Below are 57671 nucleotides of genomic sequence, written 5' to 3'. Positions count from 1 at the left end.
ACGCCAATAAAGGCTTCGCCGGGCTTCTTGTATTTGAAGCGCAGGTACTCGGCGGCTTTCTTGGAGAGGGGCTCGTCGCCGGTGGCGTCGCCCTGCACGAGCAGGCCGGCGGGCTTGTTGATGACGAGGAGATGGTTGTCTTCAAACAGAATTTCTCTGCCTTCGGACCAGATGTTGGGACGATTCACGCGGCGGGTGCGGGCGGGATATGGGGTTCAGCAGGAGGGGGCCAGGGCCCACTGGGGGCTACCGCACGACATCAGACCACACTCACCGGGCGCTCCGCTCTTGCTTTTGGTGAGGCGAAGATACGAAGCTGAACCGAAGCGTAACCGAACCAGGATAGGTCGTATCTGGTCTCTCCACGGAGTTGGCCACGGGGGTGTCCCAATCCAATTTGCTGGAGAGAAGCATCACCACGCTCAAGGCCAGCACCAGTCCCAGATTACTCACCAGCACCGCATAATCCTGAAGCTGCAATACCACAAACAGGAAGCTGTAAACCAAAGTCAATACCCCGGCCGTGCCCAGTGCGGGGCGGAACTGGAGGATGCACTGTAGCATTGTGCTCTGCTTGAAAAAAAGCCCTGGTCGGCAGCAATGCCTATTTGCTGCCGACCAGGGCTTTTTTAGTCCAACTGCGGACCTGGCTTAGTATCCTTCTTCTTTGCTGGGAAACTCGCGGCTTTTCACGTCGGCCACGTAGTGCTGCACGGCTTCGGTCATGATGTCGTGCAGTTCGGCGTAGCGGCGTAGGAAGCGCGGCTTGAATTCTTTGGTAATGCCCAGCAAATCGTGCACTACCAGCACCTGGCCGTCCACATCGGGCCCGGCGCCAATTCCGATGACGGGGATGCTAAGCTCATCGGCTACCTGCTTGGCGAGGGCCGCTGGGATTTTTTCAAGTACTAGGCCAAAGCAGCCAATCTCCTGGAGCAGGCGGGCGTCTTCGAGGAGTTTTTGGGCTTCGGCATCTTCCTTGGCGCGCACCGAGTAGGTACCGAACTTGTAAATACTCTGAGGAGTCAGGCCCAAGTGGCCCATCACGGGAATGCCAGCGGTGAGAATACGGATAATGGAATCCTTCACCTCGGCGCCGCCTTCGAGCTTGACGCCGTGGCCGCCGCTTTCTTTCATGATGCGGATGGCCGACTGTAGCGCCACCGACGAGTTGCCCTGGTACGAGCCAAAAGGCATGTCAACCACCACAAAAGCCCGCTTTACAGCCCGAACCACGCCCTGGGCATGGTAAATAATCTGGTCGAGGGTAATGGGCAGGGTGGTTTCGTGGCCGGCCATGACGTTGGAAGCCGAGTCGCCGACGAGCAGCACATCGATGCCGGCCCCGTCGAGAATTTGCGCCATCGAGAAGTCGTAGGCCGTGAGCATGGAGATTTTTTCTCCGCGCTGCTTCATAGCCAGCATCTGATGGGTGGTAACGAGCTTGACTTCCTTATGCTGAGACATGGTGGTTGAGAGAGGACGAATTGCTATGGTAAGCGCCTTGCGGCAGGGCAAAGCTGAGAACAAATAATTTATTTACTATCGAACGAACGCATTAGAATAATACTGGCGGTAAAAAAGGGCTCTCTCCGTGGCCGCAGGCTTTCTAAGAATCTTGCTGCTCCGGGCATGTCTTTTTCATTTTAGCACTACCTCAACTGCATAGGAAGAATACTGCGGCGGGCCATACAAAGGAGCCCAGCCAGCGGGTGCTGGCTGGGCTCAAAAATCTTACACAAACAGTGGGGTATTGATGAGAAGAGCAGATTTAAGCGAGTGCTACGCTGGCGTATGCTGCGTTTTTGTCACCGCGAACATGACACCAGGGGTGCTTACTGGAACTGCGCGTAGCGGTTGCGGTTAAGCTTCAAATCCTGCAACAGGCTGCTCTTGGCGGCAATGGTGAATCCATAGCCGCGGAGCTGACCGAAGGGAATCCAGCTTCCGGTGATTTGCCAGCAGTGCAGGTCGCGCACGAACGCGACGTTGGGATACACGAACGTCTGGCTTGCGATGTCGTAGCTGAAGTTGCCGCTCAGGCGCAGGTTGGGGGTGAGCTTGATGGAGCCGGTGCCACCTATGGTATGCAGGGAGAGCAAGGGCGCGCGCGGGTCGCCGGGCCGGCGGGGCACCCGAATGGTAGAATAGCCCGCCGCGTACTGTAACGACAGTTCCCAGGGAATTTCGAAGTCCACGTAATCGGCGTAGAGGTTGGGCGGGCCCACGGTGCCGAGGGTGGGGTCGTTGCTGGGAGCCACGGCCCGCGGCACCACGCTCTTTTTCTTGCCGGCGGTGGGGTTGAAAGCGTAACCTGTGCTGATGCTGGCCGAAGTCAAACGCAGGAGCCGGGGGCTGCTGGCCTGAAACAAGTACCTGTCGATTGGCTGGCCGCGACTGTCGCGTTGGTAAGGGTCGAACTGCGCGTTGCCATTTAGGGCGAGCTTTTTGGCAATCTCGGTGCTGAAAACAAGGGACAGCGGCGAGAGCTTAAAACTGGGTCTGGTAAAATCGTAAGAAAGATTCAGGTCGAGGTTCCGGAACAAGTCTACCTTTTTGAAAGGCGTGAGGCCGGTGGTGTCGTTGGGGTCGCGCACCTTCATCTCGATGGCATTCTGCAACGAGAAGGAAATCTGGCTTTGCCGAGGGCCGCCGGGGGCGCCGTACAGGAAGTTGTTGAAGTTGTTGAATGTGTATCGGTTAAGTTCATCATCGCCTTCGACGTACTGACCAAACTGATTGAGTAGCAGTGGCTGGCGCGGCTCTAAGGAAGCATTTCTGTTGCGGGGGGCGAGAATGTCAGCGCCGAATGGGTTGACGCCGGCGCGCTGCGTAAAGTCTGGCGAGTAGCTGAAGTTGAGGCTAGGCGTAACCTTATGCCGCAGGGCCTGGATTTTGTGCGTGCCCTTGCGGATAACGGTGCCGTAGAACGTGGTGTTCAGGCTGGCCGAGGTAGAGTAGCTGTAGATGCGGTTCAGGCCGTAGGTGGTGTCGATGCGCACTGCTTGGGCCACGGGGCTGAAGCTGTAGTTGAGGCGCTGGCCATACCACACCTCGCCGTAGTTGACGGCGGGCGTGAACTGAAAATGCTTGAGCACATTGTAGGAACCCAGGCCGATGTTGAACGCGTGCTGAATGCCGTTGCGTGAGTTGAGCAGCAGCCGGCCAACGTTGGAGAAGCGCAACGGAATGGTGCTGGCCGTAGTGGAGCCACCCAGCAGCGGCAAGCCGTTGGCGAGGGTGCGGGGAGCCACGCTGTTGGTTAACTCATTGCTGGCCGTCAGGTTGTAGCTGAGGGTGATTTGCTCGTACAGAGAGCCATACTTGCCGCCGGGCTCGATGCCAAGCCACTGGTACGGGTACTGCCGGGCCACGCCCAGGCTCAGGTCGGGCAATACGAAGCGCATCGACCCATCGGTGCCTTGGCTCTGGCTGAGCTTGATGTCGTAATTGACAGGCGAGTTGCGAATCTGCTTGGAGTAGCTGATGCCAGAGGTAAACTGGGTGGCCAACAGCCGGCGGGCGTCGAAGCTATTGATGCGGTTGAAGCTGCTGGTACCGGCGTTGACGTTGGCCGAGAAGCGCCCGCCGCCGGGCTTGGGCACGGGCGTGTGGTTCCAGCTTATCCAGAACGAGTTGGCATCGGGCGGCCTAATGTAGACCGGGCTGGTGGTAACGGCGTCGGTGGCCAGGATTTGATTGCTGGGGCGGTTCGCGAAGCGAAAGTTAAAATTGCCCTGGTAGGTGTAGCGCTTGAGGTAGGTGACGTCGGCGGTGGCACCGAAGCCGCCCCAGGTCTGGGCGTTGCCAGCGTAGATGTCGCCGGTCAGGCGCACGCCGATGTAGTCGTTGGGCGCGAAGTAGTAGCCGCCGTTGGTGAGGAAGTACCCGCGGTCGGCGGCCTGCCCAAAGGTGGGGATGAGCACGCCCGAGCCCCGGCTTTTGTTGGGCGTGGGGAAGAAGCCGAACAGGAAGCCCAGCGGCGTGGGCACGTCGCCGATAACCAGGTTGAAGGGCCCGGTCACGACTTTGTCGCCCGGAATTACCTTCATGTTTTTGGCTTGGATGTAGAAGTGCGGGTGCTCCAGGTTGCAAGTGGTGTAGCGCCCTATCAGGCCGTTGATGTCGCCGTTGGGCAGCCGCTTGATAACGGATGCACTCACGTAACCCTCGCCCTGGGTCGTGACGGCATCGCTCACGCGGGCTTTTTTGGTTTTGAAGTTGTAGGCAATGTTGCTGGCCGTGTACAAGCCGCCCTTGTCCTTGAGCACGGGCCGGTCGAGTAGGCGATTGGTGATGGAGTCGCGCCGGCCATCGGCGGTCATGGTGTTGTTGCCGTAGTCGACGGTGATGACTGCTGCTTTCAGGTCGGTGTCGCCGTAGTTGACGGTGGCTTTGTTGTAGAGCCGGGCAACCTTCTTGGTAACGTCGAACTGAATGGAGTCCTTGGCCGTGTAGGCAATGGTGGTTTCAATTTGGCCACGGCGCCGAGCCGCTACCTGCAGGGAGTCGCCGCGGCGGCTCACGCCATTTACCAGGCCAGCGGTATCGGTGGGGGTGGTGCCGGGACGGAGGACGCGGCCCGCCGGCGCCAGCGTGTCGGGCACGGGCTTGTGCGAGGTGCCGGGTATGCGGGGCTGGCCAGTATTCTGCACGCCGGGCGGGGGCGGCCCAACGGGGTCGCGCGGGTCGGGCGAGATGTAGCGCACCGGCGGGGTTGGGGCACTGCCCGGCCGCTGGGTCGGTTTGGCGGGCGCCGGTTTGGGCCGGGCCGGCGTCACGGTCTGGCTCCAGGCCGCGTTAGCAAAGCTCAAACAGAATAAAAAAATGAGCCCCAGCAGTTTGGGGCCCTCCTTCGTTGGGGCTATGCGGCGCGGCCACGGCCGCATACCAGCGTCAAAACGAAGACCAAACCGAGCAGGCAAAGGGTAGTAGCGGTTAATTTCGTTTACTTTTGGGGCTTCTACAAAGGTAGCAGGTCGCTACCGCCCCTTCAACGAACAACGTGCGGATTATTGTCATCTTAGCTAGTGCCGTCTTGCTGCTACTCGGCGCGGGCAGCGGGGAGTGGAAAGCGGAGGCCCAGACCACGGCCGATTCGGCGCGTATTGTGGCCGATACCGCACTCCCGGCATTCAATTCTCCCTACCGCTACCGCCTGCGCACCGTGGTGCTCGACGCGGGCCACGGCGGCAAGGACCGGGGCTGCGCGGGCGTGGTGGCGCGCGAAGCCGACGTATCGCTGAGCCTGGTGCTGGCGCTGGGCAAGCAGATTGAAGAAAATATGCCCGACGTTAAAGTCATTTACACGCGCAAAACCAACGTATTTATCGAGCTGGCCGAGCGGGCCGCCATTGCCAACCGCAACCACGCCGACCTGTTCATTTCCATCCACTGCAACGCCGGCCCCAGCCAGAGCCACGGCGCCGAAGTGTGGACCATGGGCCTGCACAAGAGCAACGCCAACCTGGGCGTGGCCCAGCGCGAAAACGCGGTTATTCTGCAGGAAAAGGACTATCAGAAGCGCTACGACGGGTTTGACCCCCGCTCGCCGCAGAGCCATATTCTGTTTTCGCTCTTTCAATCGGCCTACATTACCAACAGCCTTCGGTTTGCGCAACGCGTCGACCGGCAGCTGCGCACCACGGTAAAACGGCCCAGCCGCGGCGTAAAACAGGCCGGTTTTCTGGTGCTCTGGAAGTCGACCATGCCCTCCGTCCTCATCGAATCGGGCTTCCTAACCAACCCGGCTGAGGAGCGGTACCTCAACGACAAAGCTAATCAGTCGTATATGGCGGCGGGAATCTATCGTGCTTTCCGCGAATACAAGCGCGAACTAGAAGGCGGCTCGTGAAAACAGGCTGATACGCGTCGTTTTGCAGCAGCAATCTACCTGCTGTGTTCTCCCGTATCATCCTCAAATTCGTTGCCGTTGCTTCCCCATTCACCCACCCATTTATCTGCTTCCCGTGTCTAAAGAAATAAAAGTGGCGCTGCTTGCCATTGTGGCCATTGCCGCGCTCGTTATCGGCTACAATTTTCTGCGCGGCACCAATGTGCTGTCCGATGACCGCACTTACTACGCCACCTATCCCAACGTGGAGGGCCTGAACGTGGGCGCGCAGGTCATCCTGAACGGCATCAAAGTAGGCCAGGTTAAAAACTTGGAACTTCAGCCCGAGCGGGGCAATGCCGTACGCGCCTCGCTGGAACTGCAAAAGGGCATTGTGGTAGGCGACTCTACGGTGGCCGGCCTCAGCGGCACCCTGCTGGGTTCGAAGACGATTACCTTGTTTTTGGGCAAAAACAATAAGGAGTTCAACGGCGGCGAAGAGCTGGTCACGAAATCGGCCATCAGCACCATCGATGCGTTTCAGGCCAAAGCCTTGCCCGTGCTCGATACCGTGGGCGCCACGCTGGCCCACATCAACGCCTTCCTGAACCAAGACGCCCAAACCAACATCCAAGGCACGCTGCGCAGCGCCCGCCAGAGCACCGAAGCCCTGCAGGCATTGATTGCCGCCAACCAGCGCAACATCAACCAGATTACCACCAACCTGGCCCAAATGAGCAGTGCGCTGAACAAGTCGACGACCAAACTCGACCGCATCGCCAACAACTTCAGCCAACTCTCTGACTCCCTAAAATCTGCTCCGGTGGGCCCCGCTCTGCGCCGCCTCGATGCTACCATGGCCGAAGCCCAAACCACCGTAGCCAGCCTCAACCGCGCCCTCAATGACCAAAAGGGCTCGATGGGCAAGCTGATTAACGACACGCTGCTCTACAACAACCTCAACGCCACTGCTGCCAGCTCCAACGCGCTGATTTCCGACTTCAAAGCCAACCCCAAGCGGTATGTGCACTTCTCGGTATTTGGCGGCGGCAAGGACAAGAAAAAGACCGAAGTGGAAACCACCGTCACCCGGCCCAACGGCACTACGGTAGACACTGAAACCAAAACCACGGTTAAGTAGCGCTTTACTGGCGTAAAAAGAACGTCATGCAGAGCGCAGCGAAGCATCTCGCCCGCTTCGTTGCAGCGGCAGTAATTGCTACCTCAGGCGAGATGCTTCGCTGCGCTCTGCATGACGGACAACCGGAAACGCTCTGCTGCGACGTTCTAACTACCTACCGTACCTTTGAAATCCGCCCCCGGGCGGATTTTTTTGTGCTCATTTTCCAAAATCCCACCACATCCCTCTTATGAACGTCGAGTTCAACCGCAACGAAGACCAACTCAAGCAACTCAGCTTCAACCTCAGCCAGAAGTTTCAGAAAGTAGCCCTTGGCGGGGGCGAAAAGCGCATCGCGGCTCACAAAGCCAAAGGCAAGCTCACCGCCCGCGAGCGGATTGATTATTTGCTGGACAAAGGCGCGGCCACGGTTGAAATTGGCGCATTTGCGGGCGAGGGCATGTACAAAGAGGAGGGTGGCTGCCCCGGCGGCGGCGTGGTCGTGGTCATCGGCTACGTAGCCGGGCGGCAGTGTGTGGTGGTGGCCAACGACGCCACGGTGAAGGCCGGCGCGTGGTTTCCCATCACGGCCAAAAAGAACCTGCGGGCCCAGGAAATCAGCATCGAAAACAAGCTGCCAATTATCTACCTCGTCGATTCGGCAGGCGTGTACCTGCCCATGCAGGATGAGATTTTTCCGGATAAGGAGCACTTCGGCCGCATCTTCCGCAACAACGCGGTGATGAGCAGCATGGGCATCGTGCAGATTTCGGCCATCATGGGTCCCTGCGTGGCTGGCGGCGCCTATTTGCCCATCATGTCCGACGAGGCCATGATAGTGAACGGCACGGGCTCGGTGTTCCTGGCTGGCTCTTATTTGGTGAAGTCGGCCATCGGCGAAACCATCGATAACGAGGCCCTGGGCGGCGCGAGCATGCACTCCGAAATATCGGGCGTGACGGACTACAAGTTTGAAACCGACGAGGAGTGCCTCGAGCACATCCGTAACATCTTCGACAAGATGGGCGGCCAAGCCACGGCCGGCTTCAGCCGCGTAGCACCCGCTAAGCCCGCGCAGGACGAGCAGGAAATCTACGGCCTGCTGCCCTCCGACCGCGTGAAGCCCTACGACATGATGGACATCATTTCGCGCCTGGTCGACAACTCGGAATTTGAGCCCTACAAGGACCTCTACGGCCAGACGCTCATCTGCGGCCTGGCCCGCATCGATGGCTGGGCCGTGGGCATCGTAGCCAACCAGCGCAAGATTGTGAAGAGCAAGAAAACCGGCATGCAGATGGGCGGCGTCATCTACTCCGACTCGGCTGACAAAGCCGCCCGCTTCATCATGAACTGCAACCAGAAGCGCATTCCGCTGGTGTTTCTGCACGACGTGTCGGGCTTCATGGTGGGCTCAACTTCCGAGCAGGGCGGCATCATCAAGGACGGCGCCAAGATGGTGAATGCCATGAGCAACTCGGTGGTGCCCAAGTTCACGGTCATTGTGGGCAACAGCTACGGCGCTGGCAACTACGCCATGTGCGGCAAAGCCTACGACCCACGCCTCATTGTGGCCTGGCCTACGGCGCAACTCGCCGTAATGAGCGGCGCCGCGGCGGCCAATACGCTGCTGCAGATTCAGGTAGCTTCTCTAAAAGCTAAGGGGGAGGTGATTACTCCGGAGGCGGAAAAGGAATTGCTCGACCGCATCAAGGCCCGGTATGAGGAGCAGTTATCGCCCTACTACGCCGCGGCGCGCCTCTGGGTCGATGCGGTGATTGACCCACTGGAAACGCGCCGGGTGATTTCGGAGGGGATTGCTGCCGCGAATCATGCGCCGATTGAGAAGGCGTACAATGTGGGGGTTATTCAGGTGTGAGGTATGAACTACAATTTCTTAGCGAATAGGGCGGATATAATCTGGGTTTTAAACTTTATTTTCGAAAACACAGATTTACAAGTTTTTGACTGCTATTCTGAACTTGGTCAAGAAGTTTGCCAGTACATAAGTGCAGATGAAATAGCAGCAAAGTTTGATTTAGAAAGTGGTGGCCAGTCCGCCGTTACTTTCCAAATGTGGAGTCCTCGTTTTGGTGGAGCGGTAGCATTTAGAAAAATAAAATTGAACCCGGAGAGTTGTAATGGACATACCCACCGCTACTCAACAGATGCTTGGGGAATGATTCAACTGTATTTGGGCGGATGTCAAAACAACATCCTTTCTAATTCTTCTATTGGGCATTTCAGTGAGAAAGGAGCATTGGCATGGGAAGACATCAGAATAGAAAAAGGCAAGGTGAATTGCTGGAATTGGGAAGAAATTGCAGCGGCTTCAAGAAGCTTAAAATATCATATTCACAAAATAGCTGTCGGCAAAATTGGTAGCTCATCCATTTTGCCGGGAGCAAATGAGTTAAGCAAAACTGGAATAGGATTCGGTCTATGAAGACCCTATACCTCTTAGCCGGCTGCAACGGCGCAGGCAAAACCACTGCTGCCTTCGCCCTGCTTCCCGGCCTGCTGGGTTGCCGCGAGTTTGTGAATGCTGACGAAATAGCCCGGGGCCTCTCGCCCTTCCAGCCCGAAACGGTGAGCATCCAGGCGGGCCGTCTGATGCTGGCGCGGCTGCACGAATTGCTGGCAGCGGGGGAGACTTTCGCACTGGAAACCACGCTGGCCACGCGGCATTACCTGCGGTTTATCGCGGAGGCGCGAGAGCAGGGGTATTTTGTCAGTCTGTTCTTTTTCTGGCTCAATTCTCCTGAATTAGCCGTGAACCGGGTGAAAGAGCGAGTACGCGAAGGTGGTCACCATATTCCGGAACTAGTTATCAGGCGGCGCTATGATGGGGGTTTACAGCAATTTTTTGCCGCTTATTGCACCGTAGTAGATAACTGGTCGTTTATTGATAATTCTGACGGTGCTGGGCAGTTGATAGCGACGAATGCAGATGGCGAAATTTTTGTAACTAATCAGCTTCTTTGGCAACAACTAACTGCTAAATATCATGTCTAAAAAAGAGCAAGCCGCGCACATCAATCAGCAGCTACAAATTGGCCTTATAGCTACATACAAGGCCATGCTCGCTTTCAAAAAGTACAAGCAGAGTCCGGTTATAATCTCCCGCGACGGTAAAATAATTGCCGTGCCACCGGAGGAAATGCCTCCTGCTCGCAATGCTGTGTAGTTGGGCAGTGTAACTCTTGAGTTCGTATGAGTTTCTGGATAGTGGCTGTGTTACGATTGCGCCCCGAACGCAACGCCATCCCGGTTCCGCTCGTTTCCACAGGCAGCACAGTTTAATGTTTGCCTGATGTCTACCGATTCTAACCACACCAATTCTCGCCGGCAATTTCTGCGGCAGGCGGGCCTGACGGCCGCCACTGCGGCCATTGCCGGCCCGGCCATTGCACTTCCTATGTCAGCTTCCCCAACTCAAAACGATGACCAGCGCAAGGTTGGTTTTGCCATTGTAGGCCTTGGTAAATACGCCCAGGAGCAAATGATGCCCGCTTTCAAGGAAAGCAAGCACGCCAAAATCACTGCGCTGGTGAGCGGCTCGCCCGAAAAGATGCAGAAGCTGGCCAAGGAGTACAGCGTAGATGCCAAGAACTGCTACAGCTACCAGAATTTCGACAGCATCAAGGACAACCCGGCCGTGGACGTGGTGTACGTGGTGCTGCCACCCGGCATGCACGCCGAGTACGTGGTGCGGGCCGCGCAGGCCGGCAAGCACGTGCTCACCGAAAAGCCCATGGCCAACACCGTGGCCGAGTGCCAACGCATGATTGATGCCTGCCGCAAGGCTGGCAAAAAACTTATGGTGGCCTATCGTGCCCAATTCGAGCCGTTCAATCTCGAGGCCATTGACCGCATCAAAAAGGGCGAGTTGGGCAAGCTGCGCTACGTTACCTCCGACCACGGCCGGCAGGTGAAACCCACCGAAGACAAGGCCGACGAATGGCGCGTGGTGAAGAAGCTGGCCGGCGGCGGCTCGCTCATGGACATCGGCATCTACTCGCTCAATGCCGCCCGCTACCTCACCGGCGAAGAGCCCGTGGAAGTGATGGCCATGGAGTCGACCGACCACTCCGACCCACGCTTCAAGGAAGTAGAAGACCAGATTCATTTCACGTTGCGCTTCCCCAGCGGCGTGCTGGCCACCTGCACCAGTGCCTACAGCATTGAAACGGTGAAGCGCTTCCGGGCCTTTGGCGAGAAAGCCTTCCTCGACCTCGACCCCGCTACTGACTACTATGAGCACAACATGACCATTGGCAAAGCCGATGGCGAAATGAAACCCAGCATCAAGGAAGGCAACCAGTTTGCCGCCGAGCTCGACCACATGGCCGAGTGCGTGCTCGAAAACAAAACACCCAAAACCCCCGGCGAGGAAGGCCTGCGCGACATCAAGCTGATTATGGCCATCTACGAGTCGGCGCGCAAGGGCAAGCCCGTGAAGGTGTAGCTTCCAGCATAGCGGGATAAATTCTGAGGCCAACTTAAGCTAGTTGGGCGCGGCTGCTTCGACTACGGGGCAGCCGCGCTTTTAGGAGCCAGCCGCTATTTGCTGCGCCACCCGGTTGAAGAAAGGCATGCGGTGCAGGGCTGAGAACTCCAGCACTTTATTTTGAAGCCGGGCGATTTCGGTGATATCGGTTTTGTCGGCGAGGTGGAGCTCTACAAGCCAGATATGCACTTGGTAATAGTCGAGCAACCAGCTGTGGCTTTCCAGCTGAAAGAGCAGGTGCATCCCCATGTTGCCGGAGCGGGCATGGCCGGTGCGAAGCTCTGCCACGGCCCTAAAGGCGCGGAGCAGCTCGTTGTACACGTTCTGCTCCAGCGTGGCCAACTCGGGAAACTGAAGCTGGGTGAACTCCAGCCACTCGAGTAGCGGGCCAAACTGCTCGGTCAGAAACAAAGCCTCAGCCACGAAGAAGTGGTAACCCGCCGGAAAATGATTGTAGAAAGCGGGCAACGCCGGGGCTGGAGCCAACGAAGGAGGTGCCGCCGCAGCTTCGCGCCGTAGCCGGGCCAGCGTAGCGGGGGGCAAGGGCTGTTGGGGAGCGTCGTGCCAGGCCGCAACCAGCTCGGCGAAGGCGCGCCGGCCCCGCGGAAAAGCATGAACCTCGGCGGGCACGGGCAGGGCCAGCAGCACCGGCAACCGGGCGCGCCAAGCGGCTTCGTCTTCCGCCAGAAACTCGCCCAAAAAGAGCGTGCTATATCCGAACAGCTTGGCCTCGGCGGTAAGCTTGTGCTTTAGGTATTCGCGCAGCACTTCGCCGTAGGCTCCGTTGAGGTGGGCTAAATCCACGAACGATTCAACGAAGAACACTTGGCCGGCCGGATGGGCAGCCAGCCGCAGCGCCAGTGGGCTGGCCGTGCCCCGAGGCTCGGAGGGACGCGACACGCGCCCCAGAAAGTTGCCCAGCAACAGGCGCTCAGGGCAGGAAAGGCGCTCCATGGCCAGCAGTTCCGGAATATCGGTGAGGGCGCCCGCTGTCGTTGGCTCGGACTCCGCAAGGCTGGAAACAGCGCGCCCGAAGTCGGCGAAATTGCTGTGTCCGGCGTAGCGTGCCAGGGTGTCGAGGGTGTGCAAATGGTAGCCGCCTTCTTTGTCTACGAGCCCAAAAAACCGCCGCAAGGTGCTGGGGCTTAGGCGCCGTGTGCCTGTGCCTCCGGCTTTCTGCAGCTCTGCTTCCAGCGCGTCGCAGTGGCTGGGATAGAGCAGGGGCTGGCCAAAGCGGGCCGCAACAGCATTGCGAAGGGCAGTATGTAAGCGAGGGGAAATGTGGGGCACTTGGTAGAAGGACGGTGAAAAGTCAAATAAAAAAGAAAATTTTGGCCTTTGCGTTGTTTATCGCAGCCAATTCACCTTTGCACCACTAAATGAGAACTATACAATAATCATTTCTGCTCGACTGTACTGCGGTTATCCCTATTGGCATCTGGTTGCAAACGAAATGCATGGGTGCTGGAAAGGGGGGAGGCCCGTCACTGGAAGAAAATCGTCAAATAAGTAAGCAGGAGCACGAGCCGAAGGCCGCATTACCTCAGCTTAGTGATAACTATATCAGCTGGAGCACTACTATTTATCCTAAAACCTCGTACTTGTTATAATGGTCTCGTGTACTCATTATTTGACTGAAGGTCAAGACCCTAAAACAGTTGAAAAGCTGATGGGCAATGTTACTGTTCTGCTCGCCGCTGGGGAGGAGATTGAATACGTGGCCGTGCAGCAAAAACCATTGTTCAACGCCTTCCCGGACTGCGTGGCCGTGACGCCCATGCGCATCATCTTTTGCCGCCTGCGAAACTTCGGCTTGAGCATGGAATTCAAAACCTACTTGTGGGAAGATGTGCAGGCCATGCAATTCGTCGGAAATGTCAGCAGCGCCAACATCACAGTCAAAACAGCCAGGGTTACTGAAATAATGGGCTATTTGCCCCAGTCGCAGGCCCGCAAGCTGCACGATTTTGCCAAGGAACGAGAGGCTGAGTATGCCGGCCAGCACCTGCTCCGAAACCGGGAACAAGCTACAGGACTAACCAGCCGCGAAATTAAAATCAGCTACGAACCTTCGCCGGTTGAGCCCAACGGTCCGCTTCCAGACAAACCGTTAAAAACTGACCAGCAACGAAAATCATCAGGTAAAACTTCACTCCATCAAACTGGGTACGACCGGCGGGGCAACGCAGCACTCCCGGTTTATTAGCAGCTTTCTTGTCTTCAGCAACTGCCTCATTCCGTTTGGGTGAGGTTTTTTTATGCCCCGAATATCTGGTGGCTGTGCCTGTAGGGTCGTTCGCATGGCTGATTAGCAGAATTTTTTTAAAGAGAATGAATCGCATTCAATTCTTAACCTTATGTTTGTGGTGTACTAGATAATTAGTACACTAAAACAATGAGCTCATGGTTCGCATCCAAGACCTTCATTTTGGGTACTCCAAACGGGTGCCGCTGTTCGAAAGCCTCAACTTGTCACTGGAGCGGGGGCACATCTACGGCTTGCTCGGCAAGAACGGGGCCGGCAAGTCCACGCTGCTGAAGTGCATTGTGGGGCTGGCCTTTCCCTGGTCGGGTGCCTGCACCTTGCACGGGCAGGCCACGGCCCTGCGGCGGCCCAGCGTGTTAGCCGACCTCTTTTTTCTGCCCGAAGAGGTGCACATGCCCGCCATCACGGGGGAGCAGTTTGTGGCCAGCACGGCGCCCTTCTACCCGCGCTTCGACCGCGCCCAACTGAGCGGCTACCTGAGCGAGCTGGAAGTGCCGGCGCACGCCAAGCTCTCGGCCATGTCGTTTGGCCAGCAGAAGAAGTTCATGATTGCCTTCGCGCTCGCGGCCAACACCAGCTTGCTCGTGATGGACGAGCCCACCAACGGTCTCGACATCCCCTCCAAGGCGCAGTTTCGCAAAATCGTGGCCTCGGCCCTGGGCGAGGAGCGCTGCGTGATAATCTCGACCCACCAGGTCCGCGACCTCGACGCGCTGATTGATACCGTGGTGGTGGTGCACGACCGCCGCATTGTGCTCAACCACAGCATGGACGACCTCACCGAACGCCTTCGTTTCGGCGCCGCCCGCCCCGACGAAGCCCAACCCGCCCTCTACACCGAAGCTTCGGCGCGCGGGCAGCACGGCATCTGGCCCAACCCGGCCGGGCTGCCGAGCCGCGTCGACTTGGAATTGCTATTCAATGCCCTGGTCAGCGGCAATACTGCTTTGGCAACCTATTTAACTCAAACTTCTCATGAACCAGCATTTTAACATTTCCCGCTTTGGGCTCTTGCTGCGCAAGCACGTTGGCGAGCACATGCGCAGCTACCTCATGGGCACGGGCGTGCTGGCCGGGGTGCTGGCCCTGGCCCTGGGCGGGCTCACCTACCTGGCACGCCAGCCCTTAGAGGCTAACACACAGGTCGCATTATTCTCATTTTTTCTGATGTTGTCGGGGGCAGTCTTTACCTCAACGGTATTTGAGGCTTTGGGCGACCAACGGCGGGCAGTTCCAGCACTGCTTTTGCCTGCCTCGCACCTGGAGAAATACCTGGTGGTGTGGTTGCTCTCGCTGCCGGTATTCTTGGTCGTGTTCACAGCCGTATTTTTTGCCGTCGATGCCCTTACCATCCAACTGGCCGGAGGGATTGTTTCGGGCCTACTGCTTGATTTTTCGAATCGGCCCGGAGACCTCAACAGCATACTGCTGTATTTTGCCCTGGTACATGGGGTGAGTTTGTGGGGCGCCATCTACTTCCAGCGGTTGCACGTCATCCGAACCGCTTTTACGGCATTTGGCTTACTTGCAGTGTGTTCGGTGCTCAATTTCCAGGTGTTGAAGGGGCTGCTTTCTCCGGATATTCGATTCGCGCCTCCGTTTGCCGACATGACGCTGCGCGAAGGTGACCAAGTGTTTTCATTGGCGCTGGGCAACAGCCAGACGGCCTTATTCGGAATACTGGCGCTGGCACTGGCCGTGCTGTTTTGGTTGAGCGCCTATGCCCGACTGAACGAGAAACAACTTTAAGCGCGGGTATCGATATGGAATTCAACGACAACGAAGCCATCTACCTACAAATTGCCGGGTACGTGGGCGAGCACATCCTGCGGGGGCAGTGGCCCCCCGACGACAAGATTCCGTCGGTGCGCGAGCTGGCCGGCGACCTGCAAGTCAACCCCAATACGGTGATGCGCACCTACGAGCACCTGCAAGGTCAGGAGGTGATTTACAACAAGCGAGGCATCGGCTTTTTTGTGGCGCTCGACGGACCCCAGCGCGTGCAGGAGCAGCGCAAAGCCCGTTTTCTGCAGCAGGAGCTGCCCGCCTTTTTCCGCAACATGCGCCTGCTGGGCGTGGGCTTGCCCGAGATTCAGCAGCGCTACGCCGATTTCCTGGCCGAACACCCCGAGACTCAACCCACGCTCGCTCCCCAATCATGAAAAACAGCCTGAAGTTTTTAACCGCCGCGGGCCTGCTGCTGCTGGGCTCCCTCACCGCCTACAACGCCGCCCTGCGCAACGAGTACCGCCTGGGAGCCTACAAGAACCCGGTCCTGAACTACGACCTGCAGTCGCAGCGCAACTTCCGCACCGTGCACCTGCCGGGGGCGGGTCTGCTGAGTGCCCGCATCGAAGAAGGCCCGTTTGGGGTGTATGTGAGCAAAGAGGCGGCAGACTTCGTACGCATCACCCAGGAAGGCACTGAGCTGACGGTTGCGCTGAATTTTGCCGAAGAAGTAAAGTTTAAGGGCGGAGGCAATGCCGTGATTATTCGCTGCCCGCGCCTGGATGTGCTCACGGCTAGCACCACGTATGTGGTGAATGGCCGGGTCGAAAAAAAGCTGCCGCAGCACTATCCCAACTTCGCCATGCTGGTGGTGCAGGGCTTCACCCAGGACAGCATGCGCCTGGTGCAAGACGGTACTGCGCGGGTGGTGCTAGTCAATAACCACCTTGGCCACCTGCGGGCCAGCGTGGGCCAAAGCCCCGGCAGCACCGCTCAGCTCGACTTGAATTCCTCCAATACGCTGGCTTCGACCGATATTCGGGTGGACAAGCGCGGCAAGCTGAATGCTGAGAATGTGGCCCTGCCCAAGCTCCGCTGGCAGTTTGGCGACAGTGCCCAGGTTACAATGTCGGGCGCGGCGCTCGCGAGCTTGGCGCGCTAGGGGAGGCTGCCTACCGGCTAAGCCCCACGGTAGGTATCTGATGCGTTTCAAATATGTAAAAAGGCCCGGCAAAACCTGCCGGGCCTTTTGCTTTTGCGTACAGCCATGAGGACTAATTGTATTCTTATGGCTAATAAATCCGTTGCTGAAATCATTATCGACACCTTGCAGGCCGCCGGCGTCAAGCGCGTTTTTGGGGTGGTGGGCGACTCGCTGAACGGCATCACCGAAACCATTCGGGCACGCGAAGGCATCGAGTTTATCGGGGTGCGCCACGAAGAGGGCGGCGCTTTTGCTGCCGGCGCTGAGGCCTACCTCACCGGCGACCTGGCGGTGTGCGCCGGCTCATGTGGGCCCGGCAATACCCACCTCATCAACGGCTTGTTTGACTGCCACCGCAGCCGCGTGCCCGTGCTGGCCCTGGCCGCCCAAATTCCGAGCGCAGAAATCGGGACCGGCTATTTTCAGGAAACCCACCCCGAGCGGCTGTTTCAGGAATGCAGCCATTACTGCGAGCTGATATCGGTGCCCGAGCAGGCCGTGCGCACCATTGAATGTGCCGTGACCGCGGCGCTGGGCAAGCGCGGGGTGGCCGTGGTGGTATTTCCCGGCGATGTGGCCGAACTCAAGACTGAAGCGCCCGAGGTACGGCTGCCCACGCTGGGCCGCCACAGCGCCCTGCATCCTTCCGAGGCCGATATTCGCCAGGCCGCCGAGCTGCTCAACGCCGGCGAAAAGGTGACCATCCTGGCGGGAATTGGCTGCGCCGAGGCCCACGCCGAGCTACTGCAAACGGCTGCGGCCTTGCATGCGCCCGTGGTGCACGCCCTGCGCGGGAAGGAGTTTGTGGAGCCCAATAACCCCTACGATGTGGGCCTGACCGGCCTGCTGGGCATGCCCGCCGGCTACCACGCTCTCCTGGATGCCGACACTGTGCTGATGCTCGGCACTGACTTTCCGTACCGGCAATTCTTGCCGGACGATGCCCGCGTGGTGCAGGTAGACACCCGCGCCGAGCACATAGGCCGCCGCACCCGCGTGGAAATCGGGCTGGTGGGCGACGTGGCCGCCACCCTGCGCGCCTTGCTGCCGCGCCTCACGCCCCGCAACAACTCCGACCACCTGACCGAAGCCCAGGAACGCCACCGCGCCGACGAAATCAGTCTGGCCGAGCTGGCCACGGGCGAGCCCGGCGACACCAGCCTGCATCCCCAGCACGTAGCCCGGCTCCTGGACGAGCTGGCCAGCGAGGACGCCGTTTTTACCTGCGACGTGGGCACGCCCACCATTTGGGCGGCGCGCTACCTGCACATGAACGGCCGGCGCAGCCTCATCGGCTCGTTTGTGCACGGCAGCATGGCTAATGCCCTGTCGCAGGCCTACGGCGCTGCGTTGGCCCAGCCGCACCGGCAGGTGATAGCGATGTGTGGCGACGGTGGCCTGGCCATGCTGCTCAGCGAGCTGCTCACCATTCGGCAGCACAAAATCCCGGTCAAAATCGTTGTTTTCAACAACTCGTCCTTGGGTTTTGTGGAGCTGGAGATGAAAGCAGCCGGCATTCTGGAATACGGCACCGAGCTGGACAACCCCGATTTTAGCACGGTAGCTGCGGCGGCCGGCTTGCGCGGATTCCGCGTGAGCGACCCGGGCCAGCTGGAAAGCGTGTTGCGCGAGGCCCTGGCTCACGACGGCCCCGCGCTGGTCGATGCCGTGGTGAAACGCCAGGAGCTAAGCATGCCGCCCAGCATTGAAGCCAAACAGGCCAGCGGCTTCAGTATCTACGCCATGAAGGCGCTGATGGACGGCCGCGGGGGCGAGCTTTTGGAGATGGCCAAAACGAACTTGTTTCGGTAGCAGAAACGTTGAAAAAAGGCCCGAAGGGGCTAAAAATGGCGGACGGGCGTAAATTTGCCCTGCCCTTCTTTCTGTGCAATGACAAACAAAGAAATCAAAGCCCTTATTTCGCTGCTCGACGACCCGGAGGTGGCGCCCCAAATCCAGGACAAAATTCAGAACCTGGGGGAAAGCATCATTCCCTTTCTGGAGGAGTCGTGGGAAGAAACCCTGGATGCTCAGCAGCAGCAGCGCCTCGAAGACCTTATTCACCACCTGCAGTTTGAGGGCTTGCAGCAGCGCCTGCGCGTGTGGCGCGAAGCCGGCGCCACCGACCTGCTGGAGGGCATGTGGCTGCTGAACACTTACCAATATCCCGATGCCGACCTGCAGGCCCTGAACCGCGCCATCGAGCAGCTCCGCTTTGAAGCCTGGACGGCCATGCGCCCCGAAATGCACCCCGCCGACCAGGTGCAGGTGATGAACTACGTGATGTTCCGGGTGCACAAGTTTGCGGCCAACACCCAGCATTTCCACTCGCCGGCCAACTCCATGCTGCAGCGTGTGATTGAGACCAAGCGCGGCAATCCACTCACGCTGTGTGTGATTTACCTATTGGTGGCTCAGCGCCTGCACCTGCCGGTGTTTGGGGTGAACCTCCCCAATCTTTTCGTGCTCACCTTCCGCCCCGAGCTGCCGGGCGCCGAGCCGTTCTACATCAACTGCTACAACCGCGGCCTGGTGCTCTCGCGCACCGATATCGAGCACTATGTCAGCCAGCTCAATATTTCGTCGAATCCGATGTTTTTTGAGCCCTGCACTAATCTGGACATCGTGCGCCGGGCCCTGCGCAATTTGCAAATGAGCTTCGAGAAGCTGCAGGAGCCGGGGAAAGCAGCGGAAGTGGCCGTGCTGCTGGGAATTTTGGAGTAGCGGAACCTCACCCCCTGACCCCCTCTCCAAAAAAGAGGGGGCACCAGAAATGCTTTTGATTGCTCTATAACGAAAAAGCCTGCTCTACAGCAGGCTTTTTCGTTATAGACATTTTGCTTGTGCAAAGCCGGTGCCCCCTCTTTTTTGGAGAGGGGGTCAGGGGGTGAGGTGCTGCTTAACGCTTAATCAAGCAGCCTGCCGCGCGCTTATCAGCTACGCCGGCTGGGCGGCCGGCCAGCACGTTATCCAGTACCTGCTTTAAGTAGGGCTGCTGCACGCTGCCGGCCATTTGCGGGTTGTCATCGATGGCGCCGCGGTAGCGAATGGCGAAGCCGCCGGCGCTAGGCTGCAGCACCACGGCCTCAGCGGTTTTGCTCACGCCGAGCAGGTTGCTCACTTGCTGGCTGGCATCGGTGAGGGTGGGCAGCTCTACCTCGCCGGGGGCAGCGGTGCCGGGGGCGTCGAGGTTGATGGGAACGTTAATGAACAGAAATTCCACGCCTCGGCTGCGGTAGTTGTTGCTGAGGGAAGCCAGCCGCTCTTGGTACAGGCGGGAAAAGGCGCAGGCGGGGTTCAGGAACACCACCACCACGGCCTTGTTGCCGGCGTAGCTTTTGAGGGAGACGTCGGCGTTGGCGGCGGTCTTGAGGGTGAAATCGGTAACGGTACCGGTTTGGGCACGGGCCACACCCATTGCCAGGGTGCCGGAGAGCAGAGCTACGGCAGCGATGGTAGAAATTCGGCGGAAGGACATGGCGTTAAGGTAAGGCATGTTTGTAGGAAAGCGCCGCAGGTTACGAAAATGATTCATGACAATACGTGAGAACGTAGCCGGGCGCCGGCTGGCAGTAGCAAATGCAGTGCCGGGTCTCGGCACAGTCTAATACCAACGTAGCAGGGATTTCGCCGGATTCCTCCGGAACGAAAGAACTCAGCAGGAGTTGTTTCTTGAAAATAATGCCGCGCTGCGCAGCCAGCTTATAGAGCGTTTCCTTGGCGCTCCACAGGCGGGTATAATGGGTGTTGGCGGCCTCGGGCGCGGTCAGGGCCGCCGCGGCTGCATCGTCCCACTCCAGGGTGCTCAGGAACTTGCTGGCCAACCGCTGGGCCTTATCGCGAATTATTTCCACGTCGACGCCCGCGCGTCCGCCGGCGGCCAGCACCGCCGCCACCCACTCCCCCGAGTGCGACAAGGATAGAGTTAAATTATGGGTCGGGCCTGCTAGCCACGGCCGGCCGGTGGCATCATTGTGCACCACCATATCGGCGGCCGTGGCGGCAGTCAATTCTTGTAGCAGGGTATGGGCCAACGCCCGGCCAGCCAGCCATTGGGCTTGCCGGCTGGCATCGGCCGTGGCTGGCATTAGGGCTTGGTAGGCGGCGGCCTGGGGCAGCTGCGCCCACAGCTCGGCAGGGGTTTCGGTGAGCTGCCACAGGCCAAGCACGGCGGTAGGGGAGAGGTGCTGCAGGGAGTGAAGTGGCATGGGTGGGGCGCGGGTAGTGCAGGCAGCAAGAGGGCGGCCATCATCTGGCAGCTGGCGGCGAACAGTAAGCCGCTGCTAACGAATAACTGGCAGCGAAGCTACCTTTGCGGAGCCCGTATGTCCGAGATTTTCCGCCCACCTGTTACCAAAATTGCCACCTTAGCTGGCCACCGCGACGCAGTGTATGCTCTGACGGGTGGCTCGGGCAGCACCATTTATTCGGGCAGTGCCGATGGTATGGTCGTCGGCTGGGACGCTGCCGAGCCTGCCCAGGACGGTGTGCTGCTGGCCCGCGTTCAGAACTCAGTATATGCGCTGCGGCACCTGCCGGCGCTGAATTTGCTGGTGCTGGGGCACAATTTTCAGGGCATTCAGGCCATCGACCTGGCCCAGCGGCAGCTGGCGCACGCCACGGCTCTACCCCCGGTGGCCATCTTCGAGATGGTGTTTTCGGAAAGCCGGCAACGGCTGTACGTGGGCCTCGGCGATGGCACGCTGGCCGTGCTGACGGTGCCGGATTTTAAGCTGGAAAAACTCCTGCGCATTACCGACAAAAGCCTGCGCTGCCTGGCCCTGCACGAAGGCCGCGGCGAGTTGGCCGTGGGCAGCTCCGACACCCTCACTCGCATTCTGGACCTCGATTCGCTGGAAACCAAGTTCACGCTGGGCGAGAGCACCAATTCGGTTTTTTCGGTGGCGTACTCGCCCGACGGCGCGCAGCTTTTCACGGCCGGGCGCGATGCCCAAATCCGCAGCTGGGACGTGGCCTCGGGCTATGCCCTGACTGGCACCGTGCCCGCCCACATGTACACCATCAACCACCTGGCCTTTAGCCCTGACGGCCGCTATTTGGCCTCGTGCAGCCTCGATAAGAGCATTAAGCTCTGGGATGCGGGCACCATGAACTTGCTGCGCGTGCTAGACAAGGCGCGGGCGGCCGGACACGGCACTTCGGTGAACCGCCTCGTTTGGCCAGGCGCCGAAAACCGGCTAGTTTCGTGTAGCGACGACCGCAGCTTAGCCGTATGGGAAGTGATGAGCTGTTAGCTAACGGCTACTGGCTGTTGGCTTTCCGTCGAAAGCAGGGCCATATGAAATAACCTAAAAGAGCTAAAGGCCAACGGCTATTAGCCAACAACTATAAGTCATGAAAATTACCGCCCTCGATATCCGCCAGAAAACGTTTGAAAAATCCTTCCGCCGCGGGGTTGATAAGGACGAGGTGGAAGCATTCCTGAACACCATCTCGCAGCAGTGGGAGCGGTTGGGCGATGAAAACCGCGAGCTGCGCCTGAAGCTGGAGCACGCCCAGCAGGACGTACAAAAGATGCGCGAGGTAGAGAGCAGTCTTTACCGCACCCTGAAAACGGCCGAAGACACCAGCAACAACATCACCGAGCAAGCCTCGCGCGATGCCGATTTGCGCATCCGCGAAGCTCAGTTTCAAGCCGAGCAGCTGCTGAGCGAGGCCCGCCAGCGCGCCCGCATGGTGGTGGAGGAAGCCTACCAGCAGGCCGAAAAAACGGTGTCGGAAATGCAGCGCGAGGTAACTGGCCTCGGCCAGGAGTGCCAGCGCCTGGAGCAACAGCTCGACAGCCTCGCCCGCGACCTGCACCACCTCGCCTCCGATGCCCTGGACAAGGTGGAGAAGGCCCGCAACCGGCCCAAGGGCAGCACCGCGGCCATCCTTTCCCGCGCCGCGCGCGTACAGGTAGAACGTCCGAAAGAACCGGTCGTTGAACCCCTACCCGAGCCCACCCCCGCTATGCAGGTTACTTCTTCTTCCGCTATTTCTTCGGCCGCCGCAGTGGCCGCTGCCGCGCCCGCTACTTTTGAGCGCCCGGTATCGCAGCCCGCAGCCCGCAGCGCCCAACCCGAGCCCAAGGGCGAAATCAGCCAGACCTTGGCTTACAACCCCAAGCCCGGCCAGCAGCCCGACCCTTATCAGGAGCCCACGCCGGACATCGAGCGGCCCAATGCCCCGACCGAAGACCCTGGCATTTCGCCGGCGCCCCACGTCGACCCAGCCGAGCCTTCCCGCGTGCCAAACCCCGGCGCTCCCCGCGTCGACCCCACCGACCCTTCGGAGGTGCCGCATCCCGGCGCTCCGCGCGTGGACCCCACTGGCCCAGAAATCTACCCCAATGGCCCTGGCCGACCCGAAATCAATCCGCCCGCGCCCATGCACCCCGGCATGGAGAATGCAGCAAGCACTGAGAAGGTGGCCGTGAAAGAAGCCCCAGTCGCTGCAGAAGCCGCCGTAGCAGTGGCAGAAAAGTCGTTCTTCGACGAAATCTAGACCACGGATTCATCCGGATTTTTCGGGTTTCACGGATTTTGTAAACGAAGCTGTTTAGGAAAGCTTAAAGCACTAGAGCGTCATGCTGAGCTTGCTGAACCGGAGGTCGCGGCGTAGCCAAGTATCTCTACCGCTTCGCCAGCGGCGTTCCAATCAAGTGGTATAAGAGCATTTGGTAGTTTCGGTACGACTGCTTCTAGAGATTCTAAATACTTAATGACAGAAGAAAGCCTGCCACAACGGTAGGCTTTCTTTTTTATGCACCGACCTTTGCCAACGGAGCAGCTTTAGCTGTTGCCACTTGTGTCAAGGAAGCGTTGCGCTTCCCGTTCTGTTTTCCGCTTACCATTTCACTCCTCGCCGCATGGGCCAAATCGCACTCGAAGGACTAGAGTTTTTTGCTTTCCACGGCTACTACGACGAGGAACAGAAAATCGGGAATAAGTACGGCGTGGACCTCTACATCACCACCAACCTGCTGGCGGCCGGAGAATCGGATAAGCTACATCAGACGGTAAACTACGAAGTGCTCTACCGCATGGTGGCCGAAGAAATGCGGGCCCCCGCCCGGCTCCTGGAGCACGTGGCCCACCGCGTGCTCGACCGCATCATGGCGGAATTGCCCGGTGTGCGGAAGGTGCGTGTGAGCGTGAGCAAGTTCAATCCGCCACTGGGCGGCATCTGCCAACGGGCCCGCGTGACGCTGGTGCAGAAGCGGAAGCAAGGGGCGAAGGCTCAGAGCTAGGGTAGCGCTGCCAGAAAGCCTATTATTGTCAATGAAATTATTTGCCTGATAGACAGATAATTGATTTCTGTTAAGCTGCTTGTACGAATTATTTCGTAGTTAGCTCTTGCAACTACGAAGGCTTTCGTAACATCTTTGCCTCATCCTACGAAATAATTCGTAGTACTCTCACGTTTCCCCAGCATGAGCAAAGCACCGCCCCCCAAACCTACGGATGCCGAATTGGAAATCCTAAACGTGCTCTGGCAGCACGGGCCCGCCACCGTGCGGGCCATCAACGACCACCTCAGCCAGCGCCGGCAGGCCGAAGTGGGCTACACTACCACCCTCAAAATTCTGCAGCTGATGCTGGAAAAGGGCCTGGTGCGGCGCGACGATGCCGACCGCAGCCACGTGTACCGGGCGGCAGTGCGTGAGCAGGAAACCCAGGGCCTGCTCCTCGACAAGTTCGTGGATGCCACCTTCGGCGGTTCGGCCCTGAAGCTGGTGATGCAAGCGCTGGGCAGCCGTCAGACTTCGGCCGACGAGCTGGCGCAAATTCGCCGCTTGCTCAACGATATTGAAATCCAAAACTCCACCTCTAACCCCGACGACGATGAACGCGCTTGAGAATTTCGTTTCACCCGCGCTCATGCGGGCTTTGGGCTGGACCTTGGTGCACTCGCTGTGGCAGGGGGCGCTGGTAGCGGCCGTGCTGGCCGGGGCGCTGCTGTTGCTGCGTCGGCAACGGGCCGAGGTGCGCTACGTGGCGTCGGCCGGGGCGTTGGGCGTGGTGGTGGCGCTGGCCGGCATCACGTTTGGGCTTTATTTTTCTGCCGGTACTAGTACAGATGCTTTGCTGAAGCCCAGCAGCTTGAAACCCACGCTGGCTTTGCCGCTGAAAACAGATAAAGCGCAGCCGGCTACTGCTGGCCACACGGTATACCTGGCCACGCTGGGCACGTCGCCTGCTGGCAGTGCTCGCTCTGCCCAGGAAGCGTCGGGAGCACCTGGTATTGCGCCGGTGCAAACGGCTCCTGACCAGTCAGGCGCCCGCGAAACTTCAGAGGCTGCGGCCATGAGCTGGCTGACCGCTGGTCTGCGCTATTTCGACCAGCACCTGCCGCTGCTGGTAGTAGCGTGGCTGCTGGGCCTGCTGGCCATGAGCCTGCGCATGCTGGGCGGCCTGCTGTATGTGCAGCGCCTGCGGCGCTACCGGGTTCGGCCCCTGAGTGCCGAGTGGCAAGCCCGCTTTGCTGCCCTGGCAGCTCGCAGCGGCGTGCGCCGGCCGGTGGCCCTGCTGGAGTCGGCGCTGGTGCAGGTGCCGCTGGTGGTGGGCCATTTGCGGCCGGTGGTGTTGCTGCCGCTGGGCGTGGTGGCAGGCCTTTCGCCCGCTAGCCTAGAAGCCATTCTGGCCCATGAGCTGGCCCACGTGCTGCGCCGCGACTACCTCGTGAACCTGCTGCAAACCGTGGCCGAAGTGCTGTTCTTCTATCACCCGGCCGTGTGGTTTGTAGCCAACTGCGTGCGCGCCGAGCGCGAAAACTGCTGTGACGACACCGCTACTGCCCTCTGTGGTGGCAACTCGCTGCGGCTGGCCCGTGCCCTCACAGCCCTGGCCGAATGGAGCCAAAGCGCGGTAGTGCCCACCGCTCCCCGCCTGGCCCTGGCTGCCATGGGCAAGCACGGCGCCCTGCTAGCCCGGGTGCGCCGCTTGGTGCAGCGCCGCCCAGCTGCCCCTACCTTGGCTGAAGGCATTATGGCCGGTGCTTTGGTGTTGGGAGGCTTAGGGCTATTGGGCAGCAGCGTGGCTCTGGCTGGTCCTTTAACGCAGCCTGCCACCCCGCCCAGCAAGCCGGCAGTCTCACCCTCTAATGATTTGGATTCCCTGCCCGCTATGCTTCCGGCCTGGGACGTGGCCGCTCCGGCCTCCGGCTGGGGCTTGGCCCAGAGCCAAGAGGAATTGCATCCGTTTGTAGTGAGCGGTGATACTACGCTTCGGGGCCGGGCGAGCCGGCGCAAAGCCAGCCGGAGCAGCAGCCGTTCGGTCATCATCACGGGGCGCGCAGTGGCCGCGCCAACTACCTTCCGGAACGACCCCGGCACGGTGGTTATCACGAAAGATAAAAAAGGCCGCCTGACCGACCTGGTGGTAAACGGCCAGCGCGTGGAAACGGAGCCGGCTTCGAAGTCGGGCAAACGCAAGCTCAAAATCAAGGAGAAAGGCGGCACGCAGGCCGATGGCCAGCAGCTCGAAGTTGTTCGGGTGGTGCCGCAGAGCTCGCCTGAAGCGCGGGGCTTCGTGTACCGGAGCGAAGGCGGCGTAACCTCCTTTGGACGTGCTGGGGCAGGCGGCGCAGAGTACCGCACCCTGACGCCGAACCGCGGTTATACCGTGTATCGGGATGTTGTGCCCAGCCTTCGCCACGCGCCCGACGGTCGCACGCGCACCTACCGTTTGGCTCCCAGCGCGCCCCTCATCAACGGTGAGCCTTTGCGTGTTCAACTCGAATCGTTGCGCAGCCAGCGCGAGTCGCTGCAGACGGCCGAAAGCGCCTTGCGCAATGCCAGCGCTGCCAAAAATCTGACTGCCAAGGAGCGCAAAGACATTCAGAAAGGACTTGCCAAAGTGCAGGCGCAGCTGAAAGCCCTGGAAAGCAATACCAGCGCCCCGAGGGTACTGCGCTTCGGCAGCGACCTGCAGGTGCTGGCGCCGGGCACCATCATCAGCGACGAGGCGGGGCTGCTGCAGGACGGCCCCAAGCAAGATGTAACTCGCGAAAAGCGCCGCGAAGAATTGCGCGAGCGCATCCGGGAGTCGCAGCAGGAATTGCGGGAACTGGAGCAAAATCGCACCCAGCAGGACCGGGAGCAGCGGCAGGCCGACCTCGACCGTGCGCAAGCCAACCGTGACCGCGACCGCGCTACGCGTGACCAGGAGCGTGCCGAACGCGACCGGGAGCGCGCCGAGCGGGACCGGGAACGTGCTGAGCGTAACCGCCAGCAGACGGAAGCCATCATGGCGGAGCTGGTGAAGGACGGATTGGTAAGTGACCGGAGCAACTACCAAATCAAGCTGAGTGCCACTAGCCTGGTAGTAAATGGAAAAACCCAGCCCGAAGCCGTTTTTCAGAAGTACATGAAGCTGTATGAAAGCACTACGGGGCGCAAAATGAGCGCCACCGGTTCGTGGATGATGACCCGCAACAGCACTTCTAATACCAACCTGTTCTCTGACGGCAGCGGCAGCAGCTTCGCGCCGCCTGCCCCGCCCACTCCGCCGAGCCCACCTCGCGCGCCAAGGTCTCCGCAGGTACCTACCCCGCCGCGCGCCATGGACGCTCCGGCGCCGCCCCGGCCCCCCAAGGCCCCTCGCGTGGATACCAGAACGCTGCGCGACGAGCTGCGGAAAGATGGCCTGATTGGCGCTACTGATAAAAGCTTTCAGTTTCAGCTCAACGACGCAGGATTTACGGTGAACGGAAAGCGGCAGCCGGACGAGATGGCGGCTAAGTACCGCAAGCTTGTCGGCCACGACCGGCCCGGCCAGGTGCATAACATGTCCATTTCCCTGGACGATTAGTAAGGTCGGCAGGGATAATGGCCCGACCGAAAAGTCTGCTCTGGTGTAGCAAGGTGTCGTGCTTCGGCAGGCTCACCACAACCACTCTGGGCTTTGTGGTTGGGTTCTAAGCAAAAGCAAAGGCCGGTGCTCGCTTCGAGTACCGGCCTTTCTGGTTGTTAGTCAGATTTTATTACTGCAGGAAGTTAGGGTACGGGAAGCAACTTTCGGACCTTTGCGGCATCTATGGGCCTACCTCAGGCGAGCTGTATTGGTGTAGTTATATGCGTTGTTTTTTACTGATTGGGTGGTTGTGTTTTTTGACGTGTGTAGCTGCCCAGGGCCAGCCGCATTTGGCGGCCAGCCCTGCGGCCCCCAACGCTGCCCAACCGGCTCCCAAGCGCCAGCTGCAGGCCGTGCGCATCAGCACCCCGCCCAAGCTCGATGGTTTGCTCGATGATGAGGTGTGGCAATCGGCGCCCGTCGCGTCGCAGTTTTACGAGCTGGAGCCCACCCCCGGCCGGCAGGAAAAGCACCCCACCGAAGTACGCATTCTGTACGACGACGCGGCCATTTACGTGGGCGCCATCATGCACGACGTGTCGCAGGATTCCATTCTGCGCGAGCTCAGCGCCCGTGACCAAATCGGTAATTCCGACTGGTTCGGGGTTTTCATCGACACCTACAACGACCACCTGAACGGCTACGAATTCCTGCTCACGCCCGGCGGCGTGCAGATTGACATGCGCAACTCGCCCGCCACCGGCGAAGACGGCAACTGGAACGCCGTGTGGGACTCCCGCACCACGCTGCAGGGCAATGACTGGGTGGCCGAAATGCGCATTCCGTTCTCGGCTATTCGCTTCAGCAACGCCCCCGAACAAGTGTGGGGCCTGAACTTTGGCCGCCAGCGGCGCAGTACCCGCCAGAAGTTTTTCTGGAACGAAGTGAAGCCCCAGGTGTCGGGCTTCGTGAACCAGTGGGGCGAGCTCACGGGCCTGCGCGACCTCAAGCCGCCGCTGCGCCTCTCGCTCACGCCCTACGTGTCGACCTACGTCGACCATTACCCCTTCAACGAGCAGGGCAAGCGAAACACTGCCACCAGCTTCAACGGCGGGGCCGACGTGAAATGGGGCATCAACGAAAGCTTCACGCTCGACGCTACCCTCGTGCCCGACTTTGGCCAGGTGCAGAGCGACAATCAGGTGCTCAACCTCTCGCCTTTCGAAGTGCAGTTCAACGAAAACCGCCAGTTCTTCACCGAAGGCACCGAGCTATTCAACAAGGGCAACCTCTTCTACTCGCGAAGGGTGGGCGCCACGCCCATCGGCTTTGGGCAGGTGGGCGGGCAGGTGCGCCCGGGCTCCCACGAGGTGGACGGCAGCCGCCGTGGCGGCGAATTTGTGCTGCAGAACCCCGGCACCACGCCTTTGCTGAACGCTACCAAAGTATCGGGCCGCACCAGCAAAGGCCTGGGAGTAGGTATTTTCAATGCGTTGAGCAATAACGTGTACGCCACATTGCAGGACAGCACCACCGGGGCTCGCCGCGAGGTGCTCACGCAGCCGTTCAGCAACTACAGCATTGTGGTGTTCGACCAAAGCCTGAAAAACAACTCCTTCGTCAGCCTCATCAACACCAACGTGACACGGGCCGGCAACACCTACGACGCCAACGTAACCGGCGGCCTGTTCCGCTTCGCCAACCAAGCCAACCGCTACGCCCTCGACGGCCGCCTGATTTATTCCAACCGCCGCGGCAAAGCCTTCAACTCGGACCAGGATATATCCGACCAGAACGGCTACAAATACTTCCTGAATTTCGGCAAAATCAGCGGCAAGTTCACCTGGAACGTTGACCACGGCATCGAGTCGCACACCTACAATCCCAACGACCTCGGCCTGCTGTTCAGCAACAACAAGATTTCGCAGTCGCTCAACGCGAACTACAACATCTACACGCCTTTCTGGAAGGTAAATCGCCTCACAACCCACGTCAACCTGCTGTACACGATGCTGCAGCAGCCCCTGCTGCGCTACCAGGGCACCACTCTGTATGCGGGCGCCAATACCACCTTCACCAAAAACTTCCTCTCGGCGGGCATCAATGCCGATGCCTCGCCGCTGAACCGCGACTACTTCGACCCGCGCCGCACGCCCATCGGCGAATACTACGTGCGCCTCCCGGCCAACGTGGGCGTCAACGGCTACCTGTCGTCGGACTACCGCAAGAAGTTTGCCTACGACGTGAGCTACGGCCTCCGCTTCTACGCCGCCGATGGCGACCGCACCGGCCGCAACAACTTTGCCCTGAGCCTGAGCCCGCGCTACCGGGCCAGCAACCAGCTCAGCTTCATCTACAACCTGCAATACGAGCTGCGCCGCAACCAGATTGGCTACGCCGGCGGCCTCAGCCGCGCCCAGCCCGAGGATGCCGCCATGCTAACGGCCTTTGGCCGCGACGTGCTGCTGGGCCGCCGCACCGTCACCACCATAACCAACACAGCCACGGCCACCTACACGTTCACCAACCGCATGTCGTTCAACGTGCGGATGCGGCACTACGTGAGCAACGTGCACTACCTGGACTTCACGCGCCTGCGCCCCGACGGCCTGGAAACCCCCGTGGCCTACCAGCGCAACCGCGACAACACCTTCAACGCCTTCAACATCGATGCCGTGTATTCGTGGTGGTTTGCGCCGGGCTCCCAGGTGAGCATCGTGTGGAAAAACGCCGGGGCAACCCTGCTCGAAGCCAACGCCGCCACGCCGCTTTACTTCGATAATCTGAGCAACACCATCAACACCCCGCACAATAACTCGGTGTCGGTGAAGGTGCTGTACTTCCTGGACTACCTGGCCTTGCGGCCGCGCCGCGCCTAGCCGGTCGGGAGGTGGGGGCGCCTGCCCCGAACCAATTTTTTACAGCTTTTTTTAAATCTTAGCGCTAGGCAAAGGAAGTGTTTGAAAATTTGTGCGTTAGGCAAAATACGTTTGGCTATGGTTTTGGCTTTTCGTAAGCTCAGCCATAACAAGCCCGCCGGGTACTCGCGTAGGTAAGGAAGTATAATGCTGAAAATCAGTTGCTGGCTGACTGGTCGAGGCGCAGTTTATCCTTATCTACCCCCTTGTTTATGGCTTCTGAATCATATCCGCGGCGGCACCCGCTGCTGACTGGCTTTTTTGTGTTGCTCGGCTTGTTAGTGGTGGGCGGCGGCATTGCCTACTTCGCCACCGACCGTGGCCGCGACCTGGCACCCACCCTGGAAGCCCCAACCCTCAACATCAGCAACATCACCCAGGAGAAAATTCGGGGCACGATGGTGGTGCAGATGCGCAACAACGCGCCCGTGGGCCTCAAAATAGACAGCCTGAGCTACGAAACTCTGGTAGACGGCAAGCGCCTGGCCAAGGGCCGCAAAGACCGGCCGCTGGAGATTGAGAAAAACGCCACCAATCGCCTCGAACTGCCCATCAACCTGAACGTTCCCAACCTCAAGAAAACGGCCGAAACCGCCCAGCAAGACTGCGTGACCGTGCAGATGCGCACCGTGCTCTACGCCGACCTGCCCGGCGTGGGCTCCACCAAAATACCCGTGGACGTGAGCAAACGCGTCTACATCCCCAAGCTGCCCAAGATTGAAGTGGCCGATGTGGACATCACCAAGCTGGGCCTACAGGAAGGAAAAGCCATCGTGAACCTGCGCGTTACGAACTATGAGTCCATCCCCTTCACCGTGAAAAGCGTGAACTACCGCTTTCAGATTGAAGACGACCTCGACGTGAAAGGCCAGGAAACCAAGGACGTCACCTTCAAGAAAAAGGGCACCGAACTAATGCCGATTCAAGTCAAGTTCGAGCCCAAATCCATGCCCAAGGTGCTGTTCAAATCCTTGTTCAAAGCCAAGAAAACCGATTACAAACTGAGCGGAACGGCCACCGTGGCGGTAGGGGAGGAAGACGCGAAGGATGCCACCATGCATTTCAATAGTAGCGGCACCGTGAAGGAGCTGAAGGAGTTGGCGAAGGCGGTGAAGGACTAGCGGGGTAGGTTGCTTTCTGTGAAACGGTCTTGTAAAGCGCAGGCGGCAAACCTCACCCCCTGACCCCCTCTCCAAAAGAGAGGGGGCACAGGTTTTGCGGAGTGTAGCGCGGACTTTGTAGTCCGCGTCTGGAAACATTGCCCGAATGGCGCGGGGACGCGGACTACAAAGTCCGCGCTACAATCATTAGGCTCCCCTCTCTTTTGGAGAGGGGCCGGGGGTGAGGTTTCCCGGCTGCGCTCATTATTAACGTTCTGCTATTGCCACCCAGCACGGGCTTCGCTATTTAGCAGCCGTGGTTTGCTGCTCGGCCAGCTTCACGGCTTCGTAGAGGTTCACGATGCCGCCGCTGCGGGACAGCGTAGCAAAATCAACCGATTTTTTGGTGCCCGGCTTGATGACTTTGGTGTGGTATGGCACCGCCGACTGCATGATAATCTGCTTGAGCTGCTGCGGGGTGAGCTGCGGGAAATACGCCTTGAGCACGGCCGCTACGCCCGCCACCACTGGGGCCGCCATGCTGGTGCCACTGAACGTGGCATAGGTGTTGGCTGGTGTAGAGGAATAGATGTCGACGCCCGGGGCAAACACGTCCACGGTTTGTTTGCCGTAGTTGGAGAACTCGGCCACCAGCTTCTCGGTGTTGAGGCGGCTGCTGGCGCCCACGGTAATCTGGTTTGGGATGTCCTGCCCGCTGAGGTAGCGCGCCGAGGGGAAGTTCCGGCCGGCATCGGTGTCGCGGCCGCTGTTGCCGGCGGCGTGCACCAGCAGCACGCCTTTTTGGTCGGCGTACTGCATGGCCGCGTCCACGGCGGCTTTGTCGGGCGAAAAGTCTTTACCAAAGCTCATGCTGATGATTTGGGCGCCGTTGTCCACCGCGTAGCGAATGGCGTTGGCCACGTCTTTGTCGCGCTCGTCGCCGCTGGGTGTCGAGCGCACGCTCATGATGCGCACCGAGGCGGCTACGCCATCGGCGCCGAGCCCGTTGCCGCGCACCCCGGCAATGATGCCGGCGCAGTGCGTGCCGTGGGTGGCGTTGGGGCCCTGCGAGTCGGGGTTGCCGTAGCCCGTTTCGGTGAGGTTGGCGAGGTCGTCGCCCACCAGGGTGCGGGGGTTGTAGTCGGGATTGAGGCTTTTTTCGAGGCGGTCGCGGGAATGGGCCAAGGCCTCGTTGAGGCTTAGCAGAGCCGCGTCGGTGCTGGCGAATTGGTTGCTGCGCAGAAAGCCATTCAGGGAGGCCGCGCTGGGCACATCGGGGCGGGAGCGGGCGGCTTGCCGCAGGGTGGCGGTATCGAGCAGGGCCACATTCAGGGCCTTTTTAACCCGTTCGAACGCGGCCGTGTTGCTTTCGAGCGCGCCGGTTAGCATCGTGAGTTGCTTCTTTTCCTGGGCTAGGTCTTGCTGGTAAGAAGCCTTGGCTTGCTGGTAGACATCGAACTTAACCTGGTCGGCGGCTGACAGCGACCGGCGTTTCTTACCTTCGAACTGCGCCTGGTACTGGGCATAAATGCGGGTTTGCTCCAGGGTTTCTACCCCGATATTCTGGCCGTCTTTGCCGCCCAGAAAATTCCAGCCGCGCACGTCGTCTACGTAGCCGTTTTTGTCGTCGTCAATTCCGTTGCCGGCTATTTCGGCGGTTTTTTTCCACAATATGGGCTTCAAATCCACGTGGGCTGAGTCGATGCCCGAGTCGAGCACCGCTACCAGCACCGGCGTGGGCTTGCGAGTGGCCAGCAGTTCCCGGTAGGCCCGGTCGGCGCTGATGCCGGGCACGCCGTCGGCCTTCAGGTCGAGGTGCTGCCAGCGGCGCAGTTGTTCCGCGGTTTGGGCCCGGCCCGTGAACGAGGTGAAAGTTAGCAGCCCAAGCACGGCCAGGCGTGTAGAAACAGACATATAAACGGAGAGGATGAAGAACCAGCAGGAATGGATTGCCGGTGATGGAAACCAACGACGAAGCTATTCGAAAGTGGCGAGAGTAACTAACCGATGCTCGGCCTCAAGAAATTTTTAATGCGGGCAAATGCGGCCAGCTTTCAGCAGTGGTTCTGAAGTTGGGTGCCGGGTGTTCATTATCGAACACCTGCCCGATGATGAACAGAATCTGGTAAAGTCAATAAGTTGATTTTGTCAACAAATTATTGATTTACAGTAATTTAAACAATTGGCACGGCGTTGGAAATCACCCTAATACCCCTGGGCGGCAGATGCTCAAAACCGGACATGAGCATTTGTCTTGCGCCGGCCTCGCCAGGGAATTTCACTTCCACCTTCCATCTTTTTTCTGTTAGTCATGCAACTCTCATTCAACCTCCTCTCGCAGCCCGTTGCCGAAGTAAAACTCACTGCCCGCTCTGTGGTGCGCCCAGCGCTGCTTGGCCTGATTGCCGTGGTCGGAGCTGGTATCGGCAGCCCTGCCCAAGCGCAGCAAACCCAGCCAGTGCACGTGACCCAGCCTGATGCCGAAAGCCTGCGCATCCGCATCAACAACTCCACCGGTAAGCCGGCCGTGCTGCGGGTGGTGAACCTGACCAAAGGCAATACGATTCTTTACGAAATCCACCGGGAGCCAGCCTATGGCACGCTGCTGAAATTCAACACGCTCTCCAGTGGTCGTTATGCCGTGGTGCTGAGCGTGGGCCCCAACCGATACCGCTACAACGTGCAGGTAGACAGCCAAAAGCCCGGCGGCACCACCATCGCCGTAAGCGAAACGATGAGCCGCCGCGTGGAGAGCGGACTAGCTACGGCGTCTTTGTAAGGTCGGCGGAAAGCGCCAGCAATTCCGTGGCTGCTGCGAAGGGCGTCAACCTTCCGGCAGCCACGGCTTGTTGCGTATCGGGGAGCCGCTGGCGCACCGCCGCTGCCGCGTAAAATCGCGCCTCTAGTTCTTGCACAATGCTTTGGTGCAGCCACTGCAACTGCTGCTGCTGCCGCCGCTTCTGGAAATAGCCATTTTGCCGAGTAGCAGCGGCGTAGTTTTCAATGACCTCCCACACCTCAGCCACGCCGGTGCCGCTCACCGCCGAGGTCAGCAGCACGGGCTGCGCTTGCCCCGACGGCGACGGCGGAAACAGGTGCAGCGCGCTTTGGTAGTCGACGCGGGCGCGGCGGGCGGCTTGCTCGTTACCTTGGTCGGCCTTGGTGATGCACAGGGCATCGGCCATTTCCATGATGCCGCGCTTGAGGCCCTGAAGCTCGTCGCCGGCGCCGGCCAGCATGAGCAGCAAAAAGAAATCGACCATGCCGTGCACGGTGGTTTCGGACTGGCCCACGCCCACGGTTTCGACGAAGATGACGTCGTGGCCCGCGGCCTCGCACAGCAGCAGGGCCTCGCGGGTGGCGCGGGCCACGCCGCCCAGGCTGGTGCCGGCGGGGGAGGGGCGGATAAAGGCCGCCGAGTGCGCCGACAGCCAGGGCATCCGGGTTTTATCGCCCAGAATGCTGCCGCCGCCGCGCTGGCTGCTGGGGTCCACGGCCAGCACGGCCAGTTGTTTGCCCAGGGTTTCAACCAAATACCGGCCTAAGGCCTCAATAAACGTGCTTTTGCCCACGCCCGGCACGCCCGTGATGCCCACGCGCAGGCTGCGGCCGGTGTGGGGCAGCACGGCCTGCAGCACTTCCTGGGCTAGGGCCTGGTCGGCGGGCAGGGTGCTTTCGACCAGGGTAATGGCCCGGCCCAGGATGGTGCGGTTGCCGGCCAAGATGCCGGCCGCGTACTCTGGGGCAGAAAGTCGTTTGGGAGCAGGCATGGGTAACAGCACGGGCTAGGCCCGCGGTTGGGAGGTCAGGTCAGGAGCAGAATTGCTCGATGGCGGCTTATTTTACGGAATCAAACGGCAAGCTAATGGATAGGATGGCCTAGCCCGCCCCGCTGCTGCCGACTTTAGCCCCGAACTCTATGAAATCCCTTCGTCTTCTACCCCTGGTCGCCCTGCTGGCGCTGCCCGCCGCCGTGCGCGCCCAAAACGAGCTCAGCAACTTTTCGGCGACCGGCCGGGGCGGGGTCATTAACACGTTTGCCCAGGGCTACCAGGCCATCGGCGTGAACCCCGCCAACTTGGGCCGCACCGGCGAATCGGCGGTGTCGTTCACCATTGGCGAGGTGGGCCTGGGCGTGGCTTCTCGCTCCTTGAGCCAAACCTTCTTCGAGCGCATCATTTTTGAGCGCACCGATGCCATCAGCCCCGCCGACCGTAGCGCTTTGGTCGATGGTTTTTCGGGCGACAATGCCTTTAATCTGAACGTCGACGCTACCACGCTGGGGGTGGCCGTGAGCCTGCCCAACGGCCTGGGTGGCCTGGCCTTCAGCAACCGCCAGCGCATGAGCGCGCACCTGGCCCTAAACCGCAACGCGGCCGATGTCATCATCAACGGCAAGGATGCCGCCAGCATTCAGCCCTATTATCCCACCACGGGCACCGGTTCACAACCGGCCCCGCTGTTGTCAAATTTTCTGGACGGCACCGCCATTCAGTTCGCCTGGACCAGCGAATACAACGTGTCGTACGGTATGCTTGTGCTCGACAAAGTAGGCTTCAAGCTTTCCGCTGGGGCGGGCTACCGCTATATCCAGGGCTTTGGCGTTGCCGATATCCGGGCCGAAGACGGAAACTTAACGGCCTACTCGGCCTTGACTCCGCTTCTGGGAGTTGATTATAGCGCCCTGGCGAACAACCCAAACTTCCGCCGCGAAATGGGCTCGGGGCTGAAGCCAGTGGGTCGCGGCCACGGCTACGACCTGGGGCTGGCTGCCGAAATAGGCAAATTTGTGCGCGTCGGCGCGTCGTTCACCGACCTGGGCTCTATGACCTGGAACGGCAACGTGGTAACCGCCGCCGACCAACAGCTTAAGCCCACATCCGCCTCAGGCCTCGAAACTTACGACGTGCTCAAAGAAGTGGTGAAGCAGTTCGATACCGACCAGAACAACCTCTTTACCTACGATGGCCAGCAGGAGCGCACTGCCGCCTTGCCGGCCAAGCTACGCCTGGGCGCCGGCGTACGCATCAGCAGCCTGCTCGAAGCCGGGGTCGATTTTACCGCCCCGCTTAACAAAGTAGCCGGCAACCTGACATCGCCTTTCCTGGGCCTGGGTGTTGATTTTAAGCCCACGCGCTGGCTGCGTCTGAGCAGCGGCGTCAGCGGTGGTGCTGGCTTCGGCACCAACCTGCCGCTGGGCGTCACGCTGGTCACACCGATTTGGGAGGCTGGCATTAGCACGCGCGACGTGTTCGGGTTTTCCAGCGAAAAGTCGCCCTACTACTCCATGGCGCTTGGAGTACTGCGCTTCAAGTTTGGCGGGGAGAAGTAGGCTAATTGGCTTCCCTACTGCATCTGTCAAGCTGAGCGAAGCCTAACTGTAGGTCGCCGTAGGCAAGCCTCTCGCGTGTGGTCGTAAACCCAATCGTCTGCCATGCTGACGAAGGAAGCATCTTATCGCCGCGGAACGAATCGTTGAGGCGTGATAAGGTGCTTCGCAGGCTCAGCATGACAGACGCGTATAGTAACGAAGCGAGCAACAAAGCGAGCGAGATGCTTGCTTAAAGCGACCTTCGATTTGGCTCCGTTCAGCATGACGTTTTTTATGTCGCTGAGCAGATTTGAAAATCAGTTTTGGGGCACGACCACGAAAGTGGGTAGGCCCAGTTTGCTGCGGCGGCCACCAAGCTTCAGGCCTTCGTCTACGTACTGGCAGTCCTTGCCCAGGGCATTGGGGTTTTGAATTACGCCCAGGTTGGGGTTGTCTTCGCGGGCAACGTAGATGCGGCCGTCGGGTCCGCTCTGCAGGGCGCCGATTTTGCGGTTGGCCGACTTGCCGACCAGCAGCTTATCCTTAGTTCGGAGGTCAAACTGCCAGATTTCAGTTTGGCCGCCGCCCACGCCATTGCAGGTGCCGTAGAGCTTGGTGCCATCGGGTGAGAACTCGACGCCATAAGCCTCCGCAAAGGGGCCGAAACTGCTGGGGTTGCTCACCTTGCCGGTACTGCGGTCGAAATCGTACAGCTCAAACTTGTTGCTCTCGCGCCACAGCGCGGCGGCCAGGCGGCGGCCGTCGGGCGAGAACTTGAGGGCCCCAATGGCGTTGCGGCCGGGGCCGGCGTTCATGCTGCCCACGTTGCTCATAATGGGCTTGCCGGCTACGCCCTCGGCCGTGACGAGGTATGATACGAAGGCGTTGGAGTTCCAGCGGTGGGCCACCACCCAGGTATCGCGGCCGTTGGTGTGGCGCACGGCGGCCAGCTTTTCGGCCACCGGCTGAATGAGCAGCAGGTTCAGGCGCGGCAGGTCGCCGAAGCCGTTGTCGCGGGTCATGTCGACGATGGAGTAGCGCAGGCCTTCGGGGGTGCCCTGCGGCGCTACCGTGAAGATGTAGAAGATGTTGCCCGAGCCCGGGTCGGGCACGATAAGGGCCGACTGCGTGCTGCTGCCGCTGCCCATGAGCTTGCGGCCGTTGGGCATGATTTGGTGCTTGCGGTTCCACACGGTTTCGCCATTGGTGTAAAAAAGCAGTTCGCCCCGGTAACTGGTGGCCACGGCACAGCCCTCGTAGGTGGTCATCTTGCCGTCGTTGAGGGGCTTGGGGGTGTTGCCATCGGCGAAGGTGAGGCCGGCCTGCTGGCCGAAATACCAGATGTCGGTGGGGCGCTGGGCGCGGGCTGAGAAGGAAAGCAGGAGAGGAAGGACAACGAAAAGAAGGCGTTTCATAACGGAAAAAGCAGGTTGTTGGCGGGGTAAACGAAAAAATCGTGCCGGCTGGTGTTTAAAGGAGCAGGGGTCAATAATAACGTCATGCTGAACTTATCGAAGCGTTGGCTGGAGTTGCTCTTATCGACGCGAGCAGCAGAAGCAGCGCGGCAAAGATGCTTCAGCGCGGCTTCTGCGAGCTGTGCCAGCCTGCATTGGCTGGAGGTAAGCGCGCGCCTCCAGCAGCGCCTGCGGCATAAGAATAGACACAAAAGGCCAACCCACCGAGTTTCCGGGGGGGCAGAACAATACCACTAAACGGAAGAAAAGGGGAAGCAGCTTCAGCAGCAATCGGCTCAGCCGCTTCGGTAGCTGATGTCAGCGCTAGCATTACTGACGTGAGCGTAACACCCTGGCAAGTAAGCGAGCCAGCGGAGCGAAGACCGGCTGGCGCTACTGGCTGCTCACTTTCCGGCCACCGACAGGCGGGCCAGTTCCGCGGCTTCGTGGTGCTGTTCGAAGTAGGTGTAGCCCGTCATCAGCCCCCGCCAGAAGGCTTGGTGCGGACTAGCGGCACGCTTGGCTAATTCCTTTTCATTGAGCGGAAAGGGAAAGATGTGCACCGGAATGATGCCCTGGCCCGCCGCCCGCGCCGCCACGGCCAGCAGGTACACTTCCTCAATCCCAATATCGGTGATGGGCAGGCAGCCAATGGTGACTTCGCCGCCGTGGATGAAAATGTCGCCGCCGGGGTCGGGCTCGCCCAGGGCGCGGTCGGCGGCATTGGGGTAGTTGAGGCCCAGCGAAAGGTGGTAGCTGCTTTGGGGGTTAAAGCGGTCAATTTCATAAAAGCCTTCGGGCACTTGGCGGTCGCCGGCGCGACGCTTGGGGCCCAGCTTGCCCGACGTGGCCGCCAGCGGATAGGTCTGTAGCAGTGCAAACGGTCCGGCGCCCTGGTTGCGCGCCCAGACCTCCAACTCCCGGTTGGTTTTAATGACGCGCAGAAAAATTTCGAGCCGCCGCGGGTCGAGCTTGTGGGCGCGGAGGCGGTCGGCCACTACGGGGCCGGTGCCGGCCTGCGCCATTCGCACCCGCACAAACTGGAGCTGCTGCTGCCAAAACGGCCCCTCGGTAGGCCCGGCTTGCCCTAGCACGGTGGTTTCAACGGGCGGCGTACAAGACTGCGCCAGCAGTTGAGATAAAGGGAATAGCAAGAGCACGCAGCACAAAAAACGACGCAAACGCAGCATAGCAACCAACCAGAAAAAGGGGTGAATGCACTTACAACGACATTCAAGTGTTTCTATTTTACACTTAAGGAAAAACGTTGTGGTGTCGGCGCCAGCAGCGAAAAGGCGGTGTGCTGACGCTTCTCGGTCGTGCCGGCTGGCTACCTTCGTGACGGCTGGCGCGGTTGCTTCTCCGCGGAGTTGTTGGCTTATGCTTTTTTCTTCTCAATTGCGATTTTTTGCGCCCTTTCTGCCCTTGCTGATGCTGCTGGGCTGCTCAGGCAACCCCAGCAAAAAAGCAGAGCCCGAGGCGCCTGGCGTGCTGCCGGGTCCCATTGCCGGCACCAACCAAACGCTGCTGCCCAACGGCTGGAAGCTGAGCCCCGCCGGCGCGCTCACGCCCCTCGGCGACCTGCCCCTCAACCTGCAAATCAGCCCCGATGGCCGCTTGGCCGCAGTGGTGAATGCCGGCTGGGGCGAAAACTCAGTTCAACTCCTGGAGGTAGCCACCGGCAAGCTGCTCGACACCCGCGAGGTGCCCGCCGCCTGGATGGGCCTGGCCTTTGCCCCCGACGGCCGCAGCCTCTACGCCTCGGGTGGCCAGCACAACCGTATCCACAGCTTCCGGGTGGAGGGCCAGAAGCTGCGCCCCGACAGCGCCCTGGTGCTCGGCGACAGATGGCCCAAGCAAAAAATCGGCGTGGCCGGCCTCGTGGTAGACGGCCGCCGCAACCTGCTCTACGCCGTGACGCGGGAAGACAATTCGCTCTACACCTTCGACCTGAAAACGCGCCGGATACTGCGCACGCTCAAGCTGCCAGCCGAAGCCTACGCCGTGTTGCTCAGCCCCGATGGCACCCGCCTCTACATCAGCCTGTGGGGCGGCCACGCGGTGGTGCCTTACGACATCGCCAGCCAAAAGCTCCTGCCCAGCATCGAAGTAGAAAGCCACCCCAACGACATGGCCCTGACCCGCGACGGCCGCCGCTTGTTCGTGGCCAACGCCAACAGCAACTCGGTTTCCATCATCGACACCCGCCAGGGCCGGGTTACGGAAACGCTGAACACGGCCCTGTTTCCCGCCTCGCCCATCGGCAGCACGCCCAACAGCGTGGCCCTGACCGCCGACGATGCCCAGCTCTTCATCGCCAACGCCGACAACAACTGCCTGGCCGTGTTCGACGTGCGCGAGCCCCGCGCCAGCCGGCCCCTGGGCTTCGTGCCCACCGGCTGGTACCCCACCGCGGTGCGCGTGGCCGGCTCGCAGCTGATGGTGGTCAACGGCAAAGGCCAGACGTCCAAACCCAACCCCACCGGCCCCAACCCCATCCGCGATGTGGGCGAGACGGGTTCGGGCTACATCGGGGGGCTGATGAGCAGCTCCCTGGCGCGCCTCCCGCTGCCCGATGCAGCGGCGCTGGCCACGTTCTCGGCCCAGGTGTATGCCAATACGCCCTTCACGAAAGACCGCCAAGCCTTACCCGACGTACCGCCCGGCAACCCCGTACCGCAGCGCGTGGGCGATAAGTCGCCCATCAAGCATGTGTTCTACATCATCAAGGAAAACCGTACTTACGACCAGGTGCTCGGCGATGTGCCGGCCGGCAATGGCGACATCAGCCTGTGCCTGTTTCCGGAGAAGGTGACGCCCAACCACCACGCCCTGACGCGGGAGTTTGTGCTGCTCGATAATTTCTACGTCGATGCCGAAGTCAGTGCCGACGGCCACAACTGGAGCACGGCCGCTTACGCCACGGATTTTGTGGAGAAAAGCTGGCCCAGCAACTACAGCGGCCGCGGCGGCGACTACGACTTCGAAGGCCGCCGCGGCGAGGTAGCCGAGCCCAAAGACGGCTTTCTGTGGGACTATTGCCGACGCGCCGGCCGCACCTTCCGCTCCTACGGCGAGTTTGTGTATAAGGGCAAGGCCGGCGTACCGTCGCTACAGAACGTCTACTGCAAAAAGTACGCGGGCTTCGATATGAACATCCTCGACGTAGACCGGGAGAAAGTGTGGGAGCATGATTTCGATAGCCTGGTAGCCATCAATAAAGTGCCCGACCTCAGCATTGTTCGTCTACCCAACGACCACACGCTAGGCGCAATCAAAGGCGCCCTGCACCCGCTTTCCTACGCCGCCGACAATGACCTGGCCCTGGGTCGGATGCTGGAACACCTCTCGAAAAGCCCCATCTGGAAAGAGTCGGTGGTAATGATAATCGAAGACGACGCCCAGAACGGCCCCGACCACGTCGACGCCCACCGCTCCACGGCCTACTTGGTGGGGCCCTACATCCGGCGCCACACCGTGGTGCACACCGCTTACACCACCTCCGGCATGTTGCGCACGCTGGAGCTCATTCTCGGCCTGCCACCCATGAGCCAGTACGACGCCGCTGCCGTGCCGCTCTGGGCCTGCTTCACCTCCAAGCCCAACTTCGCGCCCTACGTGCTACGCCCGGCCACCACGCCCCTCGACGTGCGCAACACCGCCTACAACGCCCCCGCCCGGCGCGCCGAGAAGTTCGATTTCAGCCGCGAAGACGCCGCGCCCGACCTTGCCTTCAATGAGAACATCTGGCAGGCCATTCGGGGCGAACACAGCCAAATGTCTGCGCCAAGGCGCAGCGCCGCCGTGCGCGAAGCCAAAACAAAACACGAAGGAGAGGAGGAAGATGACGACTAGGTATTGAACAAAAAACTCCCCTCCTTGGATAAGGAGGGGATGTTCGAGCCAAGGGCTCGAACGGGGGTGGTTGGATTCGTTGAACGACACCCGAACGACTCAAGCGGGTATCGTTCAGGTATCGTTCAACGAATCCAAACACCCCAGCCGCCCCTTCGCGGCGGCGTCCCCTCCTTATCCAAGGAGGGGAGTTTGAACGTCTCACTTCACCAAATTCATGCAGCTCAAACCCCTCTTCACCTTCCTCAGCGCCCTGGCTAAACACAACGACCGGCCTTGGTTTCAGGAGCGCAAAGCCACCTATGACCAGCTGCGCGCCCAGTTTGTGGAAGATGCAGAATTCTGGGCCCGGGAGCTGGCCAAAATCGACCCCGTACTGGCCGGGCCCGAAGGCCGCACCAGCATCTTCCGCATCTATCGCGACGTGCGTTTCAGCAAAAACAAGGACCCCTACAAAACCCACTTCTCGGTGTATTTCACTGCCGGCGCCGGCAAGGAAGTCGACTCTCCCGGCTACTACCTGCAGCTCGGCCCCAATGGCAATACCATGGTAGCTGGCGGCCTTTACCAGCCCGATAAAGCCCAGCTAGCCGCCATCCGCCAGGAAATCGATTACAACGCCGATGAGCTGAAAGCCCTACTCGCCGCGCCCGATTTCCAGCGCTACTTCGGGAGCATGGGCGGCGACAAGCTCAAAAAATCGCCCGCCAGCTACCCCATCGAACACCCGGATATCGAGCTGCTGAAGCATAAAAGCTTCGTAGCCGCCCACCAGATGCCGGATGCCGACGTGCTCAACCACGAAGACTTTCGGGCGCACGTGCTGGAGGTGTTTCGGGCAATGGTGCCGTTTTGCCAGTTTTTGCGCGGGGCTATTTCGTAGCCCAGGCGTGGTTTACCAGGGCTCGTTGAGACGCAGGCCCTGCTACCAGGTCAGCAACTCCTGCTCGTGGCCGACGCGGAAAAGGACGCTCTGCTTTTTGTCGCCGGCTTCGATGTTCACGATGTTCATCTGGTCGCTGAATACATCGAGTAGCAGACCCTGGCGCAGCTGCACGCTGGGCACAGGCCCTGGCAGCGGCACTTTGCAATACAGCCAGTAGCCATCGTTCTCGGCCTGCATGCCCAGCAGCTGCAACGGCAGCGGCGCCCCGGCTGCGGTGCTGAACTTGAGGGTGCGCTGCAAGTATGCCGAGGCCAGCGCCAGCGGGCGCGGCCCCGCGGCGCTCAGGCTCACCGGCGTGGGCTGGCCTTCGGAAAGCGCCTTCTCAAAGTCGTCCGTAAACACCTTCACCGATAGCTCCAGTTGCTTTTTGGCGGCGTTGTAGCGCAGCTCCGTCAGCGAGGAGTGGTAGGCGTGGAGGGCCGGGGCGGCCCCCGCTAAAGGAAGCAGCAAAAGCAAAACCGCAAGAACGGAAAGCAAGCGCATGGCTAGGGGAGGGGATAAATGAAAAGGTGGGCTAGTGAATTGTAAGACCCTTGAGGGCCAAAATCAATTCACTAACTCACCAATTTACAATTGCAGCACTTAAGAAATGATTTTCAGCAAGGGCTTGAGGATGATGACGTAGGCCATCAGCGCCAGAATCAGCATGGTGCCCACGCGCTGGGCGCCTTCCAGGAACTTGTCCGAAGGCTTGCGGCGCAGAATCATTTCGTAGAGCAGGAACACCACGTGGCCGCCATCGAGGGCCGGAATGGGGAGCAGGTTCATGAAAGCGAGCACCATGCTCAGGCCCGCGGCCAGGCCCCAGAAGTGCTGCCACTCCCAGGTACCGCCAAACTGCTGGGCAATTTCCACGGGTCCGCCCAGGCTCTCCGAAGCAGAAATTTCGCGGCGGAAGATTTTGCCGAAGGCACGGGCCTGCAGGCCAATCACCCCAAACGCCTTGTCTACGCCCTGTGGGATGGACTCGGCCAAGCTATAGCTGCGCGTGCCCAGCTTCAGCGTCGATTTGCGCTCGAAACCAATGCGGCCCGACTCGCTTACCTCAATGGCCAGCGGTAGGGTTTCGCCGTTGCGCTCTACTAGCACCTCAGTCTTCTTGCCCTTGTTAGCGAGCAGTGCGGCTTGCAACTCGTCGAAGAACTGCACGGGCTGGCCGCCCACGGTCGTGATTTTGTCGCCGGCCAGCAGGCCCGCTTTGGCAGCGGCCCCGCCGGGCACCACGCGCTCCACGGCAAAGGTTTCGCGGGGGCGCACCAGCAGGCTGTCGGCGCTTTGCTTGGCAAACTTGTCGAGAAAGTTGGTGGGGATGTTGATATCGACCAACTGCCCGCCCCGGTCCACGGTGTAGAAGGAGTTGTTGCCGAGAATGACGTCGGGCTTGTACACGTCGTCGAACTCGGTGAAGGGGCGGCCGTTGATTTTTACGATTTTATCGCCGGTCCGGAAGCCAATTTCCCGGCCTAAGCCGTTGGGTAGAATGCCGTAGCGCGCCTCCGAAGCGGGCAGAAACACGTCGCCGTAGTGAAACGTCATGGCTGCGAAAATCACGATGCCGGTTATGACGTTCATGATGATGCCGCCAAGCATTACCAGCAGGCGCTGCCAGGCGGGCTTGCCGCGAAACTCGTCGTCTTTGGGTGGACCGGCGAGAGCGGAGGCGTCCTGCGTCTCGTCTATCATGCCGTGAATCTGCACGTAGCCGCCCAGCGGGAACCAGCCGATGCCGTATTCCGTCTCGCCCACCTTCTTTTTCACCAGCGCAAAATTCATCACGTTGGGCATGGGAAACAGGAAGTCGAAGAAGATGTAAAACTTATCGACCCGAATTTTAAAGAGCTTCGCGAAGGCAAAATGGCCGAATTCGTGCAAGCCAACAAGCAGCGACAGTGCCAGCAGCAGCTGGCCAATCATGGTTAGAATTTCCAAGGGAGGGGTATTAAATATCTGTCATCTTGAGTGCAGCGAAGGCCCTTATCACGCCAGCGGCTCAATGAGTAGTAGTTCTGACGAAAGCCGCCGTGATAAGATGCTTCCTTCGTTAGCAGGACAAAAGTTTTTACAGTAGCGTTTCAGCCACGCGACGCGTTTCGGCGTCGGTGGCCACCAAGTCGGCCAGCAACGGCTCTGCAAGGTACGAAACCCGTGCCAGGCACCCCGCCACCAGGTCCGACATCTGCCGGAAACCGACTTGCTCGCGCAGGAAGGCGGCCACCGCTACTTCGTTGGCGGCGTTGAGCACGCAGGGCGCGTTGCCGCCCCGCCGCATGGCCCCGAAGGCCAACTCCAGGTTGGGGAAAGCGGCCCGGTCGGGCGCTTCGAAGGTGAGGGTAGGGTAGTCGAGGAAGGAAAAGCGCGGGAAGGTGTTGGCCAGCCGCTGCGGGTAGCCCAGGGCGTATTGAATGGGTAATTTCATGTCGGGCAGGCCAAGCTGGGCTTTCAGCGAGCCGTCCTGGAACTGCACCAGCGAGTGCACGATACTCTGGGGGTGGACCACCACATCGATTTGCTCATCGGTCAGGCCGAACAGCCACTTGGCTTCAATCACCTCCAGGCCCTTGTTCATGAGGGAAGCCGAGTCGATGGTGATTTTGGCGCCCATGTCCCAGTTGGGGTGCTTGAGGGCCTGGGCCTTCGTCACGGTTTCCATCTGCTGGGCCGAGCGGCCGCGGAACGGGCCACCCGAAGCCGTGAGGATGATTTTATCGATGGGGTTCTGCTCCTCGCCCACCAGGCACTGGAAAATGGCCGAGTGCTCGGAGTCGACGGGCAGCAGGCGCACTTTGTGCTGGCGCACGAGGCCGGTAATCAGCTCGCCGGCCACCACCAGGGTTTCTTTATTGGCGAGGGCAATGTCTTTGCCGGCCCGAATGGCGGCCACTGTGGGCAGCAGCCCCGCGTAGCCCACCAGAGCCGTGAGCACAATGTCGATTTCGGGGCGCGTCACCACCTCAGCCAGCGCGGCGGGGCCGGCCACCACTTCCGTTTCGGGTTGCTGGGCCAGGGCGGCCTTCAGTTGCTGGTAGAAGCTTTCGTCGCCAATCACGACCACCGCAGGCCGAAACTCCTGCGCCTGCTTCGCCAGCAGCTCCCACTGCCGCTGGGCGCTGAGCACCGCCACCCGGAACCGGCCCGGCTGCTGCCGCACCACCTCCAGCGCCTGCGTGCCAATGGAGCCCGTGGAGCCCAGCAGGGCCAGCGTTTTCACCTTGTTATTGTCAACCATAATGCTACAAACACAGAAACGCCACAAAAGTAAGCCGCCTCTGCCAGCCCGAAATTAAGTGCGGCGCAAGGTAGCGGCCACAAACTGGTCGATGATGCCGACAATGTCGCCGGCTTCCTTGGCGGTGGCAGCCGATAGGGGCACCCCCGGACCGGGAGCCGCGCGCTCGGCCAGGGCGATGAGGCGAGCCAGCTGCTCGCCAATGGCTTTGTAGATAAACGACCAGAGCATGGCCGTGGAGCCGGCGTGGGCGCCCAAGATGCGGCGCAGCTCAAGCAGGCGCATCACCAGCCCGGCAAACGTTGCGAGCAGCTTACGCTCGACGGGCGAAAATTGCCGGGGTGGGCCATCATACAGGCAGAGCGTGCCAATATTATGGCCCTCGGCAGTGCGCAGGTTGTGGCCCGCATAAAACCGCAGACCGAGCTGCTGAATAAGCGAAATGTCAATGCCCGGTGCGCTGGCCTGATTCAAATCCTCAAACACCGCGGTGTCGTCCTGCAGAATGGTGGCCGAGCACAGGCTTTGCTCGCGCGGGATGCGCTCAATAGGCACTGGCAGGTTGTAGGGTGCTTTAATCAGCACCTCGTTCTCCTGCACTATGGAAAGCAAAGCGTTTGAAACCCGGAATAGCCGGGCAGCTGCGGCAACCACGTCGTCCAGTACTTTTTCGCTGCTGGCATCCAGCAGCTTGTAGCGCTCCAGCTCCTGTAGTCGAGCGGCATCGTTGGCCGGAATAAGGGGAGTAGGGGTTGAGCTCAAGATATGAGATAGGGGAACGTAGTGGTGAAAAGGAGGGTCTTGGCGAGCAAAGCGTGCCGCTTGCCGCTCGGCAACTGCCGAGGTGTACCGGCGCAGTTGCCCAAGGGTTTCGCAAGTTGCTGGTTTAATTCGATGCGGAGCCCGCATTGTTCAGTAGGGCCGTTTTTTGTGCTGAATAGTAGGACTGATTCAATATTTCCCTCGGCTGAAAGCTGCCCGTTACCTTTGAAGCTGTGCCCAATTCTATTTCATTCGACTACGACGTTGCCATCATCGGCGCGGGCCCGTCTGGCGCGGCGTGCGCCCTGGGTTTGCGCCAGAGCGGCCTGCGCGTAGCCCTGCTCGACAAAGCCCAGTTCCCCCGCGACAAAGTGTGCGGCGATGCCATTCCTGGCCACGCCCTCAAGGCCCTGCGCCAACTCGACCCTGCTTTTGCCGAGTCTCTGTGGCAGCTCCAGCCGCTCGACGCCGTGCGCCAGTCCCGCCTCGTAGCGCCCAACGGCGGCAGCCTCGACCTGCAGTGGAAGCTGCCCAGCTTCAACTGCCCCCGCGAGACTTTTGACGACGCGCTGCTGGCGCTGGTGCGTGCCCACGCCCCCGGCACCACCATCCTCGAAAATACCGGCCTGAAAAGCCTGCGCATCGAAGCCGACCACGTGCGCCTGCAGCCCGCGCAAGGACCCGAAATCACCTGCCAGCTGGTCATCGGCTGCGACGGCGCCAACTCTGCCGTGGGCCGCAAGCTGCTGCCCGAGCCCCGGCTGGCCCGGGCACACCATTGCGTAGGCGTGCGGGCCTACTTCGAGAACATCAAAGGTGCTGAGAGTGGCACCACCGAGTTTTTCCTCACCCGCGATTACCTGGCTGGCTACTGCTGGCTGTTTCCTGTGGGACAGGGCCGCTACAACGTGGGCCTGGGTATGCTGGCCGAAGTGGTGGCCGAGCACAAAGTCGACCTGAAGGAACAATTACAGCGCCTGCTCACCACGCACCCCGCCCTAGCCGGCCGCTTCGCCGAGGCCCGGCAGCTGGGGCCCACGGTAGGCTTTGGGCTGCCACTCGGGGGCGGGCGCGAGCGGCCCATCAGCGGCGAGCGGTTTATGCTTTGCGGCGATGCCGCCTCGCTGATTGACCCGCTGCAGGGCCATGGCATCGATACCGCTATTCAGAGCGGCATGCTGGCGGCGGTGCAAGCTGCGGCCTGTTTTGCCAGTCAGGATTTCAGCGCCGCCCACATGGCTAGCTACGATACCCAAGTGGCAAACAAGATTGGAAAGAAGCTGGCCAAAAGCTACCGCCTCATGCGTTTCCTCAGCACCAAGCCGTGGCTGGTGAATGCAGCCGTGGGCCTGGCCAAGCTGCCGGGACTAAAGCCCTGGGTGCAGAAGGCGATAGGGTAGGGGCTAACCCCGTGGCTTAGGGCTTACCTTTGTGGAAATATGCCCCATCTCCCTACTATTTTCAAGCTCACCCCACCCTGAGGACTGGCCTAAAAACATGGTGCCGCCGCTTCCTGCCAGAAGCGTGCGGCTTTTCTTTTGCCTTTTTCTCCGTTATTGATGTCTGCTGTTTCTGCTTATCTCACCCAATACAAATTCAATCCTAAAAACGAAATTCTGGCCGGCCTTACCACCGCTCTGGCCCTGGTGCCGGAGGTCGTAGCATTCGCGCTGCTGGCCCACATCAGTCCGCTGGTGGGCATAGGCTCGGCGTTTATCATATGTTTAATTACAAGTGTGTTCGGCGGTCGGCCGGGCATGATTTCCGGGGCGGCCGGGTCGGTGGCCGTGGTAATTGTGAGTTTGGTGGTGCAGCACGGGGTCGAGTACCTATTTGCGGCCGTGGTGCTCATGGGCCTGATTCAAATAGTCATCGGACTGCTGCGTCTGGGCAAGTTTATACGGCTGGTGCCGCAGCCGGTGGTGTATGGCTTCGTGAACGGACTGGCCGTCATCATCTTCATGGCGCAACTGGAGCAGTTCAAAGTGCGCGATGCGGGCGGGGCCGAGCACTGGCTCACGGGCACTGCGCTGCTGTTGATGATGGGTTTGGTGGCCCTCACCATGGCCATTGTGTACTTCCTGCCGCGGCTCACAAAGGCGGTGCCGGCCTCCCTGGTGGCCATCGTGGTGGTGTCGGCACTGGTGATTTTTGGTGGACTGCAAACCAAGGCGGTGGGCGACATTGCTTCCATTGCGGGCGGGCTGCCCACATTTCACCTGCCGCTGGTGCCGCTCAACTGGGACACCTTCGTGCTGGTGCTGCCCTACGCCTTCATCATGGCCTTGGTGGGTCTCACCGAAAGCCTGCTCACCCTCACCGTGGTGGATGAAATGACCGACACCCGCGGCCGGGGCAACCAGGACTGCGTGGCCCAGGGCCTGGCCAACGTCACCTCCGGCCTATTTGGCGGTATGGGCGGCTGCGCCATGATTGGCCAAACCATGGTCAACCTCGAATCGCGGGGACGCGGGCGGCTGTCGGGCGTAGTGGCCGCGGTGGCGCTGGCGCTGTTTGTGGTAGTGGGCGCGCCGGTCATTGAGCGGCTGCCACTGGCCGCGCTGGTGGGCGTGATGTTTATGGTCGTCATCGGCACGTTTGAGTGGGCCAGCCTGCGCATTCTGCGCCGCATGCCCCGCACCGATGTGCTGGTTATGCTGCTCGTGACGGTCGTCACGGCCGTTTCGCAGAACCTGGCGCTGGCGGTGCTGCTGGGCGTCATCGTGTCGGCGCTGGCCTTTGCCTGGGAAAATGCCAAGCGCATCCGCGCCCGCCACCACGTGGATGCATCCGGCGTGAAGCACTACGAAATCTACGGTCCACTCTTCTTCGGCTCGGTGCAGGCCTTCGGCGAGAAGTTCGACGTGGCCACCGACCCGGCCGAAGTCATCATCGACTTCCGCGAAAGCCGGGTGGCCGATATGTCGGCCATCGACGCCCTCCACAAGCTGACCGAGCGCTACCACCGCGCCGGTAAGACCCTGCATCTGCGCCACCTAAGCCCCGACAGCCGCAAGCTGCTGGCCAATGCTGGCGCGCTTATCGACGTGAATATGGAGGAAGACCCAGTCTACATCGTGGCCGGGGCGAATCGGGCGTATTGAGTTGCTTCCATCGTCAGGAGTAGGTAAGGCCCTTTGGAATGCTGCCGTGCCTGGTTAAAGCGCATGGCTGTAGCCTCAGGCGCAGAAGGCAATATGGTGGCTTAGGCATGACATGGGCAGCTCTATTGCCTTTTGGCAGATGGTGTACTGGTGTGTACATAATTATGGCACAGGTTGTTAATCCGAACGTGCGGGTTAACAATCAGGCTTTAAATCAGTTTTTGGCGAGGTGCCAGGCCGGGAGGCTATGCGGAAGTAGTTGCTTTTGGCCGGGAGCCGTACAGTTGTCAAACTCCTCACTAAACCCTGTTCTTCTATGACTACCGCTTCTTTGTGTCGCCCAGCCGGGTTGGCCGTATTGCCCCGTTTTATTCGCTTGACTGCTTTGGCAGCAGGCCTGCTGGGGCTGTTGCCCGGCTGCTCCACAGATTCCGAACCTGAGCCCGAAGCCCCTGCAGCACCCACTCGAATCACGGTGCCGCAAGCAGCATTGCACCCCGAAGGCATCCAGTATGACGAGGCCAACAGGCGCTTTGTGGTGACTTCCCGCACCCAGGGCCGCATCGGCACCGTGCGCGACGACAGCACCTACACCGAACTGGCCAACGACGCGCGCTTGATTTCGACCATCGGCGTCAACCTCGACGCCGCCCGCCAGCGCCTGCTGGTGGCCGTGGCCGACAACGGGGCCAATGCCAGCCGCTCTACCGCCGCCACCCTGCGCAAACTCGCGGCCGTGGCCATCTTCAACTCAACCAGCGGCGCCCTGCTTAGCTACGTCGATTTGGGCGGCCTGCGCCCCGACCTGCCGCATTTTGCCAACGACATTGCCGTTGACAGCCAAGGCAATGCCTACATCACCGACAGCCTGTCGCCCATTATCTACAAAGTAGACCCGCAGGGCGTGGCTTCGGTATTTCTGGAAAATGCGCAGCTCAGCGGCGGCACCGGTTTCGGGCTGAATGGCATCGTGTTTCACCCCGACGGCTATCTGCTGGTGGCCAAGGCCAACGACGGTACCCTGTTCAAAGTGCCGGTAAGCAACCCCGCGACTTTCACTACGGTGACCAAGACCCAAAGCCTGGTGGGTGCCGACGGCCTGTTGCTGCTCGACCCGCAAACGCTGCTCGTAGTGTCCGGCAGCCAAACCACCGTTTTCCGCATGGCCAGCACCGATGCCTGGGCCAATGCCAACCTGACGGGGTCTTTTGCAACGGGCCCGGTTAGCCCCACCACCATCGCCCGCCGCAACAACACCGATGCCTACGTGCTGTATCCGTACACGGCAACGTCGCCACGTTTCGCCATCGTAAAAGCAGTTTTTTAAATCCCTGAGTGCAGCGATAAAGGTCTGTATAATTGATTTGCAGGCTGTGTAAAGGCCGTCATGCGGCGCTTGCCGAAGCATCCTCTGCCGCGTAGCTAATTAATTCTAGCAGCGTGGTATGAGTGCTTCGGCAAGTGCCGCATGACGGCCTGTTTTGTCGAGACCATACTCTTAACAGGCTTTCTGAAAAGGTAGAAACGCGAGACCTGCGCTTTCGGCTTGAAGCCTTTCTCAGCTAAACATCCCGACCGCATTTTTGCTGGGCAGGGCAGTCTTCCCCATCAAAAATTTATCGACCTGCCGCGCCGCTTCGCGGCCTTCCGAAATGGCCCACACCACCAGTGACTGCCCGCGGCGCATGTCCCCGGCCGCAAATACATTGGGCAGGCTGGTTTGATAGTCTTTTTCGGTGGCGCGCACGTTGGTGCGCTCGTCCAACTCCACGCCGAGCTCGGTTAGCAGGCCGGTGGTGCGCGGGCCCGTGAAGCCCATGGCCAGCAGCACGCGTTGGCAGGGTATTTCGCGTTCGGAGTTGGGCACTTCCTCGAAGCGCATGGGCCGGCCCATGATGTCGGTTTCCCAGGTTACTTCGCTCACGAGCAGGGCGCGCAGGTTGCCTTGCTCGTTGGGGAGGAAGGCCTTGGTATTTACGCCCCAGTAGCGCTGGCAGCCTTCTTCGTGCGAGGAAGTTACTTTGAGCACCATGGGGTAGTTGGGCCAGGGCATGTGCTCGGTGCGCTGCTTGGGCGGCTGGGCCAGCAGCTCAAACTGCGTGACCGAGGCAGCGCCCTGGCGGTTGGCCGTGCCCACGCAGTCGGAGCCCGTGTCGCCGCCGCCGATGACCACCACGTCCTGGCCGTGGACCAGAATCGGCTCCTCCAACACCTCCAGCTCGCTCACGCGCCGGTTGTGCTGCGTGAGGTAGTCCATGGCGAAATGAATGCCGGGCAGGTCGCGGCCGGGCACGTTTAGGTCGCGCGGAATGCTGGCGCCCCCGGCCAGCACCACGGCATCGAAGGTGCTGGTGAGCTCGGCGCCCGACACGTCCCGGCCGATTTCGGTGTTGCAGCGGAACACCACGCCATCGTCTTCCATCACCTGCAGGCGGCGGTCAATTACCCACTTGTCCAGCTTGAAATCGGGGATGCCATAGCGTAGTAGCCCACCGGGCCGGTCGTGGCGCTCAAATACCGTGACGGAGTGGCCCGCCTTGGCCAGTTGCGCCGCGGCCGCCAGACCTGCCGGGCCCGAGCCCACCACCGCCACGGACTTCCCCGACTTCAGCAGCGGCGCGCTGGGACGCACGTAGCCTTTGGCAAACGCCGTTTCGATGATGTGCTTCTCGATTTCCTCAATGGCTACTGGGGAGTTATGAATGCCCAGCACGCAAGCCGACTCGCACGGCGCCGGACAAATGCGCCCCGTGAACTCCGGGAAGTTGTTGGTGGATGAGAGAATACGGTACGCATCCTCCCAATCCTGCTGGTACACCGCGTCGTTGAACTCGGGGATGATGTTGCCCAGCGGACAGCCCGAATGGCAGAACGGAATGCCACAGTCCATGCATCGCGCCGCCTGCTGGTTGAGCTGCGGCTCGGAATAGGTGCCTACAAATTCGCGGCTATGCGTGAGGCGTTCTTGCGGGGCCGCTTTGGGAGGCAACTCGCGCGCAAATTCTTTGAAACCGGTGATTTTGCCCATTGTGTGATAGTACTATTTCATAATCTAAGCAGTTCGTTCGCGGAGAACCTCACCCCCGGCCCCTCTCCAAAAGAGAGGGGAGCCATTTCCGAAACGGGGGCGTCAGGCTCCCCTCTCTTTTGGAGAGGGGCCGGGGGTGAGGTTCCCGCGCTGCGCGCCGGTTGCGCTACTGCACCTCCGCGTACTGCGCTTTCTGCAGCACCTTCTTATACTCGCTCGGAAACACCTTCACAAACCGCCCGGCTTCTTCGCTCCAATTCGCTAGCAGGAAGGTGGCTACTTGGCTGCCGGTGAGGTGCACATGCTTCCGAAGCAGCGCCTGAATCTGGTGCTCATCCTCGGTTTCGAGGGGGTCGAGCTCCACCATTTCGGGGTTGCAGTTTTGGGGCAGCACGCCGTCGGGGTCGTATACCCAGGCGATGCCGCCGCTCATGCCCGCCGCGAAGTTGCGGCCCGTGCGGCCCAGGATGAGCGCCCGGCCGCCCGTCATGTACTCGCAGCCGTGGTCGCCTACGCCTTCGACTACCGCGGTAGCGCCGGAGTTGCGCACTGCAAACCGTTCGCCGGCCTGCCCGCGCACAAACAGCTCGCCGGAGGTGGCGCCGTACAGCGCTACGTTGCCGATAATTATGTTCTGCTCTGGCACAAAACGGGCTTCGGCCGCTGGAAAAATGGCCAGCTGCGCCCCGGAGAGGCCTTTGCCCACGTAGTCGTTGGCTTCGCCTTCGAGGGAAAATGACAGACCTCGAACGCTAAAGGCGCCGAAGCTTTGCCCCGCCGAGCCCTTGAAGCTGTAGTTAATGGTGTTTTCGGGCAGGCCAGCCGCGTGGTAGCGCTTCGCAATCTCGTTGGATAGCAGCGTGCCAATGGTCCGGTCGGTGTTGTGCACCTCGAAGGACGCGAAGACCGGAATCCGCTCATTCAGCGCCGGCTGGGCTTGCTCCAGCAGCTGCCAATCCAGGATGTGGGCCAAGCCGTGGTCCTGGGCTTCGCTATTGTAAAGTGTGCCGCCCGAGATGTTTGCAGCCGGGTGCAGAATGCCAGACAAATCCAGGTGGCGCGCTTTCCAGTGGGTGAGGTCTTCGCGCACTTTCAGAAATTCGGGTCGCCCCACCATCTCGTTGATGGTGCGGAAGCCCAGCTCGGCCATGATTTCGCGCAGCTCTTCGGCTAGAAAGCGGAACAGGTTCACGATGTGCTCGGGCTGGCCTGTGAACAGCTTGCGGAGGTCAGGGTCTTGCGTAGCCACGCCCACGGGGCAGGTGTTGAGGTGGCATTTGCGCATCATGATGCAGCCGCCCGCCACCAGTGCGGCCGTGGCAACGCCCCATTCCTCGGCACCTAGCAGCGCAGCAATGGCTAGGTCACGGCCGGTTTTGAGCTGGCCGTCGGCTTGCAGCACCACGCGGCTGCGGAGCTGGTTGCGCACCAGGGTTTGGTGAGCTTCGGCCAGGCCCAACTCCCAGGGCAGGCCGGCGTGCTTGATGGAGCTGATGGGGGAGGCCCCAGTGCCGCCATCGTAGCCGGCAATGAGAATCACGTCGGCGTGCGCCTTGGCCACGCCGGCCGCAATGGTGCCCACGCCCGCCTTGCTCACCAGCTTCACGTTGATGCGGGCGGCGCGGTTGGCGTTTTTCAGGTCGAAAATCAGCTGGGCCAGGTCTTCAATGGAGTAGATGTCGTGGTGGGGCGGGGGCGAAATCAGGCCGACGCCGGGGGTAGCGTGGCGCACTTTGGCAATCCACTCATCCACCTTGTGGCCGGGCAGCTGGCCGCCTTCGCCGGGCTTGGCGCCCTGGGCCATCTTGATTTGCAGCTCGTCGGCATTGGTGAGGTAGTGGGCCGTGACCCCGAAGCGGGCCGACGCCACCTGCTTGATGGCCGAGCGCATGGAGTCGCCGTTGGCCATTTTCTCATACCGCAGCGGGTCTTCGCCGCCTTCGCCGGTGTTGCTCTTGCCGCCAATGCGGTTCATGGCAATGGCCAGGGTGCTGTGCGCCTCGTGCGAAATCGACCCAAACGACATGGCCCCGGTGGCAAAGCGCTTCATAATGCCCTCGGCCGGCTCCACTTCCTCCAAAGCAATGGCCTCGCGGTGGTGGGCAAAATCGAGGAGGCCGCGCAGGGTAAAATGCCGCTCGGGCTGCTCGTTGATGAGGCGGGCGTAGCGCTGGTAGGTAGCGTAGTTGTTGGTACGGGTGGCCAGCTGCAGCAAGTGCACCGTTTCGGGGTTGAAGGTGTGCACCTCGCCGCGGCGGCGCCATGCGTACACTCCCCCTTCGGGCAGCAGGGTTTGCTCCTCGGGAGTAGTGGTTTTGAAGCCCTGAAAATGCTTGTAGAGCGTTTCGCGGGCTATTTCATCGAGCCCCAGGCCACCAATTCGCGTCACGGCCCCGCAGAAATACGCATCGACCACCGCCTGGTTAATCCCCAAGATTTCAAAGACCTGGGCGCCGTGGTACGACTGCAGCGTGGAGATTCCCATCTTCGAGAAAATCTTCAGAAGGCCGTCGCACACCGCCTTTATGTAGTTGTAAGTCAGCTTGGCGAAGTCCTGCTCCGCCGGAAAATGCCCGGTCTCCTGCCTGGTCCGGATGGTGGCCAGTGCCAGGTAGGGGTTGATGGCCGTGGCCCCAAACGACAGCAGGCAGGCAAAATGATGCACTTCCCACACGTCGCCGGCTTCCACTACCAGGCCCACCGAGCCCCGGTAGCCCAGCTTGATGAGGTGGTGATGCACGGCCGATACCGCGAGCAGCGACGGAATGGGCGCATGCTCGGAATCCACGGCGCGGTCCGACAAAATTAGTACTTCAAACCCGTCCACCACCGCGTCTTCGGCGTAGCGGCAGAGGCGGGCCAGGCCGTTTTCGAGGGAGCCCGGCTGGCCGTCGGCCCGGAAATAGGTTTGCAGCGTCTTGGCATTGAACATGCCCGTGTCGATGCTGCGGAGCTTTTCCAGCTCGTGGTTGCTGAGAATGGGCTGGCGCAGCGCCACGCAGTGGCAGTGGTGCTTGTCCTCGTCCAGAATGTTGCCGTTGTTGCCCAGAAACGTGGCCAAGCTCATCACCAGCCGCTCGCGAATGGGGTCGATGGGCGGGTTGGTGACCTGCGCAAAAAACTGCTTGAAGTAGCTGCTCAGGTGCTGGGGCTGGTCGGAGAGCACGGCCAGCGGCACGTCTACACCCATCGAGCCGATGGGCTCCTTGCCTTCCAGCGCCATGGGCGTGATAATGGTGTCAATATCCTCGCGGGTGTAGCCGAACACTTGGTGGTACTTGAACACCGAGTCGGCGGCCAGGTCGGTGAAAACCTGGCGGGGCTCGGGCAGCTCTTCCAACTGAATCTGGTATTCGTTCAGCCAGTCGCCGTAGGGCTGGCGGCCGGCGGCCTGGGCTTTCAGCTCCTCATCGGCAATGATGCGGCCGGCTACGGTGTCCACTAGCAACATTTTGCCGGGCTGCAGGCGGCCTTTTTGCACCACCGTGCTTTGGTCGATGGTGAGCACGCCGGCTTCGGACGCCACCAGCACGCGGCCATCGCTGGTTTCCACGTAGCGCAGGGGGCGCAGGCCGTTGCGGTCCAGCATGGCCCCAATCATCTTGCCATCGGTGAAGAGCAGGGCGGCGGGGCCGTCCCAGGGCTCCATAAACGTGGCGTGGAACTCGTAGAAGGCCTTCTTCAGCGGGTCCATCTGAGTGTTGCCGTCCCAGGCTTCGGGCACTAGCATCATCATTACGTGCGGCAAGGAGCGGCCCGAATGCAGCAGGATTTCCACGATGTTGTCCAGGCAGGCCGAGTCCGACTGCCGGCTGTCGATGACGGGCAGCAGCATGTCCATTTCCTCCGAGGAGAAGTAGGGCGACACGTAGTTGCGCAGGCCGGCATAGAACCAATTCAAATTGCCCCGCAGCGTGTTGATTTCGCCATTATGCGCCAGCAGCCGGAAAGGCTGGGCCAGCTTCCAGCTCGGGAAAGTGTTGGTGGAAAATCGCGAGTGCACCATGCCAAAGGCCGAGGTCACCCGCTCGTCGCTGAGGTCGGGAAAGTAGCCGCGCACCTGGTAGGTGGTCAGCTGGCCCTTATACACGATGACTTTGCAGGAAAACGACGTGAAGTAGAAGTCTTCGGCCCCTGCCACCGTTTCGGCCACGGTTTTCTCAATGAAGCGCCGCAGCACGTAGAGCTTGCGCTCAAAGTCGTCGGGCTGCGTAATGCCGGCCGGGCGGCCCACAAATACCTGCTCCATGCGCGGCTCGGCGGCCAGCGCGGTGGGGCCAATGCCTTGCGGGTTCACCGGCACGGGTCGGAAGCCGAGCAAAGGCATGCCCAGCCGCTCGGCGCCAGCCGAAATGCCAGCCCGGCAGGCGGCGCGGGCAGCCTCGTCTTTGGGCAGGAAAACCATGCCCACGCCGTAGCAGCCCGGTTCGGGCAGGCGGATGTTCAGGGCCGTGCACTCTTCCAGAAAGAACCAATGCGGCACCTGCAGCATTAGGCCGGCGCCGTCGCC

The 57671-nt window shown here is 60.5% G+C and carries 45 protein-coding genes (2 of these 45 cut by a window edge); 28 read left to right on the top strand and 17 right to left on the bottom strand.

Annotation, left to right across the window (positions count from 1 at the left end):
• From BMZ66_RS20215 to BMZ66_RS20200, 4 genes are all read right to left on the bottom strand, one after another.
• Positions 1-188, bottom strand: the 5' end (the start) of a protein-coding gene (locus BMZ66_RS20215) for an RluA family pseudouridine synthase (RefSeq protein WP_092677728.1). It extends 523 nt beyond the left edge of the window; only the first 188 of its 711 coding nucleotides appear in the window; it begins with the start codon at positions 186-188; its stop codon lies beyond the left edge, outside the window.
• An 82-nt stretch (positions 189-270) separates the two neighbouring features.
• Positions 271-564, bottom strand: a complete 294-nt coding sequence (locus tag BMZ66_RS20210) for an inner membrane CreD family protein (RefSeq protein WP_092677726.1) — start codon at positions 562-564, stop codon at positions 271-273.
• 87 nt (positions 565-651) lie between these two features.
• A complete protein-coding gene (gene panB, locus BMZ66_RS20205) occupies positions 652-1467 on the bottom strand; it encodes a 3-methyl-2-oxobutanoate hydroxymethyltransferase (RefSeq protein ID WP_092677724.1) in 816 nt (271 codons plus the stop codon).
• A 368-nt stretch (positions 1468-1835) separates the two neighbouring features.
• The gene (locus BMZ66_RS20200) at positions 1836-4814 is read right to left on the bottom strand and encodes a putative LPS assembly protein LptD (RefSeq protein ID WP_143080306.1); all 2979 of its coding nucleotides are present in this window, start codon (positions 4812-4814) and stop codon (positions 1836-1838) included.
• Between the two features lie 293 nt (positions 4815-5107).
• On the opposite strand from BMZ66_RS20200, the gene BMZ66_RS20195 reads away from it, so the two are divergent.
• The 7 genes from BMZ66_RS20195 (at position 5108) to BMZ66_RS20165 (ending at position 11421) form a co-directional block, all read left to right on the top strand.
• The gene (locus tag BMZ66_RS20195) at positions 5108-5854 is read left to right on the top strand and encodes an N-acetylmuramoyl-L-alanine amidase family protein (RefSeq protein ID WP_092677820.1); all 747 of its coding nucleotides are present in this window, start codon (positions 5108-5110) and stop codon (positions 5852-5854) included.
• 115 nt (positions 5855-5969) lie between these two features.
• Positions 5970-6974, top strand: a complete 1005-nt coding sequence (locus BMZ66_RS20190) for an MlaD family protein (RefSeq protein WP_177204828.1) — start codon at positions 5970-5972, stop codon at positions 6972-6974.
• A gap of 229 nt (positions 6975-7203) precedes the next feature.
• The gene (locus BMZ66_RS20180) at positions 7204-8832 is read left to right on the top strand and encodes an acyl-CoA carboxylase subunit beta (protein ID WP_092677716.1); all 1629 of its coding nucleotides are present in this window, start codon (positions 7204-7206) and stop codon (positions 8830-8832) included.
• Between the two features lie 3 nt (positions 8833-8835).
• Entirely contained in the window at positions 8836-9399 is a 564-nt protein-coding gene (locus BMZ66_RS25240) for a hypothetical protein (RefSeq protein WP_143080305.1), read from the top strand.
• A complete protein-coding gene (locus BMZ66_RS20175; RefSeq protein WP_092677714.1) occupies positions 9396-9968 on the top strand; it encodes an ATPase in 573 nt (190 codons plus the stop codon). The genes BMZ66_RS25240 and BMZ66_RS20175 overlap by 4 nt, the downstream gene beginning before the upstream one ends.
• Positions 9961-10140, top strand: a complete 180-nt coding sequence (locus tag BMZ66_RS20170; RefSeq protein WP_092677711.1) for a hypothetical protein — start codon at positions 9961-9963, stop codon at positions 10138-10140. Before BMZ66_RS20175 ends, BMZ66_RS20170 begins: the two co-directional genes overlap by 8 nt.
• A gap of 126 nt (positions 10141-10266) precedes the next feature.
• Entirely contained in the window at positions 10267-11421 is a 1155-nt protein-coding gene (locus BMZ66_RS20165; RefSeq protein ID WP_092677709.1) for a Gfo/Idh/MocA family protein, read from the top strand.
• Between the two features lie 81 nt (positions 11422-11502).
• Here BMZ66_RS20165 and BMZ66_RS20160 read toward each other — a convergent pair whose 3' ends face one another.
• On the bottom strand, positions 11503-12753 hold the full coding sequence (locus BMZ66_RS20160) for a hypothetical protein (RefSeq protein ID WP_092677707.1): 1251 nt from the start codon (positions 12751-12753) through the stop codon (positions 11503-11505).
• 340 nt (positions 12754-13093) lie between these two features.
• Here BMZ66_RS20160 and BMZ66_RS20155 point away from each other — a divergent pair, with 340 nt between their 5' ends.
• The 7 genes from BMZ66_RS20155 (at position 13094) to BMZ66_RS20125 (ending at position 19385) form a co-directional block, all read left to right on the top strand.
• Positions 13094-13669 carry a PH domain-containing protein gene (locus BMZ66_RS20155; protein WP_177204827.1) on the top strand — a complete coding sequence of 192 codons (576 nt, stop codon included), beginning with the start codon at positions 13094-13096 and terminating at the stop codon, positions 13667-13669.
• A gap of 197 nt (positions 13670-13866) precedes the next feature.
• On the top strand, positions 13867-14721 hold the full coding sequence (locus tag BMZ66_RS20150; protein WP_092677703.1) for an ABC transporter ATP-binding protein: 855 nt from the start codon (positions 13867-13869) through the stop codon (positions 14719-14721).
• Positions 14705-15478: a hypothetical protein gene (locus tag BMZ66_RS20145; RefSeq protein WP_092677701.1), complete on the top strand. Its 774-nt coding sequence runs from the start codon at positions 14705-14707 to the stop codon at positions 15476-15478. Before BMZ66_RS20150 ends, BMZ66_RS20145 begins: the two co-directional genes overlap by 17 nt.
• Before the next feature lie 14 nt (positions 15479-15492).
• Complete coding sequence (locus BMZ66_RS20140; RefSeq protein ID WP_092677699.1) at positions 15493-15891, top strand: GntR family transcriptional regulator; 399 nt, start codon at positions 15493-15495, stop codon at positions 15889-15891.
• Positions 15888-16619, top strand: a complete 732-nt coding sequence (locus tag BMZ66_RS20135) for a hypothetical protein (RefSeq protein WP_092677697.1) — start codon at positions 15888-15890, stop codon at positions 16617-16619. The genes BMZ66_RS20140 and BMZ66_RS20135 overlap by 4 nt, the downstream gene beginning before the upstream one ends.
• A 126-nt stretch (positions 16620-16745) precedes the next feature.
• Complete coding sequence (gene poxB / locus BMZ66_RS20130; protein ID WP_092677695.1) at positions 16746-18473, top strand: ubiquinone-dependent pyruvate dehydrogenase; 1728 nt, start codon at positions 16746-16748, stop codon at positions 18471-18473.
• A gap of 78 nt (positions 18474-18551) precedes the next feature.
• The gene (locus BMZ66_RS20125; RefSeq protein ID WP_092677693.1) at positions 18552-19385 is read left to right on the top strand and encodes a transglutaminase-like domain-containing protein; all 834 of its coding nucleotides are present in this window, start codon (positions 18552-18554) and stop codon (positions 19383-19385) included.
• A gap of 175 nt (positions 19386-19560) precedes the next feature.
• On the opposite strand, the gene BMZ66_RS20120 is transcribed toward BMZ66_RS20125, so the two are convergent.
• Together BMZ66_RS20120 and BMZ66_RS20115 are read right to left on the bottom strand one after the other, a co-directional pair.
• Positions 19561-20139: a redoxin domain-containing protein gene (locus BMZ66_RS20120; protein ID WP_234795177.1), complete on the bottom strand. Its 579-nt coding sequence runs from the start codon at positions 20137-20139 to the stop codon at positions 19561-19563.
• 40 nt (positions 20140-20179) lie between these two features.
• On the bottom strand, positions 20180-20869 hold the full coding sequence (locus BMZ66_RS20115) for a 4'-phosphopantetheinyl transferase family protein (protein WP_092677691.1): 690 nt from the start codon (positions 20867-20869) through the stop codon (positions 20180-20182).
• Between the two features lie 117 nt (positions 20870-20986).
• Here BMZ66_RS20115 and BMZ66_RS20110 point away from each other — a divergent pair, with 117 nt between their 5' ends.
• From BMZ66_RS20110 to BMZ66_RS20080, 7 genes are all read left to right on the top strand, one after another.
• The gene (locus BMZ66_RS20110) at positions 20987-21916 is read left to right on the top strand and encodes a WD40 repeat domain-containing protein (protein WP_092677688.1); all 930 of its coding nucleotides are present in this window, start codon (positions 20987-20989) and stop codon (positions 21914-21916) included.
• A 100-nt stretch (positions 21917-22016) separates the two neighbouring features.
• Entirely contained in the window at positions 22017-23168 is a 1152-nt protein-coding gene (locus tag BMZ66_RS20105) for a DivIVA domain-containing protein (protein WP_092677686.1), read from the top strand.
• Positions 23169-23532: 364 nt separating this feature from the next.
• Positions 23533-23913 (top strand): dihydroneopterin aldolase, encoded by a 381-nt coding sequence (gene folB / locus BMZ66_RS20100; protein WP_092677684.1) that lies wholly within the window; start codon positions 23533-23535, stop codon positions 23911-23913.
• A gap of 183 nt (positions 23914-24096) precedes the next feature.
• A complete protein-coding gene (locus BMZ66_RS20095) occupies positions 24097-24522 on the top strand; it encodes a BlaI/MecI/CopY family transcriptional regulator (protein ID WP_092677682.1) in 426 nt (141 codons plus the stop codon).
• Positions 24509-27475: a M56 family metallopeptidase gene (locus BMZ66_RS20090; RefSeq protein WP_143080304.1), complete on the top strand. Its 2967-nt coding sequence runs from the start codon at positions 24509-24511 to the stop codon at positions 27473-27475. Before BMZ66_RS20095 ends, BMZ66_RS20090 begins: the two co-directional genes overlap by 14 nt.
• A 299-nt stretch (positions 27476-27774) precedes the next feature.
• A complete protein-coding gene (locus BMZ66_RS20085; RefSeq protein ID WP_214607034.1) occupies positions 27775-30336 on the top strand; it encodes a DUF5916 domain-containing protein in 2562 nt (853 codons plus the stop codon).
• A gap of 251 nt (positions 30337-30587) precedes the next feature.
• Positions 30588-31496, top strand: a complete 909-nt coding sequence (locus tag BMZ66_RS20080) for an LEA type 2 family protein (RefSeq protein WP_092677675.1) — start codon at positions 30588-30590, stop codon at positions 31494-31496.
• Positions 31497-31778: 282 nt separating this feature from the next.
• Here BMZ66_RS20080 and BMZ66_RS20075 read toward each other — a convergent pair whose 3' ends face one another.
• A complete protein-coding gene (locus BMZ66_RS20075; protein WP_092677672.1) occupies positions 31779-33389 on the bottom strand; it encodes a S8 family peptidase in 1611 nt (536 codons plus the stop codon).
• Positions 33390-33786: 397 nt separating this feature from the next.
• On the opposite strand from BMZ66_RS20075, the gene BMZ66_RS20070 reads away from it, so the two are divergent.
• Positions 33787-34254 (top strand): hypothetical protein, encoded by a 468-nt coding sequence (locus BMZ66_RS20070; RefSeq protein WP_092677670.1) that lies wholly within the window; start codon positions 33787-33789, stop codon positions 34252-34254.
• Here BMZ66_RS20070 and meaB read toward each other — a convergent pair.
• Positions 34238-35245: a methylmalonyl Co-A mutase-associated GTPase MeaB gene (meaB, locus tag BMZ66_RS20065; protein WP_092677668.1), complete on the bottom strand. Its 1008-nt coding sequence runs from the start codon at positions 35243-35245 to the stop codon at positions 34238-34240. The two genes, BMZ66_RS20070 and meaB, sit on opposite strands and share 17 nt — an antisense overlap.
• A gap of 149 nt (positions 35246-35394) precedes the next feature.
• On the opposite strand from meaB, the gene BMZ66_RS20060 reads away from it, so the two are divergent.
• Complete coding sequence (locus BMZ66_RS20060) at positions 35395-36807, top strand: DUF5723 family protein (RefSeq protein ID WP_092677666.1); 1413 nt, start codon at positions 35395-35397, stop codon at positions 36805-36807.
• Positions 36808-37103: 296 nt separating this feature from the next.
• Here the strand turns inward: BMZ66_RS20060 and BMZ66_RS20055 are convergent, their stop codons facing one another.
• Together BMZ66_RS20055 and BMZ66_RS20050 are read right to left on the bottom strand one after the other, a co-directional pair.
• Positions 37104-38201, bottom strand: coding sequence for a WD40 repeat domain-containing protein (locus tag BMZ66_RS20055; RefSeq protein ID WP_092677664.1), 1098 nt, complete (start codon positions 38199-38201; stop codon positions 37104-37106).
• Between the two features lie 443 nt (positions 38202-38644).
• Positions 38645-39400 carry a L,D-transpeptidase family protein gene (locus BMZ66_RS20050; protein ID WP_214607033.1) on the bottom strand — a complete coding sequence of 252 codons (756 nt, stop codon included), beginning with the start codon at positions 39398-39400 and terminating at the stop codon, positions 38645-38647.
• A 220-nt stretch (positions 39401-39620) separates the two neighbouring features.
• Between BMZ66_RS20050 and BMZ66_RS20045 the strand changes: the two genes are divergently transcribed.
• Both BMZ66_RS20045 and BMZ66_RS20040 read left to right on the top strand, forming a co-directional pair.
• Positions 39621-42095, top strand: coding sequence for a bifunctional YncE family protein/alkaline phosphatase family protein (locus BMZ66_RS20045; protein WP_092677662.1), 2475 nt, complete (start codon positions 39621-39623; stop codon positions 42093-42095).
• Positions 42096-42312: 217 nt separating this feature from the next.
• On the top strand, positions 42313-42978 hold the full coding sequence (locus tag BMZ66_RS20040; RefSeq protein WP_092677659.1) for a DUF2461 domain-containing protein: 666 nt from the start codon (positions 42313-42315) through the stop codon (positions 42976-42978).
• Positions 42979-43020: 42 nt separating this feature from the next.
• Here the strand turns inward: BMZ66_RS20040 and BMZ66_RS20035 are convergent, their stop codons facing one another.
• The 4 genes from BMZ66_RS20035 to BMZ66_RS20020 all read right to left on the bottom strand — a co-directional run bounded on the left by BMZ66_RS20035 (position 43021) and on the right by BMZ66_RS20020 (position 47029).
• Positions 43021-43491 (bottom strand): DUF6702 family protein, encoded by a 471-nt coding sequence (locus BMZ66_RS20035; protein WP_092677657.1) that lies wholly within the window; start codon positions 43489-43491, stop codon positions 43021-43023.
• Between the two features lie 132 nt (positions 43492-43623).
• On the bottom strand, positions 43624-44970 hold the full coding sequence (rseP, locus tag BMZ66_RS20030) for an RIP metalloprotease RseP (RefSeq protein ID WP_092677654.1): 1347 nt from the start codon (positions 44968-44970) through the stop codon (positions 43624-43626).
• A gap of 130 nt (positions 44971-45100) precedes the next feature.
• On the bottom strand, positions 45101-46267 hold the full coding sequence (locus tag BMZ66_RS20025) for a 1-deoxy-D-xylulose-5-phosphate reductoisomerase (protein WP_092677652.1): 1167 nt from the start codon (positions 46265-46267) through the stop codon (positions 45101-45103).
• Between the two features lie 54 nt (positions 46268-46321).
• A complete protein-coding gene (locus BMZ66_RS20020) occupies positions 46322-47029 on the bottom strand; it encodes a GAF domain-containing protein (protein ID WP_177204826.1) in 708 nt (235 codons plus the stop codon).
• 233 nt (positions 47030-47262) lie between these two features.
• Between BMZ66_RS20020 and BMZ66_RS20015 the strand changes: the two genes are divergently transcribed.
• The 3 genes from BMZ66_RS20015 (at position 47263) to BMZ66_RS20005 (ending at position 51460) form a co-directional block, all read left to right on the top strand.
• Positions 47263-48429: a geranylgeranyl reductase family protein gene (locus BMZ66_RS20015; protein WP_177204825.1), complete on the top strand. Its 1167-nt coding sequence runs from the start codon at positions 47263-47265 to the stop codon at positions 48427-48429.
• Positions 48430-48588: 159 nt separating this feature from the next.
• Complete coding sequence (locus BMZ66_RS20010) at positions 48589-50133, top strand: SulP family inorganic anion transporter (protein ID WP_092677646.1); 1545 nt, start codon at positions 48589-48591, stop codon at positions 50131-50133.
• 316 nt (positions 50134-50449) lie between these two features.
• Complete coding sequence (locus tag BMZ66_RS20005) at positions 50450-51460, top strand: SMP-30/gluconolactonase/LRE family protein (protein WP_143080303.1); 1011 nt, start codon at positions 50450-50452, stop codon at positions 51458-51460.
• A gap of 231 nt (positions 51461-51691) precedes the next feature.
• On the opposite strand, the gene BMZ66_RS20000 is transcribed toward BMZ66_RS20005, so the two are convergent.
• Positions 51692-53161 (bottom strand): glutamate synthase subunit beta, encoded by a 1470-nt coding sequence (locus BMZ66_RS20000; protein WP_092677642.1) that lies wholly within the window; start codon positions 53159-53161, stop codon positions 51692-51694.
• A 166-nt stretch (positions 53162-53327) separates the two neighbouring features.
• A protein-coding gene (gene gltB / locus BMZ66_RS19995) for a glutamate synthase large subunit (protein WP_092677640.1) crosses the window boundary here: on the bottom strand, positions 53328-57671 show its 3' portion. Its footprint extends 177 nt past the window's final position; 4344 of the gene's 4521 nt are visible here — the last part of the coding sequence; its start codon lies beyond the right edge, outside the window; the stop codon is at positions 53328-53330.

The organism is Hymenobacter arizonensis (genome assembly GCF_900115775.1).
In the GTDB taxonomy this organism is placed as follows: domain Bacteria; phylum Bacteroidota; class Bacteroidia; order Cytophagales; family Hymenobacteraceae; genus Hymenobacter; species Hymenobacter arizonensis.
Note: the sequence above shows the minus strand (reverse complement) of the source record. Positions and strands in the feature narration are given on the sequence as shown.

Bases quoted from the DNA above. Each gene is read 5' to 3' on its own strand.
- BMZ66_RS20210 (WP_092677726.1), bottom strand. From the start codon at position 564: ATGCTACAGTGCATCCTCCAGTTCCGCCCCGCACTGGGCACGGCCGGG.
- panB (WP_092677724.1), bottom strand. From the start codon at position 1,467: ATGTCTCAGCATAAGGAAGTCAAGCTCGTTACCACCCATCAGATGCTG.
- BMZ66_RS20180 (WP_092677716.1), top strand. From the start codon at position 7,204: ATGAACGTCGAGTTCAACCGCAACGAAGACCAACTCAAGCAACTCAGC.
- BMZ66_RS25240 (WP_143080305.1), top strand. From the start codon at position 8,836: ATGAACTACAATTTCTTAGCGAATAGGGCGGATATAATCTGGGTTTTA.
- BMZ66_RS20175 (WP_092677714.1), top strand. From the start codon at position 9,396: ATGAAGACCCTATACCTCTTAGCCGGCTGCAACGGCGCAGGCAAAACC.
- BMZ66_RS20170 (WP_092677711.1), top strand. From the start codon at position 9,961: ATGTCTAAAAAAGAGCAAGCCGCGCACATCAATCAGCAGCTACAAATT.
- BMZ66_RS20165 (WP_092677709.1), top strand. From the start codon at position 10,267: ATGTCTACCGATTCTAACCACACCAATTCTCGCCGGCAATTTCTGCGG.
- BMZ66_RS20150 (WP_092677703.1), top strand. From the start codon at position 13,867: ATGGTTCGCATCCAAGACCTTCATTTTGGGTACTCCAAACGGGTGCCG.
- BMZ66_RS20145 (WP_092677701.1), top strand. From the start codon at position 14,705: ATGAACCAGCATTTTAACATTTCCCGCTTTGGGCTCTTGCTGCGCAAG.
- BMZ66_RS20140 (WP_092677699.1), top strand. From the start codon at position 15,493: ATGGAATTCAACGACAACGAAGCCATCTACCTACAAATTGCCGGGTAC.
- BMZ66_RS20135 (WP_092677697.1), top strand. From the start codon at position 15,888: ATGAAAAACAGCCTGAAGTTTTTAACCGCCGCGGGCCTGCTGCTGCTG.
- poxB (WP_092677695.1), top strand. From the start codon at position 16,746: ATGGCTAATAAATCCGTTGCTGAAATCATTATCGACACCTTGCAGGCC.
- BMZ66_RS20125 (WP_092677693.1), top strand. From the start codon at position 18,552: ATGACAAACAAAGAAATCAAAGCCCTTATTTCGCTGCTCGACGACCCG.
- BMZ66_RS20120 (WP_234795177.1), bottom strand. From the start codon at position 20,139: ATGTCCTTCCGCCGAATTTCTACCATCGCTGCCGTAGCTCTGCTCTCC.
- BMZ66_RS20115 (WP_092677691.1), bottom strand. From the start codon at position 20,869: ATGCCACTTCACTCCCTGCAGCACCTCTCCCCTACCGCCGTGCTTGGC.
- BMZ66_RS20110 (WP_092677688.1), top strand. From the start codon at position 20,987: ATGTCCGAGATTTTCCGCCCACCTGTTACCAAAATTGCCACCTTAGCT.
- BMZ66_RS20105 (WP_092677686.1), top strand. From the start codon at position 22,017: ATGAAAATTACCGCCCTCGATATCCGCCAGAAAACGTTTGAAAAATCC.
- folB (WP_092677684.1), top strand. From the start codon at position 23,533: ATGGGCCAAATCGCACTCGAAGGACTAGAGTTTTTTGCTTTCCACGGC.
- BMZ66_RS20095 (WP_092677682.1), top strand. From the start codon at position 24,097: ATGAGCAAAGCACCGCCCCCCAAACCTACGGATGCCGAATTGGAAATC.
- BMZ66_RS20090 (WP_143080304.1), top strand. From the start codon at position 24,509: ATGAACGCGCTTGAGAATTTCGTTTCACCCGCGCTCATGCGGGCTTTG.
- BMZ66_RS20080 (WP_092677675.1), top strand. From the start codon at position 30,588: ATGGCTTCTGAATCATATCCGCGGCGGCACCCGCTGCTGACTGGCTTT.
- BMZ66_RS20075 (WP_092677672.1), bottom strand. From the start codon at position 33,389: ATGTCTGTTTCTACACGCCTGGCCGTGCTTGGGCTGCTAACTTTCACC.
- BMZ66_RS20070 (WP_092677670.1), top strand. From the start codon at position 33,787: ATGCAACTCTCATTCAACCTCCTCTCGCAGCCCGTTGCCGAAGTAAAA.
- meaB (WP_092677668.1), bottom strand. From the start codon at position 35,245: ATGCCTGCTCCCAAACGACTTTCTGCCCCAGAGTACGCGGCCGGCATC.
- BMZ66_RS20060 (WP_092677666.1), top strand. From the start codon at position 35,395: ATGAAATCCCTTCGTCTTCTACCCCTGGTCGCCCTGCTGGCGCTGCCC.
- BMZ66_RS20055 (WP_092677664.1), bottom strand. From the start codon at position 38,201: ATGAAACGCCTTCTTTTCGTTGTCCTTCCTCTCCTGCTTTCCTTCTCA.
- BMZ66_RS20045 (WP_092677662.1), top strand. From the start codon at position 39,621: ATGCTTTTTTCTTCTCAATTGCGATTTTTTGCGCCCTTTCTGCCCTTG.
- BMZ66_RS20040 (WP_092677659.1), top strand. From the start codon at position 42,313: ATGCAGCTCAAACCCCTCTTCACCTTCCTCAGCGCCCTGGCTAAACAC.
- BMZ66_RS20025 (WP_092677652.1), bottom strand. From the start codon at position 46,267: ATGGTTGACAATAACAAGGTGAAAACGCTGGCCCTGCTGGGCTCCACG.
- BMZ66_RS20010 (WP_092677646.1), top strand. From the start codon at position 48,589: ATGTCTGCTGTTTCTGCTTATCTCACCCAATACAAATTCAATCCTAAA.
- BMZ66_RS20005 (WP_143080303.1), top strand. From the start codon at position 50,450: ATGACTACCGCTTCTTTGTGTCGCCCAGCCGGGTTGGCCGTATTGCCC.
- BMZ66_RS20000 (WP_092677642.1), bottom strand. From the start codon at position 53,161: ATGGGCAAAATCACCGGTTTCAAAGAATTTGCGCGCGAGTTGCCTCCC.